We start from the raw sequence: 56120 nt of genomic DNA, 5'->3' as shown, positions 1-56120 counted from the left end.
GTTCGATCAGAACCGCGTCCGGGTGAACCAGATCGGCGTCGCCGCGGCCTCGGGCCGGGCCGTGGTCACCGGCAACAGCTTCGCCGGGGTCCGCAGCGCCATCTACGAGGAGGAACGGGCCATCATCGACGCCCGCGACAACCGCGTCTGGTCGCAAGACCTCTGCCGCCCGCGCTTCGAACATCGCTATCGCGGTCGCTACGGTCTGTACGAGGGCGGAAGCCGTTCGTACGACTGCCAGTACAGCCCCTATCCCCGCGACTGGTGGCAGGCCGAGGACGGTCCCTATTTCGACTACGGCTATGCCCTGGACGGCTATGACCGCTACCGCCAGGGCTATGGCTGGTACGACCGGGACGGCCGCTACGTGTCCGACAACCGCTATTTCGGCGACGACCGCTGGAACCGTGGGGGCGGCTGGTTCAACTAGGCGACGGCCGGCTGTGGCGATGCAGTTGAGAGCCCCTCCGTCACGGCGCTGAAGAAGCGCCGCGCCACCTCCCCACGCTGTGGGGAGGAGACAGGTTCCCGCCGCACGTCTCCTCCCCGCTTGGCGGGGGTGGAGGGGCTCTGAACGCGACACTGCGTCATCTTGTCGAACCCATCGCTCCGACCCATCTGAAAACAATCCCGAAACCGACCCTTCGCCCGCGACAGGAGCCTCGATGGCGCATGCCGACAGCCTGATACTCACCCTGGTCGGAGGCTTCGTCCTCGCCTTCGTGTTCGGCATGTTGGCCAATCGCCTGAAGCTGTCGCCTCTGGTCGGCTACCTGGTCGCCGGCGTCGCGGTCGGCCCCTATACGGCGGGCTTTGTCGCCGACACCGAACTGGCGCCGCAGTTGGCCGAGATCGGCGTGATCCTGCTGATGTTCGGGGTCGGACTGCATTTCTCGCCCCGGGACCTGATGCAGGTGCGCAGGGTCGCCGTGCCCGGCGCCCTGCTGCAGATCGCCGTCGCCACCGTGCTGGGCTGGGGCCTGGGGCGGCTGGTGCTCGGTCTCGGCGACATCGAGGCCCTGCTGATGGGGTTCGCCCTGTCGGTCGCCTCCACCGTCGTGCTTCTGCGCGCGCTCGAGGAACGCAAACAGGTCAAGGGCGAGGTCGGGCGTATCGCCGTGGGCTGGCTGATCGTCGAGGACATGGTGATCGTCATCGCCCTGGTCATGCTGCCCATGATCATCGTCCCGGCCGGCAGCCAGGCCGATGTCGGCGCCCTGGGCATGAATATCGGCTGGACCCTGATGAAGGTCGCCCTGTTCGTCGCCGGCATGCTGGTCGTCGGCGGCCGCCTGATCCCCTGGCTGCTGATCCGCATCGCCCATACCCGGTCGCGGGAGCTCTTCACCCTGGGGGTCCTGGCCATCGCCCTGGGCATAGCCTGGCTGGCCTATTTCCTGTTCCATTCCTTCGCCCTGGGGGCCTTCCTGGCCGGTCTGGTGATGAACGCCTCGCCGCTGGGGCATAATGCGGCCGAGCGGTCCCTGCCGCTTCGCGACGCCTTCGCCGTCCTGTTCTTCGTCTCGGTCGGCATGTTGTTCGATCCGATGATCCTGGCGCGTCAGCCCTGGGCCGTGCTGGGCGTGCTGGCCATCGTCATCGTCGGCAAGTCGCTGGCCGCCCTGGTCATCGCCCGCGCCTTCAGGCTGGATCGGGCCACCGGCCTGACGGTCGCCGCCTCACTGGCCCAGATCGGCGAGTTCTCCTTCATCCTGGCCGCCCTTGGCGTCAGCCTGGGGGCCATGAGCCGCGAGACCCACGACCTGATCCTGGCGGCCGCCCTGCTGTCGATCTCGCTGAACCCCTTCGTCTTCCTGTTCACCGACCGGATGGGGGGCAGGCCCCGGCCGCCGGCCGCCGGCTCGCCCGAAGCCCGACAGGCGAAGATCGATCACGAGGCCGACATGGCCGGCCCCAATCCGGCGACGGCCTGAATTCCTCGCGTTTCAAACTCCCTCTTGGCCTGAACAGCCGATCGTCGTTAACTGGCCTCATGGACGCAACGACTTCGGCACAGGCTTCCCTTCATTACGGCGACGGCGAATTCGCCGTGCTGAAGCCGGGGCGGTTCGTCCGCTGCGCCGTCACGGACAGGCCTATTCCGTTGGAGGTGCTTCGCTACTGGAGCCCGACCCGGCAGGAGGCCTATTTCAGCCCGATCGAATTCATCGCCCGGATGAAGGAGGGGTGATCCCCGCCCGCCGCGCTCTGTTGCTCGGCGTCGGGGCGACCCTGGCGACGGCGCCCAGGCTCTGGGCCGCCCAGCCCCCCGCCCAATCCGCTGGCGCACGCGGCGGATCGGTCGATCTGGCGCTCAACGGCGCCTGGCGTCAGGGCGGATACGCCTTCGGCCGAACCGCGCCCCGCGCCCTGATCTTCGTCGAGGGCGAGGCCCTGACGACCGCTTCGGCGGACGGTCTGTTCGTCATCGGCTTCGACCGGGACGCCGCCTCCAGCGTCGAGATCGAGGCTCGGCTGGGCGGCCGTTCGACCCGGCGGCGTCTCGATATCGCCGCCCACCAATTCCCCTCGACCCGCGTCGATGGCCTGCCGCCCGCGACCGTCGAACCGAGCGATCCCGATCTGCTTGCCCGCATCCAGCGCGAGGTCGCCCTGAAGACCGAAGCCTTCGCCAGTCGGGCCGACACAGAGGATTTCCGCGACGGCTTCGTCTGGCCGCTGGAGACCTATCGCATCTCCAGCCAGTGGGGCGCCCAGCGGATCCTGAACGGCACGCCGGCCCGTCCCCACTATGGCGTCGACCTGGCCGCTCCCGCCGGGACGGTGATCCGCGCCCCGGCGGACGGCCGCGTCGTCTTCGCTCGGCCGGACATGCATTTCGAAGGCGGCCTGACCCTGATCGATCATGGCCAGGGCCTGATCAGCGCCTATCTGCACCAGTCGCGGCTGGACGTTGCGCCCGGCCGGACCGTCCGTCGCGGCGAGCCCCTGGGCCGGGTCGGCATGACCGGCCGCGCCACCGGCCCGCACCTGTGCTGGCGCCTGAAATGGCGGGACCGCAATCTGGATCCCTCGCTGCTGGTCGGCGCCCATACGCCCCAACGCCTGGCCTGATTTCAAGGCAAAGCTTGCTGACGTACGGACATGTCCCTAAGCCTGCTGAATCGCTCGGCGGGGGCCCCGATGTCACCTCTTCAGTCGCTCAACGTCCTTCTGGTCGACGACAACCAGCATATGCGCGCCATCGCCGCCGCCGTGCTCCATGCCGCCGACATCCGCGAAGTGAACGAGGCGGCCGACGGCGCGGAGGCGTTCGAAATCCTGCGACGGAGGCCCATCGATCTGGCCCTCATCGACTATAATATGTTCCCGATGGACGGCGTCGAGTTCACCCGGCTGGTCCGCAACAGCCCCGACAGCGCCAACATCTATCTGCCCATCATCATGATGACCGGCCACGCGGAGAAGAGCCGCATCTGCGCCGCCCGGGACGCCGGGGTCACCGAATTCCTGGTCAAGCCGATCACCGCCAAGGCCATATTGGACCGGGTCACGGCGGTCATTCTGCGGCCGCGGCCCTTCGTGAAGACCGAGACCTATTGCGGTCCGTGCCGCCGCCGCCGCGACACGGTGGACTACGCCGGTCCGTTCCGACGCGCCATCGACGCCAAACGGTCGTTCAGCGCGGCATAGACCTTGTCGGGCCACCGCCTGTGGACCCAGAACCAGTCTTCGGGAACCTCGCGCACCCGATCCTCGACGAAGCGGTTCACGGCCTGGATTCCCGCCAGCAGGTCGGCGGTCTTGTCTTCGGTCTGGGGGACGGTGATCGGCTCGTGCGCCGTCACCCGGAACCGCACGCCGGGCAGGCGCACCACCGACAGGGGCTGGATCACCGCGCCGAACTTCATCGCCAGCCGCGCGGCGCCGGGCGAGGCGTTGACCGGCTGGCCGAAGAACTCGACCTCCGGCCCCTGATTGTATTTCTGGTCGACCAGCAGGGCGATGGAATCCCCCCGCTTCATCCCGGCCATCAGCTCGCGCGTCCCGTCGCCCTTGGGCGCGAACAGACGGATGCCGTAGCGTTCGCGGCTCTGGCGGATCAGCGCGTCGACATAGGGATTGTTGGCCGCCCGATAGGTCACCTGGCACGGCAGGCCCGAGGCCATGATCACCGCCGCCATTACTTCGAAGTTGGCCAGATGGCCCGAGATCAACACCGCCGCCTTGCCGCTGTCGCGCAGGGCGTGCAGCCGCTCCATCCCGACCACCTCGACCCGTCCCCCCTCGGGCGTCAGCCGGTCCATGACCGCCAGTTCGGCGAAGGTGCGGCCGGTGCGGTCCCACTGCTCCAGCGCCAAAGCCTCGCGTTCCGCGTCGGACATGTCCGGGAAGGCGATCCGCAGATTGCGCATCACCGTCTTCTGGGTGCCCGTCTTGGGACCCAGGGTCCGCAGCAGCCAACCGCCCAGGCCCGAGGCCCGCTCGACGCCCAGGAAACGCAGGAAACCAAACAGCGCCTGGAAGCCGAAAGCCTCCAGGCGCCAGATCAGATCCTGTCTTACGTCGGTCTGCTTACCAGGCAATCGTCAATCCACCGTCCACCACAAGGGTCTGCCCCGTGACATAGGCCGAAGCGGGGCTGCACAGATAGACCGCCGTGCCGGCGATTTCATCCGGCTGGCCGATCCTTTTCAGCGGCGCGGGCTCCGTCACCGTCTTCAGCAGCTCGGGATTCTCCCACAGATATTTGGCGAAGTCGGTCTGGACCAGGCCCGGGGCGATACAGTTGACCCGCACGTTCGACGGTCCCCATTCGACCGCCAGGTTCCGCACCAGCTGCATGTCGGCGGCCTTGGAGATGTTGTAGGCGCCGATCAGGGCGTTGCCGCGCAGGCCGCCGATGGACGAGATCACCAGGATGGCGCCGTCCTTGCGCTCCACCATCTGGGGCGCGACCATCTGGATCAGCCAGTGGTTGGAGATGACGTTGTTCTGAAGGATCTTTTCGAACTGATCGTCGGCGATCCCGCCCATCGGCCCGGCATAGGGATTGGTCGCGGCGTTGCAGACCAGGATGTCGATCCGGCCGAAGGCGGCGTTGGTTTCGTCCACCAGCCGCTGGAGGTCCTCCTTCGAGGCGATATTGGCCGGAACCGCGATGGCGCGGCCCTCGCCGTACCGGTTGTTGATCTCGGCGGCGACCTCGTCGCACGGGCCGGCCTTGCGCGAAGAGATGACCACCTTGGCCCCATGTTCGGCCAACCGCTCGGCGATCGCCTTGCCTATGCCGCGCGACGAGCCGGTGATGATGGCGACCTTGCCGGTCAGATCGAACAGTTCCATTGCGTTTCCCTTGAGTTCCGCCGGGTTATTTGTTCCCCGGCTCTAGCCGAACGACATTGATAGCCTGATACTCAGGCGATTCCATCCGGGAGTGGCCACCGCCAGCCGATGCGTAACCTGACCACGGGCTTTCTGTATTTCGCCTATCTGTTCCTCGGCATGACCGTGGGCGCCTTCCTGTGGCGCGCGGGCCTGGGCGCCGGCGCGGGCGTGGCGGGCGCTCTGGGGGCCATGGGTCTGCTCGGAGCCTTCCACGGCATCGTCACCGGCGTCGCGGCCCGTCGCGCGCTGAAGAAAGAGATCGATCAGGTCCGCGAGGCGCACCGGCTGCTGGCCGATGCGATGGAGTCGACGCAGGGCGCCCTGACGGAGCTGGCCCACGCCATCGAGAGCGGCGCCCTGTCGGACACCGACGCCCTGACCGGCGAGGTGCGGATGCTGGAGACCCTGGTCCAGCAGATGAGCGAAAGCATCGACCACCGGCTGGCGAGCGCGCCGAGCATCGGCGTCGAAACCCTGGAAGGGCGTCGCCAGGCCCAGTCGAACGTCCTGCTGCGCACGATCCACGAGGCGCTGAGCGAGGGCCGGGTCGATCTGTATCTGCAGCCCGTCGTCTCCCTGCCGCAGCGCCGGACCATCTTCTACGAAAGCTTCACCCGTCTGCGGGATTCGACCGACCGGGTCATGATGCCGGCGGAGTATCTGTCGCTGGCCGAGGGCGAGGGGCTGGTGCCGGCCATCGACAATCTGCTGCTGTTCCGCTGCGCCCAGATCGTGCGGCGGCTGGCGCGGCAGGACCGCAAGGTGGGGGTCTTCTGCAATGTGGCCCTGACCTCGCTGGGCGACGAGACCTTCTTCCCGCGCTTCCTGGATTTCCTCAGCGAGAACCGCGACCTGAACCAGGCGCTGATCTTCGAACTGGGCCAGGCCAATTTCGACGCGCGGGGCGCCATCGAGGCGCGCAACATGGCCAAGCTGGCCGACCTGGGCTTCCGCTTCTCGCTGGACAAGGTCCAGACGCTGGACCTCGATTTCGCCGACCTGCAACGCGCGGACGTCAAGTTCATCAAGGTGTCGGCCGACCTGCTGATCGAACAACTGCTGGATCTGGACGGCGGGGCGCCGCTGCGCTCCATGCCCGACATCCAGGCCGCCGACTTCGCCGCCCTGACCCGCCGCTACGGGGTCGAGGTCATCGCCGAGAAGGTCGAGGCCGAACGCCAGATCGTCGACATACTCGAGCTGGATGTCGCCATGGGCCAGGGCCATCTGTTCGGCGAACCCCGCGCCATCAAGGAACAGGTGCTGGCCGAAACCGACCCGCCGGCGGACTTCCTGCGCTCGACCCTGCGCAGCGCCGAGCAGCGGCGCCGGTTCAGCTGACGCGCGGTCTCTTCCCCGCTCTGCGGGGAAGGGGCGAGACGCCTCTTCGGCGACGTGACGGTGGGGTTCTTCACCGCATCACAAGCGGCTGTGCGACGTCCAGAGCCCCTCCACCCCCGCGCGAAGAGGCGCGGCGGTCCCCCTCCCCGCGAAGCGGGGAGGAGACGGTGGGCGGCGGGATCTGTCTCCTCCCCATTCATGGGGAGGTGGCGCGGCGCTTCTTTAGCGCCGTGACGGAGGGGTTCTAAACCGCATCGCCGGGAGGAGACTTTCGTTCGAGACCTCGACCCGCTACTCAGCCCCCATGACCCTCCCCCATGCCCTGCCCCACCTCGGCGCCGTCGCCGGCGATTATGATGTTCTGCTCTGCGACGTCTGGGGGGTGATCCATAACGGGCGCGAGAGCTGGGCGGCGCCGTGCGAGGCGCTGATGCGGTTCAACCGCGAGGGCGGGCATGTGGTGCTGATCTCCAACTCGCCGCGGCCGGCCTCGGACGTGATCGCCCAGCTGGACGGACTGGGCGTGCCGCGCGAAGCGTGGAAGGCCTTCGTCACCTCGGGCGACGCCACCCGCGCCGAACTGGCCAAGCGGGCGCCGGGGCCGGCCTTGTTGCTGGGGCCGGAGCGCGACGCGCCGCTGTACGCCGGGCTGAACCTGGACGTCGCAAGCAACGCCGCCGAGGCCGCCTTCGTCTCGGTCACCGGACTGGTCGATGACGAGGTCGAGACACCCGAGGATTATCGCGACCGGCTGTCGATCGCCGCCTCGCGAGACCTGGAGCTGATCTGCGCCAACCCCGACCGGGTGGTTCAGCGGGGCGACAAGCTGATCTACTGCGGCGGGGCCCTGGCCGACCTCTACGAATCCCTTGGCGGACGCGTGGTCATGGCGGGCAAGCCCTATGCGCCGATCTATGATCTGGCGATCAAGGAGGCCGAAGCCCTGATGGGTCGTCCGGTCGACCGGTCGCGCGTCCTGTGCATCGGCGACGGGGTCGTCACCGACGTCATGGGCGCCAACGCCCAGGCCCTGGACTGCCTGTTCATCGCCCAGGGAATCCATGGGGATCAGGCCAAGGACGCCGACGGGGCGCTGGATCCGGTCCGGGCCGGAGACCTGCTGAAGGCTGAAACAACATATGCGCGATACGCCGCGCTCGAACTGGCCTGGTAAGGCTCGCCATTTTGTCGCACCGCAGCTAAAGCCTGATCCATGGTCGAATTGGTTCAGCAACATCCGTCCGGTGGCTACATCCTGGACGAACTTCACGTCGGCATGGCCGCAGAGAAGATCGTCGTCGCAACGGAGGACCGGATTCGCCTGTTCGCCGAGGCTTCGGACGATTTCAATCCGGTGCATCTGGACGAGGCCTATGCCTCAAAGACCGCCTATCGCGGCCGCATCGCCCATGGCCTGCTCAGCGCCTCGTTCGGGTCCGCAGTCGTCGGCACCATGCTGCCGGGGGCGGGGTCGATCTATATCTCCCAGACCCTGGCCTTCCATCAGCCGGTGCGGATCGACGACGTCGTCCGCATCCTGATCACCGTGGTCGAGGTCGAGCCCGAAAGCGCGCGGGTCAAGCTGAGCTGCGAAGGCTTCGTCAACGAAGTCATGATCATGGACGGGATCGCGGTCGTCCGCGTGCCCCGCCGGCGCAAACCCTCCCAACGCTGATGCAGGTCGTCCGCGACTGGCGCGGCCTGTCCGACGCGCTGAAAGGCGCGGCGGTCGCGGTCGGCGCCTTCGACGGCGTGCACCGGGGGCACCAGGCGGTCATCGCCGGCGCCCGGGACGCCGCCGAACGGCTGGGCGCGCCCCTGGGTGTCGTCAGTTTCGATCCCCACCCGCGCCGCTGGTTCCAGCGGGACGCCGCGCCGTTTCGTCTGATGACGGCGGAGCAGATGGCCGAAGCCCTGGAGCCTCTGGGCGTGGACATCCTGTATCTGCTGCCCTTCGACGGCGAGATGGCCGGCATGACCGACGCCGAGTTCGCGGAACGCGTCCTGTCCGACGGCCTGGGCGTTCGCCACGCGGCGGTCGGTTTCGACTTCACCTTCGGCAAGGGGCGTTCGGGGTCGCCCGAGGCGCTGAAGACCTATGGCGAGCGGCTGGGGTTCACCGTGTCGGTGGCCGAGCGGCTGGATGACGCCGACGGGCTGAAACTGTCGTCCAGCGCCGTGCGCGAGGCCCTGAAGGCCGGCGACATGAGGCGGGCCGCCGCCATTCTGGGTCGTCCCTTCGCCATCCGGGGCGAGGTGATCCACGGCGACAAGCGCGGCCGCACCATCGGCGTGCCGACCGCCAATATCGCCCTGGGCGACTATATGCGCCCGGCCTACGGCGTCTATGCGACGCGCAGCCGGCTGGCGGACGGGCGGATCGTCGACGGCGTGGCCAGCCTTGGCGTTAGGCCCATGTATGCGCTGGAGACGCCGTTGCTGGAGGTCTGGCTGTTCGACTTCGACGGCGACCTGTACGGCCAGACGGTCGAGACGGAATTGGTGGCCTGGCTGCGCGGCGAAGAGCGTTTCGACGGGCTGGACGCCCTGAAGGCCCAGATCGAGGCCGACGCGGCGGCGGCGCGGGCCGTGCTGGCGGGCGCCCGGTAACGAGGGACCGCGCCGGCCGAATTGCACAGCGGAAAAATCAGTGCAATCTGTGCAATTTCCAGTCAAACCATTGTATTTACTGACGGAAATATTCGAGGCGATTTGCACTGTACAAAAGAGTGCAATTTCGGGGGGAAGTTGGACTCCAAAAAAACAGTCCAACGAGCCCAAGTCCGTCCAATCGCGATGTCAAAGACCAGGGACGGATCATAACACCGGCCCGCAGGGCGCCGGGTTGACGGCGGAATTAATATTCAAGCCTCTGAAAAGCCTGCCGTTCGTCGTCGAAATTAGGAGGGCTGGACGATCAAACCGCCCGCAGCTCCGCCGCGAACCGTTTCCAGTTCTGGACATAGTGTTCGGCCGACATCCGCAGCACGGCGATCTGTTCGGGGTCGCGTTCGCGCACCACCTTGCCCGGCTGGCCCACCACCAGACTGTTATCGGGAATGATCTTGCCCTCGGTCAGCAGGGCGTTGGCGCCGATGATGCAGTTCTTGCCGATCTTTACCCCGTTCAGCACCACCGCTCCGATGCCGATCAGGCTGTAGTCCCCGACCTCGCAGCCGTGCAGCATGGCCTTGTGGCCGACGGTGACGCCCCGGCCCAGGGTCAGGGGCGAGCCCATGTCGGTGTGCAGGACGCTGCCGTCCTGGATGTTGGTGTCGGGGCCGATGGTGATCGGCTCGTTGTCGCCGCGCAGCACAGCCCCGAACCATATGCTGGCGTTGGGATGCAGAATCACGTTTCCAATCACCGAGGCGCTCGGCGCCACCCAGTATTCGCCGGCAGGCGGAAACTGCGGTCTGCTGTCGCCCAGTGCGTAAATGGTCATCAGAACGCCGCCTAATCTTCCAAAAATGAGGGCTTTAACCGATTTCTAACCACGATAGCATCTAAGTGTTGATGCGATTCGTGGGTCGCCATTTCGGCCCCGGATCCGAAGCCGGATCAAGCCCGATCCGGTCAATTGTCGGGGCTTCGCTTGGCGCGTTGGGATCCTGGTTCGGTTGTTCGGCGGCGGGTTGATCCCGTTGCGGACGGCCCAGCTGTCGATCCGGGCGGTCGCCATGGCGCGGGCCACGATCCCTTCCTCCCCAAGACCATCCAAGGCGGAACCCGTGCGGGTCCGCCTTTTTTCATGCCCTGGAGGCGTCCATGACCAAGCGTGCGGCAATGAAGCGTCAGTCCCGTGAGAACGGAATTCTGGATTCGCGGGAATTCATCGAGGAGTCGAAAGTGCGTCGGCTCCACGCCCCTCAGAACGAACGGTCGGGCTGGTCGCCCTATCCCAACAACGACGATCGCGAGCAGGGCTATCTCAAGACGCTGAAGCCGAAGTCGGAGGGCCAGACCGAACTGATGGCGGCTATCGACGCGCACAATCTGGTCATGGCGCTGGGCCCGGCAGGCACCGGCAAGACCTATCTGGCCGTCGCCAAGGCGGTCGAGGCGCTGGAGGCCGGCAAGGTCGGCCGCATCGTCCTGAGCCGTCCCGCCGTCGAGGCCGGCGAGTCGATCGGCTTCCTGCCCGGCGACATGGAGGACAAGCTGGCCCCCTATCTGCGCCCGCTGTACGACGCCCTGTCGGACCGGCTGTCGATGAAACGGGTCAAGGCCCTGATGGCCGAGGGCCTGATCGAGATCGCCCCGATCGGCTATATGCGCGGCCGCACGCTGAACAACGCCTTCATCGTCGTCGACGAGGCCCAGAACTGCACCTACGTCCAGCTGAAGATGCTGCTGACCCGGCTGGGCTGGCATTCGACCATGGTGGTCACCGGCGACCCGCAACAGTCCGACCTGCTGCCGGGCATATCGGGCCTGTCCGACATCTCGGCGCGGCTGGAGGCGATCGACGATATCGCCGTGGTGCGTCTGGCCGAACGCGACATCGTCCGTCACCCGCTGGTGGCCTCGATGATCGGGGTGCTCTGAACCTCTCGCCTGTCTCCGGGCGTTTGTGATGCGGTTGAGAGCCCCTCCGTCACGACGCTGAAGAAGCGCCGCGCCACCTCTCCACGAGGTGGGGAGGAGACCAGTCGTCGTACGTCTCCTCCCCGCTTCGCGGGGAGGAGACCGCCGCGCATATTCGCGCGGTGGTGGAGGGGTTCTGGATGTCCCACGGGCATTTGGGATGCGGTTTAGAACCCCTCCGTCACGGCGCGAAGGCGCGCCGCGCCACCTCCCCGCCAAGCGGGGAGGAGACGGGTCTGCAGATTGCGTCGCTCCTGACACACGACAGGGTCTCGAACGGATCACGACGGCCTTGGAACTCGAGCGCGGCCGGGGCAGACGCCGCGCCGATCCAGTGACACCGCGACCAGACCCCCGCCCCCTATGAAATAAGATGTGAACCGTCAGGCCGGGCGAACACCGTTCAATCGTGTCCAATTCGTGTTGTGAACGCTCTCAATCCATGCTTTACCTCCTCCTGTAAGAGGCCGAAGAGCCTCAATCCAGGGAGCGGAAGGGTCGCCGACCTCATCGGTCGGAGAACCAGGCGTCGAGGGCGCCACCCGCAAACATGATCGAAGGGCCTGTTTCGGCAGGATGGATGTCGGCTGTTTGTCGCCATCTTCGGTTGTGTGCGCCGTCTCCCGAACTTTCGTCGTGACGGCGGTCGCCGTTGCTCCGGATCAGGTTTTGGGGGCGGTTTTTTGAATTCTCGTAAGTGTTTGCTGATCAGTCGTTTCGCCTTGGCCCTGGCCGTAGGCGTCGCGCCCGTTTCCGTCGTCGCCCAATCCCAGGACCCGTCGGTTGTCGCCAGCACGAGCGCGGCCGAGGCCCGCGCCGACGCCCTGCTGGCGCGGATGACGCGCGACGAGAAGCTGCAGCTGATCCACGGCTATTTCCCGCCCTTCGCCGAGCGCACCCCCGGCGCGCCGGTCGCCGACATGATCCCCTCGGCCGGCCATATCCCCGGCATTCCGCGCCTGGGCATTCCGAACCTGCGCGAGAGCGACGCCAGCCTGGGCGTCGCCAACCAGGTCGAGCAGCGCAAGGGCGACGTCGCCACCGCCCTGCCGTCCAGCCTGGCCACAGCCGCCACCTTCGATCCCGAGATCGCCTATGCCGGCGGGGCCATGATCGGGTCCGAGGCGCGGGCCAAGACCTTCAACATCCTGCTGGCCGGCGGCGTGAATCTGACGCGCGATCCGTGGGCGGGACGGAATTTCGAATATCTGGGCGAGGACCCGCTGCTGGCCGGCGTCATGGCCGGGGAGCATATCCGGGGCGTCCAGTCCAACCAGATCGTCTCGACCATCAAGCATTTCGCCTTCAACTCGCAAGAGACCGGGCGGATGATCATGGACGCGCGGCTGGGCGAGGCCGCCTTGCGCGAGAGCGACCTGCTGGCCTTCCAGATCGCCATCGAGCGGGGGAACCCCGGCTCGGTCATGTGCGCCTACAACAAGGTCAACGGCGACTGGGCCTGCGAGAACGACTTCCTGCTGAACCAGGTGCTGAAGCGCGACTGGGGCTATGACGGCTGGGTCATGTCGGACTGGGGCGCCGTCCATTCGACGGAAAAGGCCGCCCTGGCCGGGCTGGACCAGGCGTCCGGTCAGGAACTGGACCGCGCCCTCTATTTCGACGCGCCGTTCCGCGAGGCCCTGGAGGCCGGTCGCATCCCGCAGGCGCGGCTGGACGACATGGTGCGCCGCCTGCTGGTCGGCCTGATCGAGAACGGCGTGCTGGATGCACCGGTGGTGACGACCGAACAGCCGATCGACTACGCCGCGAACGCCGAAGTCGCCCAGCGCGCGGCCGAGGCGGGGATCGTCCTGCTGAAGAACGAGGGCGGGGTCCTGCCGCTGGCCAGGTCCGCCAAGCGGATCGTGCTGATCGGCGGCCATGCCGATGTCGGCGTCCTGTCGGGCGGCGGCTCGTCCCAGGTGCGGTCCGTCGGCGGGGCGCCGGTCGAGATTCCGCTGACCTCGGGGGCGGCGGCCTCGTTCGCGCGGATGACCTGGCATGCGTCGTCGCCGCTGAACGCGATCCGCGCCGTCGCGCCGGACGCGACCGTGACCTATGTCGACGGTAAGGACCCTGAAGCGGCCGCCGCGGCGGCGCGGGCGGCGGACATCGCCGTGGTCTTCGCCACCCAGTGGACCACCGAGGCCCAGGATGTCGAAACCCTGGCCCTGCCCGACGATCAGGACGCCCTGATCGCCGCCGTCGCCGGCGCCAACGCCAAGACGGTGGTGGTGCTGGAGACCGGCGGCCCCGTGCTGATGCCGTGGCTGGAGAAGACCCCGGCCGTCGTTCAGGCCTGGTATCCCGGCCAGCGCGGCGGCGAGGCCATCGCCCGCATCCTGTTCGGCGAGGTCAATCCGTCGGGCCGCCTGCCCATCACCTTCCCCGCCTCGGCCGACCAGGCGCCGCGCCCGACCGTGCCGGGCCTGGCCGCGCTGCAGGCCGTGGACGCGGCAGCCGCCTCCAACCCCGGCGCGCCCCAGGGGGCCGAACTGCAGCCCTTCCCCGTCGACTATCCCGAGGGGTCCGACGTCGGCTACCGCTGGTACCAGCGCGAGGGTCACACGCCTCTGTTCCCGTTCGGTCACGGCCTCAGCTACACCAGCTTCGCCTATTCGAACCTGGCGGTTTCGAGCGCCGACGGCCTGAGCGTCAGCCTGGACGTCACCAATACCGGCGACCGCGCCGGCGCCGAGGTTCCGCAGCTCTATGTCGCCTCGGCCGATCATCCGAAACGCCTGGCCGGCTTCACGCGCCTGACCCTGGCTCCGGGCGAGACGCGCCGCGTCGTCCTGACGGCCGAGCCGCGCATCCTGGCCGATTACGACACGAGCCTGCCCGGCTGGCGGATCGCACCGGGCGACTATCGCATCACCGTCGCCCGCGACGCCGCAGACGCGGGGTTGAGCGCGAACGCCACGCTTTCAGGGTCGACCATCAAGCCTTGAACCAATGCCGCACAACAAAACGCGGCGCCAAAGAGGAGGGAAAACGAGATGAGAATTTATAAGAGGCCCATGATGGCCGCCCTGCTGGCGAGTTCGGCGCTCGTCGCGCCGGCCTACGCCCAGACGGCAGAACAGGCGCCGATCCCGGCGCCCCAGGACCCGGCCGAGATCGGCGAAATCGTCGTCACCGGCATCCGGGCGTCGCAGACGCAGTCGATCAACGTCAAGCGCAACGAGACCGCCATCGTCGACGCCATTTCGGCGGAAGACATCGGCAAACTGCCTGACGTCACAGTCGCCGACGCCCTGCAACGCATCGCCGGCATTCAGATCCGCCGCACCGCCGGTGAAGGTTCGACCGTCAACATCCGCGGCCTGCCGCAGGTCGTCACCCTGCTGAACGGCGAACAGTATCTGAGCCCCGGCAGCCTGGGCAGCGCCCAGCCGAACCTGAACGACGTTCCGTCGCAGCTGATGAACTCGATCGTCGTCTTCAAGTCGCAGGACGTGTCGAACGCCCAGTCCGGCATCTCGGGCACGATCGACCTGCGTACGCGCCGGCCGATGGACTTCAGCTACGGCACGACCGTCGCAGGCGCCGCCGAATATCAGACCGGCGAACGCACCCGTCAGGACGATTATCTGATCAACGGCCTGCTGAACTGGCGCGGCGATCGTATGGGCGTGATGGTCTCGGGCGTGCTCAGCGAGTCGAACCTGGGCAACAACTACGCCGGCACGGCCGGCAGCCTGTTCGGCAGCAACGACTGGGGTGGTTCAGGCAACGCCTGGCTAGCGCCGCACGGCTATGAAATGTTCAATCGCGTTGTGGAGCGCGAGCGGATCGGCCTGAACGGCGCATTCCAGTTCGACATCGAGGACGGCATCCGCCTGACGGCCGAAGTCTTCTACACCAAGCAGGACGAGTACAACCGCGCCGCAGGCCTGAACGTCTCCAACCGCTGGAGCGGCCTGGGCTGGACCACGCCGACCGAGTTCACCGACACGGGCCTGGGTTGGCTGGACGTCGAGGAATACGACCTGGACGCCTGGTGGGTGAACTCCTTCACCGTCAACCGCGTCACCAACAACGAGTCCAAGAACTTCAACCTGGAGCTGGACTACGACAAGGGCGGCCCCTTCACCTTCAACGCGCGCGCGATCAAGGCTGACGCCTCCCTGCTGAGCATGAACGGCCAGGTTCAAGGCGACCTGTCGAACTGGCAGTACAACCCTGACCGCGCCTTCACCCTGTTCCGCCAGGGCGGAGACCGCACGCGCGGCACCTTCTACCCCGCCTCCATCGCCGCCATGTACCCCGCCTCGCAGTACTCGAACGGCGTGGTCGGCAGCCAGGGCGGCCGCTACATCAATCCGAACCCGCTGGGTTACGGGGCGGATCCCCAACTGCACATCGACGTCGGCGGCTCCAAACTGGCCTGGAGCGGCTTCGAGAACAATGTCGTCGGCGGTCTCGGCAATGTGCCGCTGAGCCAGTATATGTCGAACCTCGACTCCTACACGGTCGGCGCCTATTCCTCGGAAGGCAACCAGCGCAATAACTCGGACCTGACCGTCGTCCGCTTCGACGGTTCGTACGAGTTCCAGGAGGCCCCGGCCTTTGGCTTCCTGACCCGCGTCGACGCCGGCGTTCGCCACAGCGCCCGTGAGGTGGAGATCACCAACTTCCACCTGTTCTCGGACTTCTACGCGGGACAGGGCGCTGGCAACCCGGCCGGCTGCTCGGCCCAGTGGAAGGCCATCGACGTCGTGATGGACAATCCGCAGTGCCAGGCGGGCGAGTATGTGCCCAACCCCAGCTTCAATCCTGCGCTTGCCGTCGACGCGACGCCCAACAGCTGTACCGCAGGCACGGTGGCGAACACGCCAACCTGCTTCCAGGGCTATACGGTCAACCGTCCGACGCTGCTGCGTGAGAACAACAACACCTACTTCCTGACCGACTTCGGCTCGGTCGCCTCGGGCATTCCTGGGGTTTGGGTGGCGGATCCGCGCGACTTCGACGATCCCCGCGCCTTCCAGCAGCGGGTGTTCGGCAACGCCTATGACGTGATCATTCCCGGCAACTCGTATGACGTCGACCTCTATGAGGACAGCGCCTATGTGAACGGGGCGATCGAGTTCGGCCAACTGCACGGCGACGTCGGCGTGCGTATGGTCCGTACCGAGCTGCGCGTTCGTCAGAACCAGACCGGCGACGTGCGCGCCTATGGCGACACCAACAACGACATCGGCGACACCCTCTCCAGCCGCAGCTACACGGACTGGCTGCCGTCGGTGAACCTGGCTTATGATTTCAACGAGAAGCTGCGTCTGCGGGCCGCCTACGCCAAGACCATGATCCCGCTTGATCTTGGCAACTACGGCGGCGGCGTCACCGTCTCGACTGCCGACTCGCTTGGCCCGACCCCCGAGGATCCCACCGCTCCGCCGGTCGGCATCCGTCGTGTGACCGGCGCCACTCTGGCCGGCAGCCCGGACCTGGATCCGTGGCGTTCGGACAACTTCGACCTGGCCCTCGAATATTACTACGGCCCGGCGACGCTGTTCAACATTGCCGCCTTCCGGCTGAATATCGACAGCTTCATCAGCCGTGGCACCGTGACCTGCGGCGCCGAATATCCCGATGGCGACGGCGTCATCCGCCGCTGCGTCGATATCAACCGTCCGATCCAGGGCGATGGCGGCCAGCTTCAGGGTGTCGAAATCGGCGCGAAGATCGGCTTGTCTGACTTCATCGACACGCCGATCTGGTCCGACTTCGGCTTCGACGGCAGCTATACCTATTCGGACAGCTCCTCGAACTCGACGGCGCTCAACGGAGACGAACTGCCGTTCCAGGACAACTCGGAACACTCGCTGAACGCCGCCGTCTGGTACCAGGGCGACAAGCTGCAAGCCCGCGTCGCCTGGAACTATCGTACGCCCCGTCTGAGCAGCACCTTCGGTTCCATCCCCGTCTACCAGGACACGTCTCAGTACGTGGACGTGAACGTGACCTACGATGTCAATGAGATGATCACGGTCTACGCCAACGGCTCCAACGTCCTGGGCGAAATCGAGGAATACTACCTCGAGTTCGAGCCTGGCGCGGAACAGTTCCAAAGCCGCAACGAGTTCGAGCCGCGTTACACCATCGGCGTTCGCGCTCGCTTCTGATTTCTTCCTGAGCAGACTGGCCGGCGACATTCGTGTCGCCGGCCTTCTTTTTTTCGCGTATCCGGATCAGGCCATGGACGAGATCGACGATCCTCGCATTCGTTCCGTCGTCATCGTCGGCGGGGGCACCGCCGGCTGGATGACGGCCGCCGCCCTGGTCCAGCATTTCCGCACGACCCCGCTGAAGATCACCGTCGTCGAGTCATCCGACATCGGCACGATCGGCGTGGGCGAGGCGACCATTCCCACCATCCGCCGCTTCTATGCCCAGCTGGGTCTGCGCGACGAGGCGGTGATGCGCGCCACCCAGGCGACCTGCAAACTGGGCATCCGTTTTCTCGACTGGTCCGGGCAGGGCTCGGACTTCATCCATCCCTTCGGCCTGTACGGGCAGGAGGTGAAGGGGATCGGTTTTCAACACTACTGGCTGAAGCAGCGCGGCGCGGGAGACGCGACGCCGCTGGCGGCCTATTCGCTGGGCGCCTCGCTGGCGGCCGGCGGCAAATTCACCCTGCCCTCGCCCAATCCCCCGTCGCAGCTGTCGGTTTTCGACTGGGCCCTGCATCTGGACGCCGGCCTGTTCGCCCAACACCTGCGCGCCTATGCCGAGGCCGGGGGCTGCGCCCGGATCGACGCCCGCATCCGGGGGGTCGAACTGAGGCCCGAGGACGGTTTCGTTCGCGCCCTGACGCTGGAGGACGGGCGCGAAGTCGAGGGGGATCTGTTCGTCGACTGCTCGGGCTTCAAGGGGCTGGTGATCGGCGAGGCTCTGGGGGTCGGGTTCGAGGACTGGGGGCGCTGGCTGGCCTGCGACGCCGCCTATGCGGTGCAGAGCGCGAACCGGCCCGAAGACGCGCCCGCCCCCTTCACCCGCGTCACCGCGCGGTCGGCCGGATGGCAATGGGGCATTCCGCTGCGCCACCGGGCCGGCAACGGCCTGGTCTTCTCCAGCGCCCATCTGAGTGACGATCAGGCCCTGGCCGAGTTGACGCCCAACCTGCTGGGCGAGCCGCTGACGGAGCCGCGCCGCATTGGGTTCCGTCCGGGCCGCCGGACCCAGGCCTGGGCCAGGAATTGTGTCGCCATCGGCCTGTCGGCCGGTTTCCTGGAGCCGCTGGAGAGCACCAGCATCGCCCTGATCGAGACCGGGATCGAGCGGCTGAAGTCGCTGTTCCCCGACCGCCGCTTCGCCCAGCCGATCATCGACGAATACAACGACCAGTCGGCGCGCGAGATGGAGCGGACGCGCGATTTCATCATCCTGCACTACAAGCTGAACGGCCGGACCGACACCGACTTCTGGCGCGACTGCCGCGAAATGGCGATCCCCGAGACGCTGGAGCGCAAGATCGCCCTGTGGACCGCGCGCGGCCAGTTCGTCCGCTATCGATGGGAGATGTTCCACCCGGCCAGCTGGCTGGCCATCTATGACGGCTTCGGCCTGTATCCGGACCACTACGACCCGGCGGTGGACGCCATGGACCCCGCCTATCTGGCGCGCAGCCTGACCGAGATGCGCGACAATATCGCCGACCTGGTCGCCCGCACGCCCGACCACGCCCAATTCCTGGCGGGGCTCGATCCCGCCGCCTCCGCCGCATGAGATCCGACATGGACCAGCCCCGCCGCCCCCTGAAGAAGATCTGCATCGTCGGCGGGGGGACAGCCGGTTGGGTCGCCGCCGCCCTGATGGCTGAACATTTCAAGGGGCGGATGGCCGAGATCGAACTGGTCGAATCCGACGACATCGGCACGATCGGGGTCGGGGAATCCACCGTGCCGCCCTTCCTGGAGCTGCTGACCAAGCTGGGGATCGACGAACGCGACTTCATCCAGAAGACCCAGGCCAGCTTCAAGCTGGGCATCCAGTTCGAGGACTGGACGGAAAAGGGCGAGACCTATTTCCACCCGTTCGGCGCCATCGGGGTTCCGGTCGACGTCAGCGACTTCTATCCGGTCTGGCTGAAGGCGCGGATGAACGGTTATGACCGGCCGCTGATGGACTTCGCCGCTGCGGCCCAGATGGCGGCCCAGGGGCGATTCATGCTGCCGTTCAAAGCCCAGCGCACCCCGATCGGCGGCGCCGTCTACGCCGTCCATGTCGATGCGAAACGGGTGGCCCGCTATCTGCGCGACTACGCCGAGGCGCGGGGCGTCAAACGCACCGAGGGGATCGTCGAGGACGTGGCCGTGCGCCCGGACGGCTTCGTCAGCGGCCTGAAGCTGAAGAGCGGAAAGACGGTCGAGGCGGACTTCTTCATCGACTGTTCCGGCTTCCGCGCCCTGGTGATCGGCAAGGCCCTGGGCGTCGGCTACACGGACTGGTCCGAATGGCTGATGTGCGATCGGGCCATCGCGGTCCAGACCGAGAATGTCGGCCCGCCGACACCCTATACGCTGGCCCAGGCCCAGGACTGCGGCTGGCGCTGGCGGATTCCGTTGCAGCACCGGACCGGCAACGGCCATGTCTTCTCCAGCCGGCACATGAGCGACGACGAGGCCACGGCGACCCTGATGGCCCAGGTCGAGGGCCGGCCGGTGGTCGATCCGATGGTGGTGCCGTTCAAGACCGGGGTGCGCGAGAAGATCTGGGACAAGAACGTCCTGTCCCTGGGCCTGGCCAGCGGCTTCATCGAACCGCTGGAATCGACCGCCATCCACCTGATCTATCGCGGCATGGACTTCTTCTTCCGGCTGCTGCCCGACCTCGACTGCGACCCGAACCTGGTCGACGAATACAATCGCCGGATAACGGTCGATTACGAGGAGATCCGGGACTTCATCATCCTGCACTACGCCCTGACGCGACGGGACGACACGGCCTTCTGGCGGGCTTGCCGCGACATGGTCCTGCCCCAGGGATTGCAGCACAAGATCGACGTGTTCCGCGCCAACGGCAGCCTGGTGGAGGCGCTGGACCCGTTGTTCCGCAATGTCAGTTGGTACGCCGTCATGGACGGGATGGGTGTGAAGCCGCGTTCCTATCCGCCGCTGGTGGACCGGATCGACTTCAACGGACTGACCACCGAGATGGACCGGGCCGCAGATATATTGAAGGCCTTCGTCGCCGACCTGCCGACGCATCAGGCCTTCATCGACGCCCACTGTCCGGCGCCGCCCGTCGAACTGCCCGCCGCCCGCGCCGTGCCGGCCTGAGACCGACGCGCTTGCCTCGGCACGGTCAAGCCTGACAGAATGGCGCCGGGGATAAAGGACGAGAGTTTGCGCCGCGCCGTAACCATCAAACACGTCGCCGCCGAGGCGGGCGTTTCGCTGCAGACGGTGTCTCGCGTCATCAACAACGAGCCCAATGTCCGCCCGGTGGTGCAGGACCGGGTGCGGGCGGCCGTGGCCAAGCTGGGCTATGTGCCCAGTCTGGCGGCGCGTCGGATGGGCGGTTCGCGGTCCTATCTGCTGATGGCCCTGAACGACCGCGAGCGGACCATCGAGGGCTGGAAGTCCGGCGAGGGCACCGACTGGGTCGACCAGATGCTGATGGGCGGCATGCTGAAATGCGAGGCCCACGGCTATCGGATGATCTTCGAACTGGTCGACACACATCTGGACCATGTCGATGCGGCGGTGCGCGGCGCCATCGCGGCCCTGCACCCCGACGGCGTGATCCTGACGCCGCCGCACAGCGAGAATCCGGCCGTCACCGGCCTGCTCAGCCAGCTGGGCCTGCCCTTCGCCCGCATCGCCTCGATCGCCGAGGGCGACGGATTCGCGGTGTCGATGGACGACGCCGCCGCCGCCGCCTTCGCGACCGACCATCTGCTGACCCTGGGCCATACCCGCATCGGCTTCATCACCGGCAGCGAGGAATACGCGGTCAGCGGCGCGCGTCTGAAAGGCTATCGCCAGGCGATGACGGCGTCCGCGCTCGGTCTGGACGAAGGCCTGATCGCCGAGGGAGACTTTTCCTACGAGTCCGGCGTCAGGGCCATGGAAGCTCTGCTGGCCCTGCCGTCGCCGCCGACCGCCGTGCTGGCCAGCAACGACAGGATGGCCCACGCCGCCCTGCGCACGGCCCAGGCGCGCGGCCTGACGGTTCCCGCCGACCTCTCGGTCATCAGTTTCGACAACACGCCACTGGCCCGTTTCGCCGACATGACCGCCGTCATCCAGCCGATCGCCGAGATGAGCGCCGTGGCGGCCGAACTGCTGATCCGCTTCAAGAGCGGAGACGCCGACCTGCCTCGACAAAGCATGGTCGATTTCGGTTTCGCGCCCAGGGGCTCGACCGCCGCGCCGAGGCTCTAGACCGCGCCTCTATCCCGCTCCGCCGCATGCCAGCGCCAGGCGGTGCGGACGATGTCGTCCAGCGTCCGGGTCGGCGCCCAGCCCAGCACTTCGCGCGCCCGGTTGTTGTCCGCCACCAGGCAGGGGGCGTCGCCGGGGCGGCGCGGCGTGGTCTCGACCGGGAAGGGCTGGTTGGTGGTGCGGCGGATGGTGTCGATTAGTTCCTTGACCGTCGTGCCCGTGCCGGTGCCCAGGTTAAAGACGGTCGTCTCGCCGCCCTGCAGCAGATAGTTCAGCGCCCGCACATGGGCGTCGGCTAAATCCATCACATGGATGTAGTCGCGCACCGCCGTGCCGTCGCGGGTGTCGTAATCGTCGCCGAACAGCTTGAACCCCTGGCGCTGACCCAGGGCGGTCTGCAGGGCCAGGGGGATGGCGTGGGTCTCCGGGTAATGACGCTCGCCGATCCGGCCCTCCTCGTCGGCGCCGGCGGCGTTGAAATAACGCAGGCAGACCGAGCGGAAGCCGACATAGGCCGAATAGTCGGCCAGGGCCTGTTCGACCATCAGCTTGGAGCGGCCATAGGGGTTCAGCGGCGCCTGGGGATGGGTCTCGTCCATCGGCAGCCGCACCGGATCGCCATAGGTGGCGCAGGTCGAGGAAAAGACCATGACCTCGATCCCGCCGCGCCGCGCCGCCTCGATCAGGGTGATCGCCCCGGCGACATTGTTCTCATAGAAGCGGCCCGGCTCCTTGACCGATTCCCCGACCTCGATCAGGGCGGCGAAATGCAGGACCGCGACGGGTTTGTGCCTGGCGATGACCGCGTCCAGGCGTGCGCCGTCGCGGATGTCGCCGGTCTCCAACTCGCCCCACTGCACGAAGGCGGCGTGACCGTTCGACAGATTGTCGTAGACGACGGGCGTAAAGCCCGCCTGCGACAGGGCCAGACAGACGTGCGACCCGACGTAGCCCGCCCCTCCGGCGACCAGGACCGTACTGCTCATTGCGCATCCCCTATGGACCATGTCGGGGCGAGGACCGGCTCCATATCTCCAGTCCTAGCGCTTTCGTGGCGCCCTGCAACCAGGACCCGTGGCGTCTATCGTAAAAGCGCCGGCTGCAACCTAGATGCGGTTGTCTGGCGAAGGCGCATTCATGGACGTCAGCGAGACGCCGGCCCCCGCCTTCAGTGAAAGGAAAAGCACGGACAAGGAACGATAGTCTCTGAATTGATGCCCGAACGTCACGCCTCCGCATCGACATCGTCGCCTCTGCGACATCGCCAACGGCTAGTCGTCGCCGACACTGCCAAGTTGGGGACTAGGGGATTAAGATGGCGAACGAACTGAAGGCGCGGCTGATGGCCGCGGCGGCGCTTACTGGCGTCATGGCCCTGGCCCAGGGCGCGCAAGCCCAGGATGCAGGTCCGGCCGCGCTCGAAGAAATCATCGTCACGGCCCAGTTGCGCGAACAGAGGACCATCGAGGTTCCGTTCGCCCTGACCGCCTATTCCGGCGATTTCCTCGAGGACCTGGGCATCCAGGAGTTCGAGCAGCTGTCGGCCTTCGTGCCCGGCTTCCTGGTTCAGAACCAGTCGCCCAACAACCCCGGCTTCGTGATGCGCGGCATCACCTCCGACTCGGGCGCCGCGACGGCCGAGGCGCGCGTCTCGGTGTTCCAGGACGGCGTGTCGATCTCCAAGTCGCGCGGCTCCTATGTCGAACTGTTCGATCTGGAGCGCGTGGAAATCGCCAAGGGGCCCCAGTCGACCCTGTACGGTCGCGGCGCCCTGATCGGCGCGGTCAATCTGGTCCAGAATCGCGCCCGGCCCGGCGAGACGGAAGCCTACGCCAACATCGAGGCGGGCAATGAAGACTATCGGATGGTCGAAGGCGCGCTGAACCTGCCGGTCGGCGAAACGGCCGGCCTGCGCGTGGCCACCCGCCTGAAGACCCGCGGCGGTTCAGTCGAGAACCTGCTGGGCGGCGAAGACTATAACTCGATCGAGACCAAGGCCGTGCGTCTGTCCGGCGCCTGGGAGCCGTCGGACGCCATGCGGTTCGACGTCATCGGCAACTATCAGAACGACAACGCCTCGGGCACATCGTTCAAGTCGATCGCCTATGAGCCGGCCGATCCCAACACCGGCGCGGTCCTGGGCGGCAAGGAGCCCTGGGAAGGCGCGGCCCTGACGCCGGGCGCCGACTTCGACGGCGGCAAGTCGCTGGGTCTGGATCGAGAAGTCTGGGGCGTGACCGGCCTGGGCCGGTTCAACCTGAACGCCGCCTGGACCCTGAACTCGACCACCGCCTACCGCGAGTTCGACAACTACGAGACCTTCGACGCCGACGGCGTCTCGCTGCCGATCCTGACCGCCGCCGAAGACACCCACGGCGAACAGTGGAGCCAGGACCTGCGTCTGGGCTTCGACAACGGCGGGCGTCTGACCGGCTTCGTCGGCGGCGGCTGGTTCCACGAGGAAGGCTATCAGCGCACGCCGACCCAGTTCGATGAACGCCTGGCCCTGGCGCAACTGGCCGGCCTGCTGGACGGATCGCCGCTGGGCGTCGGCGACAATACCCTGCCGCTGGCGGTCTATCCGACCGTGGCGAGGGGCGCTCTGGCCGCTCTGCTGACGCCGCTGGGCGCCGGCGCCTTGGCTACCCCCATCGCCGCCAATCTGGACTCGAACCACATCGAGACCCCGATCAACAGCTCGGAACTGGATTCGTACGACGTCTTCGCCGACGCGACCTACGCCTTCACCGACCGGTTCGAAATGTCGGCGGGCGTGCGCTACACCCGCGATGAGAAGACGACCGGCTATGCGAGTTCGGTCGAGAGCCGCTCGGCTCTGGGCGCCCTGCTGGCGATCCAGGCCGGCGCGGTTCCGGCGGCTCAGATCCCCGCCTTCCTGGCGGCCATGGCCAACCCGGCCTTCGCCAACCTGCCGGCCAGCGCCTTCCCGCTGTTCGGCCTGACCGCCCAGCCGACCGCCAACAACGGCGACTTCTCCTACTATGACTCCGAGGACGACGGCGTCACCTGGCGCGTCACGGCCCGCTACGCCCTGACGGACGACACCAATGTGTATGCCAACTATGCGCGGGGCCGCCGTCCCGAAGTGATCAGCGCCTCGGGCCCGTCCGCGCCGGGCGGCGCGGCGCGCTTCACGCCCGTCGATGCGGAAACGGTCGACAGCTACGAAGTCGGCGCCAAGTCGGCGCTGTTGGACGGCCGGCTGCGGGTCGACGGCGCGGTCTTCATGTACAACTACGAAAACTTCCAGACCACGGTCCAGGAGGGCACCCAGTTCATCACGACGAACGCCGGCGAGGCCAAGTCGTACGGCTTCGAGGGCCAGGCCAACTTCGCCGTAGCCCCGATGTTCGACCTGTTCGCCACCTACGCCTACAACCACTCGCGTTTCGAGAACGGCATCTACGACGGCAACCAGTTCCGCCTGTCGCCGGACAACGCCGCCTCGATCGGCGCGACCTGGCGTCTGCCCGTGGCGGGCGGCGAGATCGAGGTTCAGCCGACCTACACCTGGCAGTCGAAGGTCTTCTTCAGCGACGACAACGACATCCCGGCCCTGCAGACCCAGAACTTCGTCGCGGATCTGATCCAGGACGAATACCAGGACTCCTACGGCCTGATGAACCTGCGCGTTCGCTACACGCCGGAAGCGGGCGGCTGGGGCGTCGAGGCCTTCGGCGAGAACATCCTCGACGAGGAATATATCAAGGACGCCGGCAACACCGGCGACGCCCTGGGCATGCCGACCTTCATCGCCGGTCGTCCGGCGGCGTATGGCCTGGTGTTCAAGCTGAAGCTCTAAGGATCGAACGATGACTCTGGATCGCCGCAGCCTTCTGGGTCTGCTCGGCGCGGGGGCGGCGACGCCCGCCCTCGCCCAGGCCGACCACGCCGGTCAGGTCGCCTTCCTTCACGGGGTGGCCAGCGGCGATCCGGACCAGCATTCGGCCGTCTTCTGGACGCGGGTCACACCGGCCGATCCGTCCGCCGGGGACGTCGACGTCACGCTGGAAGTGGCGAAAGACGCCGGCTTTTCCGACATGGTCCGACGCTCGACGGGCCTGCGCGCGCGGGCCGAGCGCGACTTCACCGTCAAGCACGACCTGGACGGCCAGGGCCTGGAGCCCGGCCGCGAATATTTCTACCGCTTCGTCGCCAACGGCGTGACGTCGCCCGTCGGCAGGGTGCGCACCCTGGCCGCCGACGCGACGCCGCAAGTCGCCCTGGCCGTCGTCTCGTGCCAGCTCTATCCGGGCGGCCTGTTCAACGCCTATGAGGCGATCTCGCAGCTGGAGCGGCTCGACGCCGTCGTCCACCTGGGCGACTATATCTACGAATACGGCGCGGCGCCCGGCGACTACGGCATGGCGACCGGCGCCCGCCTGGACCGCGCGCCCCTGCCGCCGCACGAGATCGTCACCCTGGCCGACTATCGGACGCGCCACGCCCAGTACAAGACCGATCCCGACCTTCAGGCCGCCCACGCCCGCGCCGCCTTCATCTGCGTCTGGGACGACCACGAGATCGCGAACGACGCCTGGATCCAGGGCGCCGAGAACCACCAGCCGGAGACCGAAGGCGACTACGCGGCGCGCAAGGCCATCGCCCTGCGCGCCTACTACGAATGGATGCCGATCCGCGAGCCCAAGGCCGGCGGCATGAAGGAGGCCATCTATCGCAGCTTCCATTTCGGCGACCTGGCCAGCCTTCACATGGTCGAGACGCGCCTGACGGCCCGTATCGAGCAGATGGAATTCGCCGACATTCCCATGACCGCCGACGGTCGTCCCGACATCGCCGCCTTCGAGGCCCAACGTCAGGACCCATCGCGCGACCTGCTGGGCGAGGCCCAACGCCGCTGGCTGGGCGACGCCATGGCCCAGTCGAAGCAGGCCGGGCGGCCGTGGCAGATCCTGGGCAACCAGGTCGTGATGGCGCGGGTCAAGGGTCCGAACATCGAACAGATGCTGCCGCCGGCCCAGGTGGCGCAGATGGTTGCCACCCTGCCCGAAGACGTCCGCCCCCAGGTCGAGGCCGCGATCCAGCTGTTCAAACTGGGCCTGCCGTTCAACCTGGACAGCTGGGACGGCTATCCGGCCGGCCGCGAGCGCCTGTACGAGACGATGAAACAGGCGGGCGTCGAACCCATCGTCCTGGCCGGCGACAGCCACGCCTTCTGGGTCAACGAACTGTACGACAACGGCGGCGAGCGCCGGGGGGTCGAGTTCGGAACCTCGTCCATCTCCAGCCCGTCGCCGGGCGACATGGTCGGCGGCCTGCCGCTGGGCCTGGCCCTCGAAGCCGCCAACCCCGAGGTCAAGTTCTGCGACCAGGCGTCCAAGGGCTATGTCCTCTTGACCCTGGACCGGGACCAGGCCGTGGGCGAACTGCGCGCCGTCTCGACCATCATGGCCAAGCCGTATGAGAACAGGACGGTGAAACGCTACCGTATGGCGAGGACCGACACCGGGCCGGGCGCGCTGGAAGACGTCACCGCACCCGCCTGATCGCGCTCACGGCCAGGGTCGCCCCGCCGAAACAGACGGCGGCGGCCAGGAACAGGCTGCGGAAATCCAGGCCGAGGCTTTCCAGCAGGACCAGGGCGATCAGCGGGGCGATGGCCTGCGGCAGGGTGACGGCCAGATTGATCAGGCCCAGATCCTTGCCCCGGTCCACCTCGGACGGCAGGACGTCGGTCATCAGGGCGATGTCGATGGCGCCGTAGCAACCCTGCCCCACCCCATAGACGGCGAAGGCGACGACCACGGTGGTCCAGTCCTGCGTCGTCGCCAGCGTGGTGGCGGCGACGGCCAGCAATACACCGCCCGCGACGGCCAGCGGCTTGCGCCGGGTGATCCGCGATCCGCCCATGGCGACGATGCTGCTGACGCCGACCACCCCGACCACGGCGATGGCGGTCAGGATCGAATGGCCGGCCTCGGCCGAGCGTCCGGGGAAACGGTTCGAAAACCCGATGGCGTCGGCGATGTAGAAGAGCAGATAGAAGGCCACCAGCGAATAGCCGGTCACCACCAGGAACCGATAGGTCCAGGCCAGGCTGAAGTCGGGGGTCGCAAACGGCCGCAACAGGCTGGGCAGCGAAAACCCCGACAGGGGCGCCCGCACCTGGTCCGGGGGCACGGGATCTTCGCGCGACAACAGGGCGAACGGCACGGTCGCCGCCAGAACCACGACGGCCAGGGTGGCGAAACGCGCCACCTCCCCCTGCGGCCCCCAGGCCATCACGACCGATCCGATCATCGCGGCGACCGGATAGCCCATGCCCATGATGGCCGACATGGCGCTGCGCCGGTTCTCGGGCACCCGGTCGGCGAACAGGGCGATCAGCGGCGCCAGAAGGACGTTGAACGCCAACTGGAAACAGATCAGGCCGCCGATCAGCCCCAGGGGGGTCGAGGATCGCTGAATGAAGGCATAGCTGCATACGGTCAGCGCCGCTCCGACCACGATCCACGGACGTCGCCGTCCGTGCCGCGACCGGGTCCGGTCGCTGAGCGCTCCGCCGATGATGTTGCCGCCGCCAGCCGCCATACAGCCCCAGAACAGGGCCTGGCTGAGCAGCGGCCCCTTGGCTTCGCCGTCGATCAGGCCGGCGTGGAGGGGCGCCAGGACCTGCAGCAGGGGCGCAACGCCGATGAAGGCGCCGATATAGGCGACCGCGTAACCGATCAGGAAGGCCGATCCGACCGGCCGAGGGGACGCGCCGGCGGTCATGAATCGTTTCTCAGGCTCGGGCGGCCCGGGTCGCCTCGACGCCCAGCGCGCGCAATGCGGCGGCGGCGATGTGGTCGGCGTTCAGCCCGGCCTGGGCGTACATGGCGGCGGGCGCGTCCTGGTCCTGGAAGACGTCGGGCAGGTTCAGGGTGCGGACCTTCAGGCCGCGATCCAGCGCGCCCTTCTCGGCCAGCAGTTGCAGGACGAAGGCGCCGAAGCCGCCCATGGCGCCCTCCTCCACCGTGATCAGGGCCTCGTGCTCGCGCGCCAGACGCAGGATCAGGTCGGCGTCCAGCGGCTTGGCGAACCGGGCGTCGGCGACGGTGGCGGACACGCCCCTGGCGGCCAGCATCTCGGCGGCCTTAAGCGATTCCTGCAGTCGGGTGCCCAGCGACAGGATGGCGACCGAGGTTCCCTCGCGCACAATCCGGCCCCGGCCGATCTCGAACGGCGCGGTCAGTTCGGGGATCTCGACGCCCACGCCGTCGCCGCGCGGATAGCGGAAGGCGCTGGGGCGGTCGTCGATGGCCAGGCTGGTCGAGATCATGCCCGCCAGCTCGGCCTCGTCGGCGGCGGCCATCAGCACCATGCCGGGCAGAGCCCCCATGAAGCCGATGTCGAAGGAGCCGGCGTGGGTCGCGCCGTCGGCGCCGACCAGCCCGGCCCGGTCCATGGCGAACCGAACCGGCAGCGACTGGATCGCCACGTCGTGGACCACCTGGTCGTAGCCGCGCTGAAGGAAGGTCGAATAGATGGCGCAGACCGGCTTCATCCCGTCGGCGGCCAGGCCGGCGGCGAAGGTGACAGCGTGCTGTTCAGCGATGCCGACGTCATAGGTCCGCTCGGGGAAGGCCTGGCCGAACAGGTCCAGACCCGTCCCCGACGGCATGGCGGCGGTGATGGCCACGATCGAGGGATCGACCTTCGCATGCTTGATCAGCTCGGTCCCGAACACCTTGGTGTAGCTGGGAGCGTTGGAGACGGACTTGGCCTGTTTGCCCGAGACCACGTCGAACTTGACCACGGCGTGGAGTTTGTCGGCGCTGCTTTCGGCGGGGGCGTAGCCCTTGCCCTTTTGCGTGACGACATGGACCAGGACGGGGCGATCCTCGATAGCCGCCGCCTTCTTCAGGATCGGGACCAGATTCTCCATGTCGTGGCCGTCGATGGGGCCGATGTAGTAGAAGCCCAGTTCCTCGAAGAAGGTGCCGCCGGTGACCATGCCGCGGGCGTATTCCTCGGCCTTCTTGGCCGCCTTGCGGAACGGGCGCGGCAGGTGCTGGGCGACCGAACGGCCCAGGCGGCGAACGTTCTGATAGGCCCCGCCCGACACCAGACCGGCCAGATAGGCGCTCATGCCTCCGACCGGCGGGGCGATGGACATGTCGTTGTCGTTCAGGATGACCATCAGCTGGCCATTGGTGGCCTCGGCCGCGTTGTTCATCGCCTCATAGGCCATGCCGGCGGACATGGAGCCGTCGCCGATCACGGCCACCACCTTGTTCTTCTCGCCCTTCTGATCGCGCGCGGCGGCGAAGCCGAGGGCGGCGCTGATCGAGGTCGAGGCATGGGCCGCGCCGAAGGGGTCGTATTCGCTCTCGCTGCGCTTGGTGAAGCCGGACAGGCCGCCGGGTTGGCGCAGGGTGCGGATACGGTCGCGACGGCCGGTCAGGATCTTGTGCGGATAGCACTGATGGCCGACGTCCCAGATCAGGATGTCCTTCGGCGTCTCGAATACATGGTGCAGGGCCGTGGTCAGTTCGACCACGCCCAGGCCCGCGCCCAGATGGCCGCCCGTGACCGACACTGCGTCAATGGTTTCCGCCCGCACCTCCTCCGCCAGCTGTTTCAGCTGGGCGATGTCGAAGCTCCGCATGTCGGCGGGGAACTTGACGGTGTCGAGAAGCGGCGTGTCGGGCATCTGCCAGGAAAACCTTGAAAGTCGGATCAATCAACCCCGAAGGGAGATCGATGTTTCGTATCAGGACCGGCGCTTTAGCACAAAGTCCACGCTCGCCTTGAGGATTTCCGCCTCGTGTCCGAACGGCTCCAGATGGGATCGCGCCTGGTCGGACAGGTGGGCGACCCGCTGCCGCGCCTCGTCCAGACCCAGGAGGGTGACGAAATTGGTCTTGCCCAGGGCCGCGTCCTTGCCGCCCGCGGCCTTGCCCATCTCCTCGGCCGAACCTTCCGCATCCAGAAGATCGTCGACGATCTGATAGGCCAGGCCGACGTCATGGGCGAAACTGGTCAGGGCGTGCTCGTGCAGGGCCGAGGCGCCGGCGATGATCAGCGGGATTTCGAAGGCGTAGGCGAACAGGGCGCCGGTCTTCAGCCTCTGCATCCGCGCGACCCCGCCCAGGTCGTCGCGCACGCCCAGCAGATCGATCATCTGCCCGCCCGCCATGCCGCGCGCGCCGGAGGCCAGGGACAGGCGCGCCGCCAGTTCGCAGCGGATGGCCGGGTCATCGTGAGTGTCTTCGTCCAGCAGTATGTCGAAGGCGGCCGTCTGCAGGGCGTCGCCCGCCAGGACCGCGGTCGCCTCGTCATAGGCCCGGTGGACCGTCGGCCGGCCGCGCCGCATGTCGTCGTCGTCCATGCACGGCAGGTCGTCATGCACCAGACTGTAGGCGTGGACGCATTCCAGGGCGCAGGCCGCGCGCAGCACCGAGCGTTCGTCGATATCGAACAGCCGCGCCGCCTCCAGCGCGAAGAAGGGCCGCAACCGTTTGCCGGGGCCCAGGGCCGCATAGCGCATGGCCTCGGTCAGGCGCGATTCGGGTCCCTCGGCCCGCGGCAGCAGCTCGTCCAGGGCGACCGTGACCAGGTCCGCGATCTCCGCCACCCGGTCGATCACAGCCTGTTCGGGCGAGTTGGCGGCCAGGATTGGGGTCAAAACAGACGCCCGCCCAGCGGCAGGTCCCGATCGACGCCCACCAGCACGACCTCGCCGTCCGCATCGGGGAAGCCCAGGGTCAGAACCTCGGACATCACCGGCCCGATCTGGCGCGGCGGGAAGTTGACCACGGCGGCGACCTTGCGGCCTTCCAGTTCCTCGATCGTGTAATGACGGGTGATCTGGGCCGACGATTTCTTGACGCCGATCTCGGGGCCGAAATCGATCTGGAGCTTGAAGGCCGGCTTGCGCGCCTCGGGGAAAGCCTCGGCCTTGACGATCCGGCCGACCCGGATGTCGACCTTCATGAAGTCGTCGAAGCTGATCGTATCCGTCATTCGAACGACGCCGCCTCGACGCCCCTGGCCTGGCCGTCCGGGCCGACGACGATCTTTTCGACGCGCAGCTGGGCTGCCTTCAGCCGGGCTTCGCAATGGGCCTTCAGCTTGGCGCCCTCCTCATAAAGGGCGATGGATTCTTCCAGTGGGGCCTGGCCCGACTCGAGGCGCGAGACGATGGTCTCAAGGCGCTGCAGGGCCTCTTCGAAGCTGAGATCGGCGGGGATGGGCGTATCGGTCATGGGCGCGGACCCTAGAGGGGGCGGCCCGAGGCTTCAACAGCGGGCCTATCGCTTTTCGTATCGCCGTTGCGACCAGTATTTGAAGCCCTGGTTCTCGACCAGCTTCCAGCCGTCCGCGTTCAGGCGACGTCCGACCATATGGTTGAAATAGCCATGGGCGAAGACCAGCACGTCGCGACCGGCGGACGCCTTGGCGATCAGCACCTGGGCGGCCGCCTCGGCGCGGACCTCGGCCTGTTCGCGCGTCTCCTGCCCGCCGTGATGATCGAAGGCGTGCCACCAGATGCGGGACACGACGCCCCACCATTTGGGCGACAGCTTGAACCAGTCGGGGAAGGGGGGCGGCGGCAGGGGCGCCTCGATGAACAGGGCGTCCGTCATCGTCTCCTTGCCGGCGGCGACGGCGGCGGCCGTTTCCTGGGCGCGCTGGCGGGTCGAGACATAGATGGCCCCGGCGCCTTCCGCCGCGGCGACCAGGGCGGCGGGCGGCGTCTGGCCGGCCAGCAGACCGCCGACCTCGTATTTCGCCCACCAGTCGCCGTACTCGCGCGCGGTGATCAGACATTTGCGCGACAGGGCCGGTTCGCCGTGGCGGATCAGGATAATCGCCCCGGGGCGCAGCGCGGCCGGCAGGCCCGACGACCTGGAGGAAGTCGGGTTCGCGGCGCGGTCTTCGGACGAATCGAGGGAGAGGGCTGGAGATGACATAGCGAAGGGACGGGCCTTAGATTTCAAGGCTTTAACGTCCTCAGTCCTCCCCAAGGGCCTGACATGGGCGACCGGCGACCGGCCTTATCCTCGAAGGTCGTAACCGCCCTCGCGCGAGGATACAACCTTCCGCGCATGTCGTTCCCGTGACTACCCACTGTGACGAACGCCTGTGACAATCTCTGGGCTCGCGCTAGTGGGGCTGCATGACCGAACTGGAAATACGACCCGCCCGTCCCGAGGACGCCCCGGCCCTGGGGGCGCTGGGCCGCCAGACCTTCATCGACACCTTTGTCACGGGATTCGGCATTCCTTATCCGGAAGACGACCTGAAGGCCTTCCTCGACGCCAGCTTCGATCCCGAACCGACGTTGAAGAAACTGGCCGAACCCGGCTGCGCCTGGTGGGTGGCCGAGCGGGACGGCGAACTGCTGGCCTTCGCAAACGCGGGGCCGAACGGCCTGCCCCACCCGGACGCCCGCCCCAGCCATATGGAGCTGCGACGTCTCTATGTGGCCAGGGCCGCGCAGGGGCTGGGCCTGGGAACCAGGCTGCTGACCCTGTCGCTGGAATGGATGCAGGCCCACACCGACGGCCCGCTGTGGATCGGCGTCTGGAGCGGCAACGAAAAGGCCCAGCGGCTCTATGCCGCCCATGGTTTCGAAAAGGCCGGCGAGTACGAATACCCGGTCGGCGCCTGGCGGGACCATGAGTTCATCTTGCGGCGCGGCTGAACCCTTGCGACGCGAGATCGCTAAGCCCGTATGGGCAAGGTTCGCATCGGCACGTCAGGCTGGGCCTACAAGGACTGGAACGGTCCCTTCTATCCCGAAGAGGTGAAGGCGAAGGACCGGCTGGCCTATATTTCGCGGCGCTTCTCCACGCTGGAGATCAACGCCAGCTTCTATCGCATGCCGACGGACAAGGCGGCCGCGGCGTGGCGTGAGCAGACGCCCGACGACTTTGTCTTCGCGTGGAAGGCGTCCCGCTACATCACCCACAACAAGAAGCTGACCGACCCCGCCGACAGCCTGACCTATATGTTCGACAGGACCGAGGGATTGGGCGAGAAGATCGGGCCGATCCTGTTTCAATTGCCGCCCAGTCTGCGACGCAACGATCAGCGCCTATCGGACTTCCTGAAAGCCCTGCCCCGGCGCGGCCGGTTCGTTTTCGAGTTTCGGCATTCCGACTGGTACGATCCTGCGGTGCTGGACCTCCTGCGCGACCACGGCGCCGGCTTCTGCATTTCGGATCACCACCATGCGCCCGCGCCTTTCGAGGTCACGGCCGACTTCGTCTATTTGCGGGGACATGGGCCCGGCGGTCGTTATCATGGTCGTTATGGGAAGGCCGCGCTGGAAGTCTGGGCCGAACACATTCGACGCTGGCGCAAGGACCACGACGTCTTCGTCTATTTCGACAACGACATCAAAAGCGCGGCGCCGGCGGATGCTCAGCAACTGATCGATATGCTGTCGCCGACCTGATAGGGTCGCCTGATGTTGCTGCCCTTCTTCACCGCCCTACGCGACGCCAAGGTTCCGGTGTCGATGAAGGAATGGCTCCATCTGATGGAGGCCATGGATCGCGATCTGGCCGGGCGCGAGGTCGAGGCCTTCTACCATCTGTCGCGGGCGGTCCTGGTCAAGGACGAGAAACACTATGATCGGTTCGATCAGGTGTTCGGGACGGTGTTCAAGGGCATCGAATCCATCGGGGCGGGCGAGGACCTGACGACCGACATCCCCGAGGACTGGCTGCGGCTGCTGAACGAGAAATATCTGACCGACGACGAGAAGGCCCAGGTCGAGGCGCTCGGCGGGTTCGACAAGCTGATGGAGACGTTGAAACAGCGGCTGGAAGAGCAGAAGGAACGCCATTCCGGCGGCAACCGCTGGATCGGAACCGGCGGAACCAGCCCCTTCGGCCACGGCGGCTATAATCCCGAAGGGGTGAGGATCGGCGGACCGGGGCGGCACGGCCGGGCGGTCAAGGTCTGGGAGAAGCGCGAGTTCAGAAACCTGGACGACACGGTCGAACTGGGCACCCGCAACATCAAGGTGGCGCTGCGCCGCCTGCGCCGGTTCGCCCGCGAGGGGGCGGCGGAGGAACTGGACATCGACGGCACCATCGACGGCACGGCGCGTCAGGGCTGGCTGGACATCCAGATGCGGCCCGAGCGGCGCAATACCATCAAGGTTCTGCTGTTCCTCGACATCGGCGGCTCGATGGACGGCCATATCAGGATGGTCGAGGAACTGTTCTCGGCCGCCCGGACCGAGTTCAAGAACCTGGAGTTCTTCTACTTCCACAACTGCCTGTACGAGGGCGTCTGGAAGGACAATCGGCGCCGGCATACCGAGCGGATTCCCACCTGGGACCTGCTGCACAAATATCCCGGCGACTGGCGCGCCATCTTCGTCGGCGACGCGACCATGTCGCCGTATGAGATCACCATGCCGGGTGGGTCGGTCGAACACTGGAACGAGGAGGCCGGCGCCGTCTGGATGAAGCGCGCCCGCCAGCAGTGGGACAAGTCGATCTGGTTGAACCCGGTTCAGGAACGCTACTGGAGCTACACCGCCTCGGTCGGCCTGCTGCGCGAGGTCATGGACGACCGGATGTTCCCCCTGACGCTGGAAGGGCTCGACAAGGCGATGCGCGCCCTGACAAGGTAGGTTCGCGTCTCAGGCGACTGCGCTCAGCCGCCAGCACCGAAAGGCCTGACCGATGATCGCCGCAGCCTTGGCTTTCTTCCTGTTGCAGCAGTCCGCCCCCGCCGTCGTGTGGGAGACCCCCGCGCCCGAGACGCCCGCCGAGACCGCCGCGGCATCCGTTCAACATGCAGTGCCGACCTGGGGCCTGGCCGATCCCTTCGCCTACGAGAGGGCGCGGTGCAGTCCTCTGGTGCGGGGCGCCAAACCGCTGGAGACCTGCCAGGCGGAGGTCCGCGAACAGCTGGCCCTGGCTCTCGGCCCCGATTTGCCCGACGCGCTCCGGCCGGCGGGCATGGCGGGCGACTGTCAGATGATGCAGGCTGGAGGCGAAGGCTCCCCCTATGCGGTTCAGTGCGGCGCTCGTTCGAGCGATGCAGCCGCGTCGTCTTTGCCGCAGGAAATGGATTGTCGCCCTCGCCCGGTCGAAGGCGGTTTCAGTTCAGAATGTCGTCCGGTCGACGCCACGACCAGCAAGGGCCTGTCGCTGAAACTCTGGGGCGGCGACAGGGATCGATAACGAAAACGCCGCCCGCGTCGGCGGACGGCGTTTCGGCATTTACGGACTGAGAAAACTCAGTTGCGGTTGTCGCGAAGACTGTCTTTCACGCCGCCAACGGCGTTCTGGACCTTGCCTTCTACCTGATCCGCCTTGCCTTCGGCTTCCATTTTGGAGTCGCCGGTCACCTTGCCCGCGGTCTCCTTGATCTTGCCGCCGACGTTCTTGGCCGAGCCTTCGATACGATCTTGATCTGGCATGATATTTCTCCTGTTCTCGGAGACGCCGTGATGGCGTCGCGAGTCACCAAAGAAACGGGATAACGGAGAGGCTTGTTCCGTAACGCTCAGCTTGCGCGACGTAGCCAGACCGCCAGAGCCCAGGCATGAGCGTCGTGGCGCAGGCGCGACAGGGCGAAGGTCGGCTCCAGCCACACCAAGGTGTGATCGTCCTCGCATTTGGCGTCCGGGTTGTCAGCCGTAACCGAGGCGGTCCAGAAGCCCCCGACATTGTACAGGGGTTCGCCGGTGCTTTTCAGATGATACTGGCCCGCCTCGGTGATGCGGTTCAGAGGCGCCACCGTCAGACCCGTCTCCTCGATGAACTCGCGCACCAGGGCCTGAACCTCGGTCTCCTCGCCGTCCACCGCCCCTCCGGGGAGGTCGAAATAGGGACCGTTGGACCGTTCCACCCGGACGCAGGCGATCAAACCGTCACGCTCGACGACGCCGAAGGCCGTCGCGCGATGGCGATAATGGAGAGCGGGATTTCGGACGCCGAACTGAAGCATGATGAGAACCGACCCTAGAGGTCGAACGCCAGCCTGGCGCGCACACCCTTGTGGGCCGCGTCGAATTCGACGGCCGACCGCAGACCCGAGGCCATGGCCGAGATGATCTTGCCGCCCAGGCCGGTGCCCTTGGGTGTTCCGTCGCCCATGCCGGGTCCGTCGTCCTCGACCGTGAGTATGGCCCGGTGCTCGCCCTCGGGCTTCAGCGTGATGCGGATCTCGCCGCCCTGCCCCGGCAGATAAGCGTATTTCACCGCATTGGTGACCAGTTCGGTGACGACGACGCCCAGGGACACGGCCTGGTCGGTCGTCACCCACAGGGGGGCGGCGTCGACGATCAACTGCGGCGATCCCTCGCCTGGCCCGACCGACTTGGACAGTTCGTCCATCAGGCCTTCCAGATATTCGTCCATGGCCACGCGGCTCATGTCGCCCGAGGTGTAGAGGCGGCGGTGGACGTGCGCGACCGCCTCGATCCGGGCCTGGGACTCGCGCAGGGCTTCGCGCGCACCCTCGTCGCTGACGTGGCGCATCTGCAGCGACATGAAGCTGGAGACCAGTTGCAGCGAGTTGCCGACGCGGTGGTTGACCTCGCGCAGCATGGCCTCGGCGCGGTCGCGGGCCAGGCGGATTTCTTCCTGCGCGATCTCGTTCTCGCGCTGCAGGCGGCGACGCAGCACGGCGCCTTCCAGCGCCGACCGCAGCAGGGAGGTGAAGTCCTCCGAAACATCCTTGATCACATAGTCGGCCGCGCCGGCCCGCAGCGCCGCCACGGCGATCCGTCCGTCCTGGGCGCCGGTCACATAGACGATCGGTGGCGGCGCGGTCAGGGCCAGGATGTCGGGCAGGACATCCAGCCCGTCACGGCTGGGCATATAGTGATCCAGGGCGCAGACGTCGTAGGGATTGGCCGCCAGCAGTTCGAGACCGGCGTCCCCGTCGGGGGCGCAGGTGACGGCGTAACCGTGCCGGCCTAGCTCCTTCTCGACCAGCCGCGACAGGCCGCGGTCGTCGTCGATATAGAGCAGGCGAATGACCCCCGTGGCCGTGATTATTCGATCTCCGGGGCCTGCATCACCGACAGGAACAGGCCCAGTTGGCGAATGGCGCCGGCGAAGGACTCATAGTCCACCGGCTTGGTTATATAGACGTTGCAGCCCAGATCGTAGCAGCGCTGAATCTCGACCTTGTCGTCGGTGGTCGTCAGAACCACGACGGGCGCGCGCTTCAGGCGGTCGTCGCCCTTCACACGTTCCAGAATGTCGGTTCCCGACATATCCGGCAGGTTCAGATCCAGCAGGATCAGCAGGGGGCCGTTGGCGAGGATTTCCGGGCTGAACAGATAGTCGAGCGCCGCGCCGCCCTCATCGAAATGCTTGATCTCGTTGTTGATATTCGCGCGGCGAATATTTTTCTCGATCAGTTTGGCGTGGCCGTGGTCGTCCTCGACCATGATGATTTTGACGGCTTGCGTCACAGTACGCCTCCGGGTTCCGACAGGATCAGTCGTTTGGGGAATTTCAGCAGGAAAGTCGAGCCCTTGCCGAGCTCGGACTCGATGTCGATCGTTCCACCGATCCGTCTGACGCTGTTTCGCACGAAGGCCAGGCCCAATCCCTCCCCGGTTCGGTCCTGTCGGCCCGAGCGGCGGAACAGTTCGAAGATCCGCTCGTGGTCCCGAGGCGCGATGCCGCGACCGTTGTCGGTGACCCTGTAGGCGACCCAGCCGCCCGCTACGTCTTCGCCGGACACGACGATCTCGCCGGGCCGGTCCGCATCCAAATACTTCACGGCGTTGTCGATCAGATTGCCGAAGATCTGCTCCATCGACAGACGGTCGCTTTCGACGGCGGGCAGGTCTTCGACAATGATCCGAGCGCCCGAGGCCTCGGTCTGATGGTGGACGCTGTCGGCGATGTTCTGGACCATGAGGCCCATGTCCAAGGTCTCGGGCAACAGATTGCGGCGCCCTTCCCTGGACAGTTTCAGGATGGCGTTGATCAGCCGATCCATCTTCTCGGTCGAGGCGCGGATGAAACCCAGGGCCTCGGGCATGTCCTCACGGACGGCGGTCACGACGTCAGCCCCAACCTCGCCGTGGGTTTCGGCCTCGGAGATCGCTTGATCGATAACCTTGCCCGCCTGCTCCAGTTCGGAGGTGTAGCCCATGACGTTGACCAGGGGCGCGCGCAGGTCGTGGCTGACGATATAGGCGAAGCGCTGGATTTCTTCGTTGGCGCGCGTCAAGGCGCCGGTGCGGTCCCGCACGGTGTCCTCGAGGCCCGCGTTCAGCGCGTCCAGCTCTTCGCGGGCCTTCTGAATCTCGCCGACGTAGCGCCGGACCATCCACGCCGACAACAGAGCCAGGATCAGGACCAGGAGGCCCGCAATGGAGTTCATCACCACAGTCACGAAACCGGCCCGTTCAGAGGTGCGGGTGCGTTCGACGATGCGGGCGGACTTGAGGGCGTCTAAGTCGTCGATCGCCACACGCAACTCGTCCATGTAGCGCTTGCCCTGGCCGGAGCGTACCGACTGGATCGCCTGTCCGATACGGCCCGCCCGCGCGAGCGTCAGCGTCTCCTCCATCTCTCCCAACTTGGCGTCCGCGAGGCGGTGTATGCGCGCCACAGACGTCCGAAGGGTCGGATCCGCCACGGCCGCCTGCTCCAGCAAGGCGAGCGCAGGCTCACGCTCGCCTCTCGCCCTCTCGAACGGCGCCAGAAAGTCGCTTCGTCCCGTCAGCAGAAAGCCGCGCTGGGCTGTCTCGGCGTCCAGCATCGAGATCAAGACAGTGCGCGACGCCCGTCGCATCTGCTGGGCGTATTCGATCCTGTCGTTCGCCTCCGCGGTCCGACGGATCATGACGAAGGTCGAGACATTGACCGTCAGCAGCAGAACAAAGGCCAGGATCAGCAGGCCGGCCATGGACCGGACGAGGGACGGCGTTCGCACGAAGTCGCTGAAACGCGACGAGTACTGGCGTGAGAGAGGGATCATGACGCGGAGCATTAGCGGCGCATCGGGCCGCGTCAAACGCCTGTTCGACGAAACCTGCGGTCATTTCGCGTCTTCTGGTTAATATGGCTCAAGCTCGACCTGGAGGGGGCGGGCGCCAAGGGGAGTGGGGACGATGATCTGGTGGTGGTGGATTTTGCCGGCGGCGGTGGCGCTGCTCGGCCTGGTGGTCCTGATCGGGGGGTTGAGAGCCCTGTTCGGCGGCAAACCTTTTCGCGGGGTCGCGGGGACGGTCTTCGGCGGCGGGGTGATCTGGGCGGCGTCCCTGGCGACCCTGTTCGGCATGAATCTTCAGACCTATGACCGGCTGACCTACGAAAGGCCGGTCGCGACCCTGACACTGCGCCAGCTTGGGCCGCAGTATTACGAGGTCAATCTGGTCCAGCCCGCGCGCGAGAGCCAGACGGCGCCGGCCGGCGCTTTGTACCCAATCCACGGCGACGACTGGCGTATCGAAGCCCAGGTGCTGAAGTGGAAGCCATGGGCCAATGTCCTGGGTCTGGATTCCGAATATCGACTGGACCGGCTGTCCGGCCGCTATAGGACGGTCGAGCAGGAACTGCACGGCGATCGCAGCGTCTATGACCTGGCGGCGGTCGAGGCCAACGCCCGCAACGGCGCCGTGCCGTTCAAGGTCGAGGCCTGGGACGCCATCCGCCGCTATCGCCGCTATGTCGACGCCGCCGACACCCTGTATGGATCGGCCGCCTATATGCCGATGGCGGACGGGGCCAAGTACGAGGTCTGGATCACCCAGTCGGGTCTGGTCGCCCGCCCCGTCAACGACGTGGCCCGCAACGCCTCGGCCGGCGGCTGGACCGTCGCGAGCTAGACCTGTCCCAGGGTCCGCAGCTTGGCGCGGGGGTGGATCTCGTTCTGGCTCATCACCACGGTCTGCCCCCGGAAACGCTCGATGATCGAGCGGACATAGGGGCGGGTCTGGGGGCCGGTCAGCAGGACGGGATTTTCGCCCGACATGGCGATGCGCTCGAAGGTGTCGCGGACGCTGCGGATGAAGTCCTGCAGGCGTGACGGCGCCATGGCCAGCTGCTTGTCCTCGCCGCCGCCGATCAGGCTTTCGGCGAAGGCGGCTTCCCATTCGGGCGACAGGGTGACGATCGGCAGGGCGCCATCGCCGCCCTGATGCTGCCAGCACAGCTGGCGCGCCAGGCGGGCGCGCACATGTTCGACCAGGGTGGTGACGCTGGAACTGTGCGGCGCCGCTTCAGCCAGACCTTCCAGAATGGCCGGCAGATCGCGGATCGACACCTTCTCGCGCAGCAGGGACTGAAGCACACGCTGCAGGGTGGTGACGGTGACGACGCTGGGGATCAGTTCCTCGACCAGCTTCTTCTCCTCGACGCCCAGCTCCTTCAGCAGCTTCTGCACCTCGCCGTAGGAGAGCAGATCGGCCATGTTCTCCTTGAGGATCTCGGTCAGGTGGGTGGTCAGCACCGTCGAGGGATCGACCAGCGTATAGCCGTGGAAGGTGGCTTCCTCGCGCAGGTTCTCGTTGATCCAGGTGGCGGGCAGACCGAAGGCGGGTTCGCGCATATGCTCGCCCGGCAGCTCAACCTGACGGCCGGCCGGGTCCATCGCCATCAGATGGCCCAGACGAACCTCGCCCGCCCCCGCCTCCATCTCCTTGATGCGGATGGCGTAGCCCTGGGTCGGCAAACGCATATTGTCGAGGATGCGAACCTGCGGAATGACGAAACCGTATTCCTGAGCCAGGGAGCGGCGCAGGGCCTTGATCTGGTCGGTCAGGCGCCGCCCCTCCAGATCATTGATCAGGCTGAGCAGCGAATAGCCCAGCTCGATCTTGACCTCGTCGATGGTCAGGATGTTGGAGATCGGCTCCTCGACCTCCTCCCTGGGCTTGGCGTTGGCGGCGGCGATCTCCGCCTCGGTCGGTTCGGGTTTCAACCGGCTTCGGCCCAGCTTCCAGGCCATGAAGCCCGAGCCGATGGCCAGGGCTGCGAACGGTAGCAGCGGCATGCCGGGGATCAGACCGATCAGGCCGGCCGCGCCCGACACCACGCCCAACGAAACAGGGTTGGTGGCCAGCTGGGTCACCAGGGCCTTGTCCGCAGTACCCTCGACGCCCGCCTTCGACACCAGGAAGCCGGCGGCGATCGAGATGATGATGGCCGGCACCTGGGTGACCAGACCGTCGCCGATGGTCAGCTGGACATAGGCGTTGGCCGCATCCATGGCGGGCATGCCGTGCTGGATCGTGCCGATCAGAATGCCGCCGATGGCGTTGATGAAGGTGATGATCAGGCCGGCGACCGCATCGCCGCGCACGAATTTGGACGCGCCGTCCATGGCGCCGAAGAAGGTCGATTCCTGCTCCAGCTCCTTGCGGCGCAGCTTGGCCTGGTCCTCGGTGATCAGGCCCGACGACAGGTCGGCGTCGATGGCCATCTGCTTGCCCGGCATGGAGTCCAGGGTGAAGCGGGCCGAGACTTCGGCGATCCGGGTCGAACCCTTGGTGATGACGACGAAGTTCACCACCAGGATGATGGCGAAGATGATCACCCCGATGATAAAATTGCCGCCCATCATCAGTTGGCCGAAGGCGTTGATGACCTGACCGGCGCTGTCGTGGCCTTCCTGCCCGTGCGTCAGGATCAGCCGGGTCGACGCCAGGTTCAGACCCAGGCGGAACAGGGTCGAGACCAGCAGGACCGTCGGGAAGATGGCGAAGTCCAGGGGCCGCTTCATCATCACGGCCGTCATCAGGATCAGCACGCTGGACACCAGCGAGATCGCCAGCAGCAGGTCCAGAAGCATCTTCGGAACCGGCAGGATCAGCAGCATGATCACGCCGATCACGCCGACCGCCATCAGCACTTCGCCGCGGTTAACCCAACTCAGCACGTCCCGACCGGTCGGGCGCGCCATGCCGTCCTTCATCATGACCGTCGTGTCAGTCACGGTTCAAGGCTTTCAGGGCGCGGCGGGTCGCCTCGGCGATCACGGCGTCGCGCTGATCGTCCGTCGCCTCGGTCGCCCCGATGAAATAGGCGGCGACGATGACGGGCGAGCCGCTCAGCGGCGTCAGGATGCCGACGTCGTTGGCGGCTCCATTGGCGCCCGTCCCGGTCTTGTGCGCCACGCTCCAGCCTTCGGGCGCTCCGGCCTTGATCCGGTTGGGCCCCGTCGGCGAGGCCAGCAGCCAGCCGGTCAGCAGGCTGTCATGGTCGGGCGTCAGCCGGTCGCTGAACGCCATCTCGCGGATATTGGCCAGCGTCTGTTCGGGCAGGCAGGTGTCGCGCGGGTCATTGGGCAGGGCGGTGTTCAGGTCCGGCTCCAGGCGCGAGATCGCAGTGGTGGTGTCGCCGAAGGTCGGCCACCACGAACGCCATACGGCGATTCCGCCCATTTCGCGGATCAGGATATTGGCCGCCGGATTGTCGCTGACCTCCACCGCGGCCTGCATCAGTTCGCGGATCGTCAGGGTGCGCCCCACGGCCTTCTCGGTCACGGGCGCGTGGGGGATCATGTCGGTCTGGACGATGGGAACGGCGCGGTCCAGCCGCTCTTCGTCGCGCTGCACCCGTTCCAGGGTCGCGACCGCCAGGAAAGCCTTGAAGGTCGAACAGAAAGGGAAACGTTCCTGGGCGCGCCATAGCACGCGCCGGTCGCTGCCGATATCGAGGGCCGCGAAGCCCAGTCGGCCGCCGTGGCGCGCTTCCAGGTCGGACAGGAAGATGTCGGCGGCCGGCTCGGCCCTGACCTTGGCCTGACTGCGGGGCGTGCAGGCGGCGAGAGCCCCGCCCAGCCCCCCGGCCAAGCCGAGGCTCAGGCCGAGGCCGAGCGCGCCGCCGATCGCCGCCCTTCTGTCCGGACCGCGTCCCATGTTCAGGCCGCGTAGCCGGAAGCGGAGACGCCCGACTGGGGCGCGGGAATGGTCGTGCCCTCGTCGGCGTATTCGTTCAGCTTGTTGCGCAGGGTGCGGATCGAGATGCCCAGGATGTTGGCCGCATGGGTGCGATTGCCCAGGCAATGGGTCAGGGTGTCCAGGATCAGGGTCTTCTCCATCGCCGCCACCGTCTGGCCCACGAAACTGCGGGTCACCGCATCGGCCGCCTGGGCCGCGCGGGCTGCGACGCCGCCGCCATAGGGGGCCTCATGCCCCGTCGCGCCCGGGCCGGTCATGGCCGAAGACGGGGTCAGGGGCTGGCCGTCCGGCAGGCGGATGGCGTCGACGTCGATTTCCGGTCCGGTGGCCAGCAGCACCGCCCGGTGCATGGCGTTCTCCAGCTCACGGACGTTGCCGGGCCAACGGTGGGCGATGATCGCATCGCGCGCCCGGGCCGATATCGGCCGCACCGGCACGCCGTTGGCGGCGGCGTATTTCTTGATGAAATGCTCGGCCAGGACGCCGATGTCGCCCGGACGTTCGCGCAGGCTGGGCAGGCGCAGGTTCACCACGTTCAGCCGGTACAGCAGATCCTCGCGGAACGTGCCTTCCGACACGGCGCGGGCCAGGTCGCGGTTCGAGGTGGCGATAATGCGGATATTGACCGAAACCGGCTTGGAGCCGCCGACCCGGTCGATCACCCGCTCCTGGATGGCGCGCAGCAGTTTGGCCTGGAGCCGGGCGTCCATCTCGGAAATTTCGTCCAGCAGCAGGGTGCCGCCGTCGGCCTCTTCGAACTTGCCGATGCGGCGCGCGACGGCGCCGGTGAAGGCGCCCTTCTCGTGCCCGAACAGCTCGGATTCCAGCAGATTGTCGGGAATGGCGGCGCAGTTGACGCTGATGAAGGGGCGTTCCGACCGGCGGGAGTTGTCGTGCATGTAGCGCGCCATCACCTCCTTGCCGACGCCGCTTTCGCCGGTGATCAGGATCGAGGCTTCCGAGCGCGCCACCTGGTCGGCCAGTTGCAGCACCGCCTTCATCGACGGGTCGGCCGAGATCATCGGCTTCTCGTCGTCGGCGACGGCCGACAGGACGGCGGCGATCAGCTCGGTTTCCGGCGGCAGGGGGATGAATTCCTTGGCCCCGGCCTTGATGGCCGCCGCCGCCTCGCGCGCATCCGCGTCGATGCCGAAGGCGACGACGGGGACCGTGATCCGCTCGGCCTCGTTCGCCGCGATCAGGGCGGCGATGTCGAGCTGATAATCGACCATAAGCAGGTCGGCGCCCTGCCCTCGTCGCAACTGCTCGGTCGCCTGGTCCGCGCGCTCGACGTGGCTGACCTTGGCGCCGTGCGCCATGGCCATCTTCACCGCCGAAGCGAGCTGTCCGCTCAGTCTGCCTACCACCAGAAGACGCATTGTTCTTCTCCTCTAAATCTTTCAGTCGGATCGCCGTCGCCTCGCCGCGCAGAGCCTGCGCGGCGTCGCATCAGCCGCCCGAGTCTTCGGTCTTGATGATTTCCGTCATGGTCACGCCCAGCCGGTCGTCGACGACGACGACCTCGCCGCGCGCGATCAGGCGGTTGTTCACGAAAATGTCGATCGCCTCGCCGACCTTGCGGTCCAGCTCCAGCACCGATCCCTTGTTCAGCTTCAACAGCTGGGCCACCGACATGTGCGACTTGCCCAGGACGGCCGAGATGTTGACCGGCACCTCGAAGACCGTGGCCAGGTCGGCGGCGGTCTTGTCGCCGTGGTCCTCGGCCAGAGCCAGGGCGGTGGAGTCCGGGAACTCTTCCAGCGAAAGGTCGTCGGAGGCCATCAGAACTCACTCCGTTCAGCTGCAATAGGGGGTTCGGCGTGCCCGGCCTCGGCGGCCAGGGCGGCGGTCAGGGCTTCGGCCACGCGCTGGGCGCAACCGTCCGGATCATGGTCGGCGCGTCCGTCCGCCCATTCGAGCCGGAAGGCGGCCGAACCCAGGCCCGGCTCGTCGCGGAAGGCCACGACGCCGGTGAAGCCGCTGTCGGCGCAGGCCTGTTCGATCTGGCTCCGCGCCTGATCGTCCAGCCCGGCCGCGCGCACGACCAGGCGCGGCGAGGCGTCGATCTCCTGCGCCAGCATCTCCAGAGCGGCGCGCAAGGGCGCCTGTGGGAAACGCTCCAGCGCGGCGCCGCCGATGGCGCGGGCGGCGGCGAGGGCCAGGTCGGCGGACTGTTCGCGATGCGCCTGGGCGACGCCTCGCAGCGAGGGCATGGCGGCCGCGACGCCCTGGGCGATATTGGTCAGGGCCATGGCGCGGACGTTGTCGATCTCGGCCAGCGCTTGCTGGCGCGCCTCCAGACGGGCGTGGGCCACCAGGGCGTCCACCTCGGCGGGCAGATAGCTGCGCTTGGCCGGCTTCCAGCTTCCCGGGCGCACCACCGCGCCGGTGGCGTCGAACTCGGTGTCGAAGGCGAAGGGAGTGCTCATGTCAGTAGATCAGCTCGTCGTCGCTGCCCTGGCCGGCCAGCATGATTTCGCCGCGCGCCGCCAGATCCTTGGCGACCTGGACCATGGCCATCTGGGCGGTGTCGACGTCCTTCAGACGAACAGGCCCCATGGATTCCATGTCCTCGCGCATGATCTTGGACGCGCGCTCGGACATGTTGGAGAAGAACATCTCGCGAAGGGATTCGGATGCTCCCTTCAGGGCCAGACCCAGCGAATCCTTGTCGACCGCGCGCAGAAGGGTCTGAACACCACCGGGATCCAGCTTGGCCAGATCCTCGAACACGAACATCAGGGCGCGGATACGCTCGGCGGATTCGCGGCTGCGCTCTTCCAGAGCGCCGATGAACCGGGCCTCGGTCTGACGGTCGAAGCTGTTGAAGATGTCGGCCATCATCTCGTGGCTGTCGCGCTTCGAGGTCCGCGCCAGGTTCGACATGAATTCGTTCCGCAGCGTCGCCTCGATCTTGTCCAGGATTTCGCGCTGGACCGGCTCCATGCGCAGCATGCGCTGCACGCATTCCAGGGCGAAGTCTTCCGGCAGGGCGGTCAGCACGCGGGCGGCGTGGTCGGACTTCACCTTCGACAGGATGACGGCGACCGTCTGGGGATATTCGTTCTTCAGATAGTTGGCGAGGACCGCCTCGTTCACATTGCCCAGCTTGTCCCACATGGTCCGGCCGGCCGGACCCCGGATTTCCTCCATCAGACCGTCGACGCGATCCTGGGGCAGGAAGGCGGCCAATAGCCTCTGGGTCTGTTCGTAGCTGCCCATGACCGAGCCGGAACCGGCCAGGCCCGAGACGAACTCGATCATCAGGGCTTCGACCGCTTCGGCGGTCACATTCCCCAGGGTGGCCATGGCCTGGGAGATCTCCTTGACCTCCTCGTCGTCCAGCCGCTCCCAGAGCGCCGTGTGCTCTTCGCCCAGCGCCAACAGGATGACGGCCGCCTTCTCCGGCCCCGACAGCTTGTTGGGGTCGTCGATGGCCTGTTTCTTGGAAACGAGCTTGGCCATCAGCCTTCCGCCACCCAGCTGCGCAGAATGCCGGCGGCCTCATCAGGGTGCGCTTGAACGAAGTCGGCGACCTTCTTGACCGAGGACGCCTTAACCTGGCCCTCGATCCGGGCGATGTCGATCTTCTGATCCATCTCGTTTGGGGCAGGCAACTGCACCAACTGCGGCAGGCCGTCAGGACCGATCACCGTGGTCGTCACCGTCGTGACGGGCAGGCCGTCGGGTCCGGTGATCGCCGTCGGGGCTCCGCCGCTCGCCGCCGTCTTCAGCAGCGGGCGCAGCACGAAGAAGATCAGCAGCAGGGCGACGACGGCCAGGATGCCCAGCTCGATCAGCCGCATGACGTCCGTCCGGGAGAAGTCCAGCAACGACGACTTGCCTTCCAGTCCGCCGGCTATGCCGGTGTCGTGGTTGAAGCGGACATTGATGACCTCGATCTTGTCGCCCCGCGCCTCGTCGATGCCGGCGGCCGCGCCCACCAGGGCCTTGATCTGGGCGATCTCCTCGGCGGTGCGCGGTGCATAGGTCGGTTCGCCCTTGCCGTCGGCGGCCGGGGTCCATTTGCCGTCCACCGCCACCGCGATCGCCAGCTTCTTGACCTCGCCCGGCTCCTTGGTCGTCGTCGTGGTGGTGTTCGAGATCTCGTAGTTGGTCGTCTCGGCGTTCTCGGCGCTGGTCGCGCCGGCGGGCGTGGTCGCCGGGTCCGCGCCACCGGGGATATTATTGGTCGCGGTCACGCCGCCGTCGTTCTGACCCGTCGTGTCCGACGATTGCGATCCGTTCGTGGTGGTCGAGCGAACGACCTGGCCGTCCGGGTCGAACTTCTGTTCCTGGGTCGTGGAGCGGCTCTGGTCGATATCAGCCGTCACCTGGACCCGCGCGGCCCCGATGCCGACAACGCCCTCGACGATGTCCTTGATCCGGGCCTGCAACTGGGCCTCGGTATTGCCCTTGGCCTCGGCGGCCGAGGCGGAGCTGAACGTCCCATCGTCGCCGCCTGCGGCCAGGGTGCGATTGTTCTGGTCGGCGACGGTGACGCGGTCCGGCTTCAGATTGGGCACCGAGGAAGCTACCAGGTTGCGGATCGCCCGCACCTGATCGGGGGTCAGATCGCGGCCGCCCAGCCCGACCAGAACCGCGGCGGTCGGTTCGGCGGCGGCCGCGGTGAACATCTCGCGGCGTGGCATGGTGATATGCACCCGCGCGGCGGTGATGCCGCGCATCGACATGATGGTGCGCGACAGTTCGCCCTGCAGGGCGCGCTGCTCGTTCAGCTGCTGCTGGAACTCGGTCTGGCCCAGCACCGACTGGTTGTCGAAGATTTCGTACCCGACCGACCCGGAGGTCACGAGCCCCTTCTCGGCGATCAGCATCCGCGCCGTGCCGACGTCGTCGCGATTGACCATCACGGTCGAACCGTCGCCCTTCGACGTATATTTGATGCCCGCCTGTTGCAGGGCGCTGGTGATCTCGCCGGCTTCGCGCAGATCCAGATTGGAATAGAGCAAGGCGTCGGGCGCCTGGCCCATGCGCAGCATGACGGCCACCAGCACGGCGGTCACGCCCGCGGCGACGCCGAGGACCGCGGCCAGACGGCCGATCCCGAACTTCTGCAACGCCGCCGTAAAGCCGCCCACGCGTTCCCGCCCCAAACTCGCGGAAGACACTGACGCCCCGCTAGGCAGAAAATGCCGCCTCGATGGTAAACGTGGCGTTAAGAGACGTTTACGAGCACGCCCCAGGCTCTCGAACAGGCGGAAAACAGCGTTCGCGGGTTTGTGATCTATCGTGACCGAACCTGTGACGAGATTCGGACGTACCTTCCGTACACGCTCCCGCTAGAGGGGCCTGGAGGAAACGATGACGTTCTGGAACCCCGACCACCGCCCTCTGAAATCAGAGGGCCTGCGCGCCGCCCTTGGCTATGCGGCCGCCGCCGTGGTTTCCATCGGTGTCTGGGCGGCGCTGGCCAGCCTGATGCCCTGACGCGGAGCCTCGGGTCGAGCCTCTACTTCCGCCCCGCCCGCTCCAGTTCAGGCAGAACCGGCGGCGCCCCTGAAGGCAGGGGGGCTTTCGGATCTTTCAGCCAGGACACGACGTCGCGATAAACCACCTCTGCGTCGAGGTCGCGGTTCAGCAGGTGCCAGCCGTCCGGATACCAGGCGGTGCGAAGGGTCCTGCCCTCCCTCTCAGCCCGTTCAAGCGCGAGTCGCATCGGCCCCCGCTTAACCACCTCGTCATGGGCCCCGTACATCAGGATGGCGTCGCCCCGAATACGGCCGAGACTGAGCGACGACGTCTCCATCAGATCCACGAGCCCGTAGATCGTGTCGAACCGGGTCGCGAGAATGCTCATCGGATCGCGTCCGTTGCGGATCAGCTCGAGCGTGTTGGACGAGGCGTGGATGTCGCGGGTGATGAACTCGGGCGGCTCCAGCGCCACATCGCCCAAGGCTCTCGCAGCGATGTTGAGCGCCGCGCTGTTCAACGGCCCTTGCGTCGACCAGCCCCAGACGCCCGGCGCCAGCAGCACCAACCGGTCGGCGTCGGGCGGGTTGTCAGAACCGAAGGTCGCCGCCGCCACCGACCCGCCCATGCTCTCGCCCACCACGGCGATGACGGCGTGTGGATAACGGGCGCGGGCCAAGGCCGTGACCTCGCGCAGATCGTCGGTCATCCGCGCCTGCCCGGCCCAGACGCCCCGCCCCGGCGCCGCGCCGAACCCGCGCTGATCATAGGCCCAGGTCTCGATCCCCTGTTCGGCCCACCACGGCCCCGCCAGTCGGAAGCTGGCGTCGTGGTCGTTCATGCCGTGCAGGGCCACGATCACCGCCCAGGGCGCCCGATCCTGCGGCCCCCAACGCAGATAGGGCAGCCGCGCGCCGTCGGACATGACCAGTGCCTGATCCTGAACATTCGGTCCGGCGAACCCGGCAGGCGGGGTCAACGGCGGCTGGATGTGAGGCGAGACGCAGGCGGACAGGGCCAAGGCGGCGCCGAAGGCTGCAATCCGAACCGGGATCATGACAATATCTCCCTCACCCGCCGGCGCAGGTATGGAACCACCTCGTCGTCGAACCAGGCGTTCTTCCTCAGCCAGGCCGTATTGCGCCAGGACGGATGGGGCAGGACTAACAAGTCCGGCGCATATTCCCGCCACGCGTGGACGGTCTGCGTCATGTTCTGCTTCGCGCGTCCGCCCAGCGCCCAGGCCTGGGCGTATCCGCCGACCAGCAGGGTCAGTTCCATCGCCGGCAGGGCCTCAATCAGCCGGGGCCGCCACAGGTCCGCGCAGCGGGGCGGCGGCGGATAGTCCCCGCCTTTCGGAGCCGTTCCAGGATAACAGAAGGCCTGGGCCGCGACCCCGATCCTAGGATCGGCGTAGAAGGTTTCGTAGTCCACGCCCATCCAGTCGCGCAGCCGGTCGCCCGACGGATCGGTGAACGGCAGGCCGCTCTCGTGCACCCGCCGTCCCGGCGCCTGGCCGCAGATCAGCAGCCGCGTCTCGGAAAAGACCCGCACCACAGGGCGAGGCGTGTGCGGCAGCACGCCCGCGCAGGCGCGGCAGGCGCGGATGTCGTTCAGAACCGCGTCGAGATCAGTCGTCATCGTCCTCGACGACCGGCGGACGGCGACTGAGGGCCAGGGCCGTCTCTTCCTCGGTCGGCTGGCGCAGGCGCGTCACGCCGCGAAAATTGTCGGGATCGACGGGCTTGCCCTTCTTGGTGATGGTCAGCTTGCCCTGACGCATCAGGCCCAGGGCCGTGGCCCGCACCTTGGGCAGCATGCGCTGCCACTGCTCCGGCTGCAGCTCTTTCGCCACCTCGGCGGGTTCGATGCTCTTGCCCGGCTCCAGGCCAGCCAGTTTGTTCAGAATTGCGGTTTCGATCGGATCGCTCATTGCGCCTATATGCTGCACCGCGAGACCAGAAGTAAGGCCGAGTCGTCATGCCGAAGAAAATCACCGTCACCGAAGGCGAGTTCGCCGGCTGGCAGACCTATGATCTGCACGACACCTTCGACGTGGTGGTCGGCCCCTTCTATGGCCGGCTGGACCCGGACGGGCACATGCGCTGCGCCTTCCGCGCCGAGCAGAAACACATGAATGCGGGCGGGCGGATGCACGGCGGCTGTCTGATGACCTTCGCCGATATCGCCATGTTCCAGATCGCCTATCAGGAGATGGAGGGCGCCTCGGGCGTGACCGTCCAGCTGGATTCCACATTCATCGACGGCGCCTATGTCGGCGAACTGATCGAGGCGACGGGCCAGGTGACCAAGGCCGGCAAGAGCCTGATCTTCGTGCGCGGTCAGATCAATACCGGCGAGCGGCTGCTGATGACCTTCTCGGGCGTGATCCGCAAATTCACGCCACGCGGCTGACGCGCACGAGTCCCGCCATGATCAGGGCGAAGACGGCGGCCGGCCACAGGGCCGCCAGCCCCAGCCGACCGAACGTCAAGGCGCCCAACACCGCGCCGAACGTCAACCCGGCCCACAGCGTCAGATAGTGCCGGTAGGCGGATCGATCGCCGCCCTTGACCGCCCCCGCCAGAGCCTGGCCCAGCTTGACCAGGGTTCCGGTCATATAGGTCAGGCTGACGCCCACCTCTCCGTTTCTCAGGAAGACCGAATTCTCGGCCCCCATGGCCATAACCATCAGGCCGATGGTCGCCGGGATCAGCCCGAACCCCGCCGCAGCGGCCGCCAGAGCCAGCAGCAGGGCCTCGAACATCAGGACCCGGCTGCGGGAGCGCGCGCTTTCTCCGCCCGCGACCAGGGCGCCGGCGAAAGACCCCAGGACGAACAGGCCCAGTATGGCGGCCAGATGAGCCGCCGCCGCCCAATTCCCCTCGGCCACATTGGCCGCGAACCGGGTCGAGTTGCCGCTCATGAAGGAGACGAAGACGCCGCCCAGCTGCAGAAAGCCCAGGCTGTCCACATAACCGGCCAGTCCCGCCAGCAGCAGGGCCAGCCAGCGATGGGAGGGCGCCAGCGACCGCATGGCCGCTCAGACCCCCGCCTTGGCCGCCGGCCGCTCCCGGCAGGCGTCGAACCAGCGATGCAGGTTCTCGAACTCGGCGGGCGGCCGATAACGGACCATCCGCGCGAAATCGAGGCCGACGACGGCGACCACGTCGGCGATGGTGAACCGGTCCAGGGCGATGAATTCATGCTCCGCCAGATGGCGGTCCAGGGTCTTCATGAAACGCTCGGCGGACACACGGTTGTAGTCGGCCACCTGCGGAATTTGCGTCGCCTCCAGCGCCGCAAGGGCGGGGTGCGAGTGGCGAACGTTCAACATGATCGGATTGGATAGATAGAACTCGCACCGACGGGTCCACATCTCGACCACCGCCTGCTCGCACGCGTCGCCGCCGAACATGTTCGGTTCGGGATAGAGGGCTTCCAGATAGCGGCAGATGGCCACCGATTCCGAAATCGTCATGCCGTCGTCCAGCTCAAGCGCCGGAAGGTGCGGGACGCCCACCTTGTCCCGATACTCGGGCTTTCTGTGTTCGCCCGTCATGATGTCGATCTCGACCATCTCGACGTCGGTGATGCCCTTTTCGGCCATCACCCAGCGGACCCGGCGCGGATTGGGCGCGCGGTGCGACGTATAGAGCTTCATCAGGCGTCTCCGTTGTTTTGAGAAACGCTACTGCCCGAACACCGCCGCTGGCAAGGCGCCGACGATGGCGGCGCTCATCAAAGTGGCCATGAAGCCGGCGAACAGCGCCTTCCAGATCAAGCTCAGAACCTCGTGACGGCGCTCGGGCATCAGCACCGACAGGCCGGTCACGGTGATGCCGACTGAACCGATATTGGCGAAGCCGCACAGGGCATAGGTCATCAGCATCCGCGTCCGCTCGCTCATGGCGTCGGTCGGGATCTTGCCGAGGTCGATGAAGGCCACGAACTCGGTCAGGGTCAGCTTGACCCCCAGCAGCCAGCCGCCGACCCCCGCCTCGCGCGCATCGACGCCGATCAGCCAGGCCAGGGGCGTGAACAGGACGCCCAGGATCCGCTCGACCGTCAGGGGCTCGCCGAAGACGATGAAGCCGCCCAGCATCAGATTGACCAGGGCCACCAGGGCCACGAAGACAATCAGCACCGCCGAGATATTCAGCACGACCATCAGACCGTCCGAGGTGCCCTTGGATATGGCGTCGATGGCGCTGTCGTATTTCAGGGCCGAGTCATAGCTGATCGACTGGATGGCTTCCTTGTCCGGCTCAGGCACGATGATCCGCGCCAGCAGCACGCCAGCCGGGGCCGAGACGATGGAGGCGACCAGGACGTGGCCCGCGGCGTTGGGCAGGGTCTGGGACAGGATGCTGGCGTAGGCGACCATGGTCGAACCGGCGACGGTGGCCAGGCCCACGGTCATCATCAGGAAGATTTCGGACCGGCTCAGTTTGTCCAGATAGGCCTTGATGACGATCGGGCTCTCGATCGTGCCCAGGAAGATGTTGGCCGCCACCGCCAGGGCCGAGGCGCCGCCCAGGCCCATCGTCCGCTGAAACAGCACCCCGAAGCCCCGGATCAGCCACTTCAGGATCTTCCAGTGCCACAACAGGGCCGACAGGGCCGAGATCACCATGATCAGCGGCAGGACGTTGAAGGCGAAGGTGAACAGGGCGCCCTCGTTCTGAACCGCATAGGGCTGGTCCCCGCCGGCCAGGTAGCCGAAGACGAAGCGCGTGCCCTGGGCCGTCGCGACCGCAAGGCCGTCGATGGCGCCGGTCACCGCCGCCAGCACGGTGCGCGAGCCCGGAATGGCGAACAGGGCCAGCACCAGCGTCGCCTGAACGGCCACGGCGCCGATCGCCAGCTTCCACGGGAAGTCCCGCCGGTTCTCGGAGATCGCCCAGCAGACGGCGACGATGACGACCAGGCCGAACAGGCTCTGGAGGTTCAGAAGACTGAACATGAAAAGGCGATCCCTGCCCGGCCCGCGCCGGTTTCACCCGCTTCAAGGGCAAAGCGAGGCGGCTGACAAGAGGGACGGCCGGATCAGTCGATCTTCAGTACACGGTCCAGGCTGAGCGCGCCCGGTCCCCGCGCGATCAGATAGGCCAGAGGCCCGGCCCAAAGCAGATGGACCGGCCAGCCGCCCGGCTCGACGAAAAGCTGGATCACCAGCGTCATCAGCAGCAGGGCCGCCGCCGCCGGACGGGTCGCCAGACCCACGACAAGCAGGATCGGGAACAGGTGTTCGGAATAGGTGGCCAGATGGGCCGCGAGGTCGGGCGGCAACAGGGGGACACGGTATTCCTCGGCGAACAGGTATTGGGTCGAGGGCGTGATCGTCAGCAGCCCCTCGACCTTGGTCCGACCAGAAAGAAAGAAGGGCGTGGCGATCCCGACGCGCAGCAGCAGGGCCAGCCCCGCCTCCGGCACGGCTTCGGTGATGCGCTGATGAATACGGGCGACGGGGTTCATGACCGGACCTTTGTGATGGAGAGGGAATCGAAGACGCCGAGCGCGATCAGGCCGCCGAACAGGGCCGGCAGATCGACGCCCGGTTGGGCGCCCTGGGCGGCGGCGGCGGCGGCGCCGAACGGGCGTCCCTGACGGCAGGCGTCCAGAAAGACCCATTGGGCGCGAGTCAGCCGCGCCGCCTCGACGGCCGCGACGGGGCGGCAGATCAGCAGGCCCTCGGGCGCCGCGCGCCATTCCAGAGCAGCGTCCGTCTCAGGATAGCGATGGCCCAACCACAGCGACGGCGCCGTCCAATCGAACCAGAACAGCCGGGCGGAGGGGTGCAGCCGCCCGACAAGACCGGCCAGACCCAGGCCCAGATCGGCGGCCTGGCGCGCGCTCAGGGGCTCGGCGTCCTCGGCCAGATGCGCCTCGGTCCAGGCCCGGTCCAGCCGGGCGCAGGGCGCCAGATAGGCCATGTCCCGCGCCGGCTCGAACCGCGCAAGCCAGTCGGGGAAGCCCGCGCCATAGTCGGTCAGGACTGGCCCCTCGCCGGGCTGTTCCTCGACGAAGACGCGGGCGGCGGCGCGGAACCAGTCCTCGCCCACCATCTGCAATACGGTCGGATAATTGGCTTCCAGGGCGTCGATCCGGCCCTTGATCGCGGTGTTGCGATAGACGGCCAGGGCCCCCAGCGTCCGTTCGCCCGGCTCGATATGAGGCCACAGGGCGTCGAAATCCCCGCTCAGGGCGGCGTCGAAGGCAGCGTGAAAGGCAGTCATGACGAGGTCTCCACGGCGGCCAGCGCCTGGGCGGCGCGCGCCTGTTCGGCCAGAAGGACCGGGAAGTCGGGGACGTCGCCGTCGCACTCGACCAGGGTCGGACGGGCGCCGATGCGGGCCACCAGCCGATCGTGCAGGGTCCAGACCGCCTCCGACACAGGGGCGTCGTGGCTGTCGATCAGCAGGGCCTCGCCCCAGACCGGATCGGGACGATGCCCCGCCAGATGGATTTCGCCCACCAGTTCGCCCGGCACGGCGTCCAGCCAGGCTTCGGCCGAGAACCCCATGTTCGAGGCGCTGACATGGACGTTGTTGACGTCGATCAGCAGGCCGCAGCCGGTGCGTCGGGCGATCTCGACCAGAAAATCGACCTCGTTCCAGTCGTGGTCGGCCAGGGCCAGATAGGCGGACGGGTTCTCGATCAGCATCCGTCGCCCCAGGGCCTGCTGCGCCTCGTCCAGATGGTCGCAGACCAGGTTCAGCATCTCGCGGCTTCGGGGTACGGGCAGCAGGTCGGGATGATAGACGCCGCCGCGACGCGACCAGGCCAGGTGTTCGGACACCACAAAGGGTTCGAACCGGTCGATCAGGGCGCGAAAGCGGGCCAGATGCTCGAGGTCCGGGCGTTCATCCCCGGCCAGGGACAGACCCACGCCGTGCAGCGACAGGGGCCGGGCGGCCCGGATCGTCTCCAACCACGACAGGCGGGGGCCGCCGGCGACCATGTAGTTCTCGGGGTGAACCTCGAACCACAGGCCGCGCTGGGCTCCGACCGCCGGACAGGCCGCGGCCTCCGAATAATGCTGGGGCTTCAGACCCAGTCCGGCGGACGGAAGGGGGGACATCAGCGGTTCGGGATCGCGGTCAGCGAACCATTGCCCTTGGGCGTCTGGATCGAGGTGCAGG

General features: G+C 67.0%; 56 protein-coding genes (2 of these 56 cut by a window edge). 24 read left to right on the top strand and 32 right to left on the bottom strand.

Going from position 1 to position 56120, the window contains the following annotated elements; all coding sequences use genetic code 11:
• The 5 genes from H2037_RS03825 to H2037_RS03805 all read left to right on the top strand — a co-directional run.
• Positions 1 to 430 carry the 3' end of a hypothetical protein gene (locus tag H2037_RS03825; RefSeq protein WP_292117927.1) on the top strand. 1022 nt of this gene lie to the left of the window's left edge, so 430 of the gene's 1452 nt are visible here — the last part of the coding sequence; its start codon lies off the left edge, out of view; it ends in the stop codon at positions 428 to 430.
• A 235-nt stretch (positions 431 to 665) separates the two neighbouring features.
• Positions 666 to 1934, top strand: a complete 1269-nt coding sequence (locus H2037_RS03820; protein ID WP_292117924.1) for a cation:proton antiporter — start codon at positions 666 to 668, stop codon at positions 1932 to 1934.
• 59 nt (positions 1935 to 1993) lie between these two features.
• Positions 1994 to 2191, top strand: coding sequence for a DUF2093 domain-containing protein (locus H2037_RS03815; protein ID WP_292117921.1), 198 nt, complete (start codon positions 1994 to 1996; stop codon positions 2189 to 2191).
• Positions 2188 to 3075 carry a M23 family metallopeptidase gene (locus tag H2037_RS03810; protein WP_365833015.1) on the top strand — a complete coding sequence of 296 codons (888 nt, stop codon included), beginning with the start codon at positions 2188 to 2190 and terminating at the stop codon, positions 3073 to 3075. Before H2037_RS03815 ends, H2037_RS03810 begins: the two co-directional genes overlap by 4 nt.
• A gap of 69 nt (positions 3076 to 3144) precedes the next feature.
• Complete coding sequence (locus tag H2037_RS03805) at positions 3145 to 3654, top strand: response regulator (protein WP_292117918.1); 510 nt, start codon at positions 3145 to 3147, stop codon at positions 3652 to 3654.
• Here H2037_RS03805 and H2037_RS03800 read toward each other — a convergent pair.
• Together H2037_RS03800 and H2037_RS03795 are read right to left on the bottom strand one after the other, a co-directional pair.
• Entirely contained in the window at positions 3597 to 4547 is a 951-nt protein-coding gene (locus H2037_RS03800; protein WP_292117915.1) for a lipid A biosynthesis acyltransferase, read from the bottom strand. The two genes, H2037_RS03805 and H2037_RS03800, sit on opposite strands and share 58 nt — an antisense overlap.
• Positions 4537 to 5307, bottom strand: coding sequence for an SDR family oxidoreductase (locus tag H2037_RS03795; RefSeq protein WP_292117912.1), 771 nt, complete (start codon positions 5305 to 5307; stop codon positions 4537 to 4539). The genes H2037_RS03800 and H2037_RS03795 overlap by 11 nt, the downstream gene beginning before the upstream one ends.
• A gap of 108 nt (positions 5308 to 5415) precedes the next feature.
• Between H2037_RS03795 and H2037_RS03790 the strand changes: the two genes are divergently transcribed.
• From H2037_RS03790 to H2037_RS03775, 4 genes are all read left to right on the top strand, one after another.
• Positions 5416 to 6690: an EAL domain-containing protein gene (locus tag H2037_RS03790; RefSeq protein ID WP_292117909.1), complete on the top strand. Its 1275-nt coding sequence runs from the start codon at positions 5416 to 5418 to the stop codon at positions 6688 to 6690.
• A gap of 304 nt (positions 6691 to 6994) precedes the next feature.
• Entirely contained in the window at positions 6995 to 7864 is an 870-nt protein-coding gene (locus H2037_RS03785) for a TIGR01459 family HAD-type hydrolase (protein ID WP_292117905.1), read from the top strand.
• 39 nt (positions 7865 to 7903) lie between these two features.
• Positions 7904 to 8365, top strand: a complete 462-nt coding sequence (locus H2037_RS03780; protein WP_292117902.1) for a MaoC family dehydratase — start codon at positions 7904 to 7906, stop codon at positions 8363 to 8365.
• Entirely contained in the window at positions 8365 to 9300 is a 936-nt protein-coding gene (locus H2037_RS03775) for a bifunctional riboflavin kinase/FAD synthetase (RefSeq protein WP_292117900.1), read from the top strand. The genes H2037_RS03780 and H2037_RS03775 overlap by 1 nt, the downstream gene beginning before the upstream one ends.
• A 307-nt stretch (positions 9301 to 9607) precedes the next feature.
• On the opposite strand, the gene H2037_RS03770 is transcribed toward H2037_RS03775, so the two are convergent.
• Complete coding sequence (locus tag H2037_RS03770) at positions 9608 to 10135, bottom strand: gamma carbonic anhydrase family protein (RefSeq protein ID WP_292117898.1); 528 nt, start codon at positions 10133 to 10135, stop codon at positions 9608 to 9610.
• A gap of 323 nt (positions 10136 to 10458) precedes the next feature.
• On the opposite strand from H2037_RS03770, the gene H2037_RS03765 reads away from it, so the two are divergent.
• The 6 genes from H2037_RS03765 (at position 10459) to H2037_RS03740 (ending at position 21671) form a co-directional block, all read left to right on the top strand.
• Positions 10459 to 11238, top strand: a complete 780-nt coding sequence (locus H2037_RS03765) for a PhoH family protein (protein WP_292117896.1) — start codon at positions 10459 to 10461, stop codon at positions 11236 to 11238.
• A gap of 875 nt (positions 11239 to 12113) precedes the next feature.
• Complete coding sequence (locus tag H2037_RS03760; RefSeq protein WP_292118208.1) at positions 12114 to 14228, top strand: glycoside hydrolase family 3 protein; 2115 nt, start codon at positions 12114 to 12116, stop codon at positions 14226 to 14228.
• Positions 14229 to 14297: 69 nt separating this feature from the next.
• Entirely contained in the window at positions 14298 to 17408 is a 3111-nt protein-coding gene (locus H2037_RS03755; protein WP_292117893.1) for a TonB-dependent receptor, read from the top strand.
• 73 nt (positions 17409 to 17481) lie between these two features.
• Positions 17482 to 19011: a tryptophan halogenase family protein gene (locus tag H2037_RS03750; protein WP_292117890.1), complete on the top strand. Its 1530-nt coding sequence runs from the start codon at positions 17482 to 17484 to the stop codon at positions 19009 to 19011.
• A gap of 8 nt (positions 19012 to 19019) precedes the next feature.
• Positions 19020 to 20564, top strand: coding sequence for a tryptophan halogenase family protein (locus H2037_RS03745; protein WP_292117887.1), 1545 nt, complete (start codon positions 19020 to 19022; stop codon positions 20562 to 20564).
• 66 nt (positions 20565 to 20630) lie between these two features.
• Positions 20631 to 21671: a LacI family DNA-binding transcriptional regulator gene (locus H2037_RS03740; protein WP_292117885.1), complete on the top strand. Its 1041-nt coding sequence runs from the start codon at positions 20631 to 20633 to the stop codon at positions 21669 to 21671.
• Here H2037_RS03740 and galE read toward each other — a convergent pair.
• Positions 21668 to 22657: a UDP-glucose 4-epimerase GalE gene (galE, locus tag H2037_RS03735; RefSeq protein ID WP_292117883.1), complete on the bottom strand. Its 990-nt coding sequence runs from the start codon at positions 22655 to 22657 to the stop codon at positions 21668 to 21670. The two genes, H2037_RS03740 and galE, sit on opposite strands and share 4 nt — an antisense overlap.
• Positions 22658 to 22986: 329 nt before the next feature.
• On the opposite strand from galE, the gene H2037_RS03730 reads away from it, so the two are divergent.
• Together H2037_RS03730 and H2037_RS03725 are read left to right on the top strand one after the other, a co-directional pair.
• On the top strand, positions 22987 to 25494 hold the full coding sequence (locus H2037_RS03730; protein WP_292117880.1) for a TonB-dependent receptor: 2508 nt from the start codon (positions 22987 to 22989) through the stop codon (positions 25492 to 25494).
• A gap of 10 nt (positions 25495 to 25504) precedes the next feature.
• A complete protein-coding gene (locus H2037_RS03725; protein WP_292117877.1) occupies positions 25505 to 27199 on the top strand; it encodes an alkaline phosphatase D family protein in 1695 nt (564 codons plus the stop codon).
• Here H2037_RS03725 and H2037_RS03720 read toward each other — a convergent pair.
• The 6 genes from H2037_RS03720 to H2037_RS03695 are packed head-to-tail and all read right to left on the bottom strand — an operon-like array spanning position 27183 to position 32611.
• Positions 27183 to 28427, bottom strand: a complete 1245-nt coding sequence (locus H2037_RS03720; protein ID WP_292117874.1) for an MFS transporter — start codon at positions 28425 to 28427, stop codon at positions 27183 to 27185. The two genes, H2037_RS03725 and H2037_RS03720, sit on opposite strands and share 17 nt — an antisense overlap.
• A gap of 10 nt (positions 28428 to 28437) precedes the next feature.
• Positions 28438 to 30348: a 1-deoxy-D-xylulose-5-phosphate synthase gene (gene dxs, locus H2037_RS03715; RefSeq protein WP_292117871.1), complete on the bottom strand. Its 1911-nt coding sequence runs from the start codon at positions 30346 to 30348 to the stop codon at positions 28438 to 28440.
• A gap of 60 nt (positions 30349 to 30408) precedes the next feature.
• Entirely contained in the window at positions 30409 to 31284 is an 876-nt protein-coding gene (locus tag H2037_RS03710) for a polyprenyl synthetase family protein (RefSeq protein WP_292118205.1), read from the bottom strand.
• 35 nt (positions 31285 to 31319) lie between these two features.
• Positions 31320 to 31661 (bottom strand): tRNA-binding protein, encoded by a 342-nt coding sequence (locus H2037_RS03705; RefSeq protein WP_292117868.1) that lies wholly within the window; start codon positions 31659 to 31661, stop codon positions 31320 to 31322.
• A complete protein-coding gene (locus tag H2037_RS03700) occupies positions 31658 to 31903 on the bottom strand; it encodes an exodeoxyribonuclease VII small subunit (RefSeq protein ID WP_292117866.1) in 246 nt (81 codons plus the stop codon). The genes H2037_RS03705 and H2037_RS03700 overlap by 4 nt, the downstream gene beginning before the upstream one ends.
• 45 nt (positions 31904 to 31948) lie before the next feature.
• Complete coding sequence (locus H2037_RS03695; protein ID WP_292117864.1) at positions 31949 to 32611, bottom strand: histidine phosphatase family protein; 663 nt, start codon at positions 32609 to 32611, stop codon at positions 31949 to 31951.
• A gap of 206 nt (positions 32612 to 32817) precedes the next feature.
• Here H2037_RS03695 and H2037_RS03690 point away from each other — a divergent pair, with 206 nt between their 5' ends.
• From H2037_RS03690 to H2037_RS03675, 4 genes are read left to right on the top strand one after another with little or no spacing between them, the layout of a single operon-like run.
• On the top strand, positions 32818 to 33345 hold the full coding sequence (locus H2037_RS03690; RefSeq protein WP_292117861.1) for a GNAT family N-acetyltransferase: 528 nt from the start codon (positions 32818 to 32820) through the stop codon (positions 33343 to 33345).
• A 30-nt stretch (positions 33346 to 33375) separates the two neighbouring features.
• On the top strand, positions 33376 to 34101 hold the full coding sequence (locus H2037_RS03685; RefSeq protein ID WP_292117858.1) for a DUF72 domain-containing protein: 726 nt from the start codon (positions 33376 to 33378) through the stop codon (positions 34099 to 34101).
• A gap of 12 nt (positions 34102 to 34113) precedes the next feature.
• Positions 34114 to 35292, top strand: a complete 1179-nt coding sequence (locus H2037_RS03680; protein ID WP_292117856.1) for a VWA domain-containing protein — start codon at positions 34114 to 34116, stop codon at positions 35290 to 35292.
• 52 nt (positions 35293 to 35344) lie between these two features.
• Complete coding sequence (locus H2037_RS03675) at positions 35345 to 35848, top strand: hypothetical protein (protein ID WP_292117853.1); 504 nt, start codon at positions 35345 to 35347, stop codon at positions 35846 to 35848.
• Positions 35849 to 35904: 56 nt separating this feature from the next.
• On the opposite strand, the gene H2037_RS03670 is transcribed toward H2037_RS03675, so the two are convergent.
• The 5 genes from H2037_RS03670 to H2037_RS03650 all read right to left on the bottom strand — a co-directional run bounded on the left by H2037_RS03670 (position 35905) and on the right by H2037_RS03650 (position 39617).
• A complete protein-coding gene (locus H2037_RS03670) occupies positions 35905 to 36087 on the bottom strand; it encodes a CsbD family protein (protein WP_292117850.1) in 183 nt (60 codons plus the stop codon).
• A gap of 86 nt (positions 36088 to 36173) precedes the next feature.
• A complete protein-coding gene (locus H2037_RS03665; protein ID WP_292117846.1) occupies positions 36174 to 36617 on the bottom strand; it encodes an NUDIX domain-containing protein in 444 nt (147 codons plus the stop codon).
• Positions 36618 to 36631: 14 nt separating this feature from the next.
• Positions 36632 to 37636, bottom strand: coding sequence for a histidine kinase dimerization/phosphoacceptor domain -containing protein (locus H2037_RS03660; protein ID WP_292118203.1), 1005 nt, complete (start codon positions 37634 to 37636; stop codon positions 36632 to 36634).
• Between the two features lie 32 nt (positions 37637 to 37668).
• On the bottom strand, positions 37669 to 38070 hold the full coding sequence (locus tag H2037_RS03655; RefSeq protein ID WP_271164682.1) for a response regulator: 402 nt from the start codon (positions 38068 to 38070) through the stop codon (positions 37669 to 37671).
• Positions 38071 to 38090: 20 nt separating this feature from the next.
• Positions 38091 to 39617, bottom strand: coding sequence for a CHASE3 domain-containing protein (locus H2037_RS03650; protein ID WP_292117844.1), 1527 nt, complete (start codon positions 39615 to 39617; stop codon positions 38091 to 38093).
• A 133-nt stretch (positions 39618 to 39750) separates the two neighbouring features.
• Here H2037_RS03650 and H2037_RS03645 point away from each other — a divergent pair, with 133 nt between their 5' ends.
• Positions 39751 to 40467: a hypothetical protein gene (locus H2037_RS03645; protein WP_292117842.1), complete on the top strand. Its 717-nt coding sequence runs from the start codon at positions 39751 to 39753 to the stop codon at positions 40465 to 40467.
• On the opposite strand, the gene flhA is transcribed toward H2037_RS03645, so the two are convergent.
• The 7 genes from flhA to fliF form a co-directional block, all read right to left on the bottom strand.
• Complete coding sequence (gene flhA, locus H2037_RS03640) at positions 40464 to 42557, bottom strand: flagellar biosynthesis protein FlhA (protein WP_292118197.1); 2094 nt, start codon at positions 42555 to 42557, stop codon at positions 40464 to 40466. The two genes, H2037_RS03645 and flhA, sit on opposite strands and share 4 nt — an antisense overlap.
• 10 nt (positions 42558 to 42567) lie before the next feature.
• On the bottom strand, positions 42568 to 43500 hold the full coding sequence (gene bla, locus H2037_RS03635; protein ID WP_292117839.1) for a class A beta-lactamase: 933 nt from the start codon (positions 43498 to 43500) through the stop codon (positions 42568 to 42570).
• A 2-nt stretch (positions 43501 to 43502) separates the two neighbouring features.
• The gene (locus H2037_RS03630) at positions 43503 to 44921 is read right to left on the bottom strand and encodes a sigma-54 dependent transcriptional regulator (protein ID WP_292117837.1); all 1419 of its coding nucleotides are present in this window, start codon (positions 44919 to 44921) and stop codon (positions 43503 to 43505) included.
• Positions 44922 to 44991: 70 nt separating this feature from the next.
• Positions 44992 to 45324: a flagellar motor switch protein FliN gene (fliN, locus tag H2037_RS03625; protein WP_292117834.1), complete on the bottom strand. Its 333-nt coding sequence runs from the start codon at positions 45322 to 45324 to the stop codon at positions 44992 to 44994.
• Complete coding sequence (locus H2037_RS03620) at positions 45324 to 45971, bottom strand: flagellar assembly protein FlbE (protein WP_292117831.1); 648 nt, start codon at positions 45969 to 45971, stop codon at positions 45324 to 45326. The genes fliN and H2037_RS03620 overlap by 1 nt, the downstream gene beginning before the upstream one ends.
• 1 nt (position 45972) lies before the next feature.
• Positions 45973 to 47007, bottom strand: coding sequence for a flagellar motor switch protein FliG (gene fliG / locus H2037_RS03615; protein WP_292117828.1), 1035 nt, complete (start codon positions 47005 to 47007; stop codon positions 45973 to 45975).
• Positions 47007 to 48644 carry a flagellar basal-body MS-ring/collar protein FliF gene (gene fliF, locus H2037_RS03610; RefSeq protein WP_292117826.1) on the bottom strand — a complete coding sequence of 546 codons (1638 nt, stop codon included), beginning with the start codon at positions 48642 to 48644 and terminating at the stop codon, positions 47007 to 47009. The genes fliG and fliF overlap by 1 nt, the downstream gene beginning before the upstream one ends.
• A 223-nt stretch (positions 48645 to 48867) precedes the next feature.
• Here fliF and H2037_RS03605 point away from each other — a divergent pair, with 223 nt between their 5' ends.
• On the top strand, positions 48868 to 48993 hold the full coding sequence (locus tag H2037_RS03605) for a hypothetical protein (RefSeq protein WP_292117824.1): 126 nt from the start codon (positions 48868 to 48870) through the stop codon (positions 48991 to 48993).
• Between the two features lie 22 nt (positions 48994 to 49015).
• Here H2037_RS03605 and H2037_RS03600 read toward each other — a convergent pair whose 3' ends face one another.
• The 3 genes from H2037_RS03600 to H2037_RS03590 are packed head-to-tail and all read right to left on the bottom strand — an operon-like array spanning position 49016 to position 50908.
• Entirely contained in the window at positions 49016 to 50032 is a 1017-nt protein-coding gene (locus H2037_RS03600) for an alpha/beta fold hydrolase (RefSeq protein WP_292117822.1), read from the bottom strand.
• Positions 50029 to 50616, bottom strand: coding sequence for a uracil-DNA glycosylase family protein (locus H2037_RS03595; RefSeq protein ID WP_292117818.1), 588 nt, complete (start codon positions 50614 to 50616; stop codon positions 50029 to 50031). Before H2037_RS03595 ends, H2037_RS03600 begins: the two co-directional genes overlap by 4 nt.
• Complete coding sequence (locus H2037_RS03590) at positions 50606 to 50908, bottom strand: DUF3253 domain-containing protein (RefSeq protein ID WP_292117816.1); 303 nt, start codon at positions 50906 to 50908, stop codon at positions 50606 to 50608. The genes H2037_RS03595 and H2037_RS03590 overlap by 11 nt, the downstream gene beginning before the upstream one ends.
• A gap of 47 nt (positions 50909 to 50955) precedes the next feature.
• On the opposite strand from H2037_RS03590, the gene H2037_RS03585 reads away from it, so the two are divergent.
• A complete protein-coding gene (locus H2037_RS03585) occupies positions 50956 to 51390 on the top strand; it encodes a PaaI family thioesterase (protein ID WP_183198120.1) in 435 nt (144 codons plus the stop codon).
• Here H2037_RS03585 and H2037_RS03580 read toward each other — a convergent pair.
• The 7 genes from H2037_RS03580 to H2037_RS03550 form a co-directional block, all read right to left on the bottom strand.
• Complete coding sequence (locus H2037_RS03580) at positions 51374 to 52012, bottom strand: YoaK family protein (protein WP_292117809.1); 639 nt, start codon at positions 52010 to 52012, stop codon at positions 51374 to 51376. The genes H2037_RS03585 and H2037_RS03580 overlap by 17 nt on opposite strands.
• A gap of 6 nt (positions 52013 to 52018) precedes the next feature.
• A complete protein-coding gene (locus tag H2037_RS03575; protein ID WP_292117807.1) occupies positions 52019 to 52639 on the bottom strand; it encodes a glutathione S-transferase in 621 nt (206 codons plus the stop codon).
• A gap of 27 nt (positions 52640 to 52666) precedes the next feature.
• A complete protein-coding gene (locus H2037_RS03570) occupies positions 52667 to 53941 on the bottom strand; it encodes a nucleoside transporter C-terminal domain-containing protein (protein ID WP_292117801.1) in 1275 nt (424 codons plus the stop codon).
• 83 nt (positions 53942 to 54024) lie between these two features.
• A complete protein-coding gene (locus H2037_RS03565) occupies positions 54025 to 54453 on the bottom strand; it encodes a DoxX family protein (RefSeq protein ID WP_292117799.1) in 429 nt (142 codons plus the stop codon).
• Complete coding sequence (locus tag H2037_RS03560) at positions 54450 to 55214, bottom strand: DNA-binding domain-containing protein (RefSeq protein ID WP_292117797.1); 765 nt, start codon at positions 55212 to 55214, stop codon at positions 54450 to 54452. The genes H2037_RS03565 and H2037_RS03560 overlap by 4 nt, the downstream gene beginning before the upstream one ends.
• Entirely contained in the window at positions 55211 to 56059 is an 849-nt protein-coding gene (locus H2037_RS03555) for a DUF692 domain-containing protein (protein WP_292117794.1), read from the bottom strand. Before H2037_RS03555 ends, H2037_RS03560 begins: the two co-directional genes overlap by 4 nt.
• A protein-coding gene (locus H2037_RS03550; protein ID WP_292117792.1) for a DUF2282 domain-containing protein crosses the window boundary here: on the bottom strand, positions 56059 to 56120 show its final stretch. The gene runs 232 nt beyond the window's last position; 62 of the gene's 294 nt are visible here — the last part of the coding sequence; its start codon lies off the right edge, out of view; it ends in the stop codon at positions 56059 to 56061. Before H2037_RS03550 ends, H2037_RS03555 begins: the two co-directional genes overlap by 1 nt.

It is taken from the genome of Brevundimonas sp., assembly GCF_013912065.1.
Taxonomy (GTDB): Bacteria; Pseudomonadota; Alphaproteobacteria; order Caulobacterales; family Caulobacteraceae; genus Brevundimonas.
This window is presented reverse-complemented; position numbering and strand designations above follow the sequence as displayed.

Bases quoted from the DNA above. Each gene is read 5' to 3' on its own strand.
- H2037_RS03580 (WP_292117809.1), bottom strand. From the start codon at position 52,012: ATGCGGTCGCTGGCGCCCTCCCATCGCTGGCTGGCCCTGCTGCTGGCG.
- H2037_RS03585 (WP_183198120.1), top strand. From the start codon at position 50,956: ATGCCGAAGAAAATCACCGTCACCGAAGGCGAGTTCGCCGGCTGGCAG.
- H2037_RS03720 (WP_292117874.1), bottom strand. From the start codon at position 28,427: ATGACCGCCGGCGCGTCCCCTCGGCCGGTCGGATCGGCCTTCCTGATC.
- flhA (WP_292118197.1), bottom strand. From the start codon at position 42,557: ATGATGAAGGACGGCATGGCGCGCCCGACCGGTCGGGACGTGCTGAGT.
- H2037_RS03690 (WP_292117861.1), top strand. From the start codon at position 32,818: ATGACCGAACTGGAAATACGACCCGCCCGTCCCGAGGACGCCCCGGCC.
- H2037_RS03650 (WP_292117844.1), bottom strand. From the start codon at position 39,617: ATGATCCCTCTCTCACGCCAGTACTCGTCGCGTTTCAGCGACTTCGTG.
- fliN (WP_292117834.1), bottom strand. From the start codon at position 45,324: ATGGCCTCCGACGACCTTTCGCTGGAAGAGTTCCCGGACTCCACCGCC.
- H2037_RS03595 (WP_292117818.1), bottom strand. From the start codon at position 50,616: ATGACGACTGATCTCGACGCGGTTCTGAACGACATCCGCGCCTGCCGC.
- H2037_RS03670 (WP_292117850.1), bottom strand. From the start codon at position 36,087: ATGCCAGATCAAGATCGTATCGAAGGCTCGGCCAAGAACGTCGGCGGC.
- H2037_RS03750 (WP_292117890.1), top strand. From the start codon at position 17,482: ATGGACGAGATCGACGATCCTCGCATTCGTTCCGTCGTCATCGTCGGC.
- H2037_RS03570 (WP_292117801.1), bottom strand. From the start codon at position 53,941: ATGTTCAGTCTTCTGAACCTCCAGAGCCTGTTCGGCCTGGTCGTCATC.
- H2037_RS03575 (WP_292117807.1), bottom strand. From the start codon at position 52,639: ATGAAGCTCTATACGTCGCACCGCGCGCCCAATCCGCGCCGGGTCCGC.
- H2037_RS03705 (WP_292117868.1), bottom strand. From the start codon at position 31,661: ATGACGGATACGATCAGCTTCGACGACTTCATGAAGGTCGACATCCGG.
- H2037_RS03645 (WP_292117842.1), top strand. From the start codon at position 39,751: ATGATCTGGTGGTGGTGGATTTTGCCGGCGGCGGTGGCGCTGCTCGGC.
- H2037_RS03730 (WP_292117880.1), top strand. From the start codon at position 22,987: ATGGCGAACGAACTGAAGGCGCGGCTGATGGCCGCGGCGGCGCTTACT.
- H2037_RS03600 (WP_292117822.1), bottom strand. From the start codon at position 50,032: ATGATCCCGGTTCGGATTGCAGCCTTCGGCGCCGCCTTGGCCCTGTCC.
- H2037_RS03630 (WP_292117837.1), bottom strand. From the start codon at position 44,921: ATGCGTCTTCTGGTGGTAGGCAGACTGAGCGGACAGCTCGCTTCGGCG.
- H2037_RS03565 (WP_292117799.1), bottom strand. From the start codon at position 54,453: ATGAACCCCGTCGCCCGTATTCATCAGCGCATCACCGAAGCCGTGCCG.
- H2037_RS03605 (WP_292117824.1), top strand. From the start codon at position 48,868: ATGACGTTCTGGAACCCCGACCACCGCCCTCTGAAATCAGAGGGCCTG.
- H2037_RS03795 (WP_292117912.1), bottom strand. From the start codon at position 5,307: ATGGAACTGTTCGATCTGACCGGCAAGGTCGCCATCATCACCGGCTCG.
- H2037_RS03820 (WP_292117924.1), top strand. From the start codon at position 666: ATGGCGCATGCCGACAGCCTGATACTCACCCTGGTCGGAGGCTTCGTC.
- galE (WP_292117883.1), bottom strand. From the start codon at position 22,657: ATGAGCAGTACGGTCCTGGTCGCCGGAGGGGCGGGCTACGTCGGGTCG.
- H2037_RS03770 (WP_292117898.1), bottom strand. From the start codon at position 10,135: ATGACCATTTACGCACTGGGCGACAGCAGACCGCAGTTTCCGCCTGCC.
- H2037_RS03745 (WP_292117887.1), top strand. From the start codon at position 19,020: ATGGACCAGCCCCGCCGCCCCCTGAAGAAGATCTGCATCGTCGGCGGG.
- H2037_RS03815 (WP_292117921.1), top strand. From the start codon at position 1,994: ATGGACGCAACGACTTCGGCACAGGCTTCCCTTCATTACGGCGACGGC.
- H2037_RS03805 (WP_292117918.1), top strand. From the start codon at position 3,145: ATGTCACCTCTTCAGTCGCTCAACGTCCTTCTGGTCGACGACAACCAG.
- H2037_RS03765 (WP_292117896.1), top strand. From the start codon at position 10,459: ATGACCAAGCGTGCGGCAATGAAGCGTCAGTCCCGTGAGAACGGAATT.
- H2037_RS03560 (WP_292117797.1), bottom strand. From the start codon at position 55,214: ATGACTGCCTTTCACGCTGCCTTCGACGCCGCCCTGAGCGGGGATTTC.
- H2037_RS03555 (WP_292117794.1), bottom strand. From the start codon at position 56,059: ATGTCCCCCCTTCCGTCCGCCGGACTGGGTCTGAAGCCCCAGCATTAT.
- H2037_RS03780 (WP_292117902.1), top strand. From the start codon at position 7,904: ATGGTCGAATTGGTTCAGCAACATCCGTCCGGTGGCTACATCCTGGAC.
- H2037_RS03665 (WP_292117846.1), bottom strand. From the start codon at position 36,617: ATGCTTCAGTTCGGCGTCCGAAATCCCGCTCTCCATTATCGCCATCGC.
- H2037_RS03725 (WP_292117877.1), top strand. From the start codon at position 25,505: ATGACTCTGGATCGCCGCAGCCTTCTGGGTCTGCTCGGCGCGGGGGCG.
- H2037_RS03760 (WP_292118208.1), top strand. From the start codon at position 12,114: ATGACGCGCGACGAGAAGCTGCAGCTGATCCACGGCTATTTCCCGCCC.
- H2037_RS03755 (WP_292117893.1), top strand. From the start codon at position 14,298: ATGATGGCCGCCCTGCTGGCGAGTTCGGCGCTCGTCGCGCCGGCCTAC.
- dxs (WP_292117871.1), bottom strand. From the start codon at position 30,348: ATGCCCGACACGCCGCTTCTCGACACCGTCAAGTTCCCCGCCGACATG.
- bla (WP_292117839.1), bottom strand. From the start codon at position 43,500: ATGGGACGCGGTCCGGACAGAAGGGCGGCGATCGGCGGCGCGCTCGGC.
- H2037_RS03700 (WP_292117866.1), bottom strand. From the start codon at position 31,903: ATGACCGATACGCCCATCCCCGCCGATCTCAGCTTCGAAGAGGCCCTG.
- H2037_RS03620 (WP_292117831.1), bottom strand. From the start codon at position 45,971: ATGAGCACTCCCTTCGCCTTCGACACCGAGTTCGACGCCACCGGCGCG.
- H2037_RS03590 (WP_292117816.1), bottom strand. From the start codon at position 50,908: ATGAGCGATCCGATCGAAACCGCAATTCTGAACAAACTGGCTGGCCTG.
- fliG (WP_292117828.1), bottom strand. From the start codon at position 47,007: ATGGCCAAGCTCGTTTCCAAGAAACAGGCCATCGACGACCCCAACAAG.
- H2037_RS03685 (WP_292117858.1), top strand. From the start codon at position 33,376: ATGGGCAAGGTTCGCATCGGCACGTCAGGCTGGGCCTACAAGGACTGG.
- H2037_RS03785 (WP_292117905.1), top strand. From the start codon at position 6,995: ATGACCCTCCCCCATGCCCTGCCCCACCTCGGCGCCGTCGCCGGCGAT.
- H2037_RS03790 (WP_292117909.1), top strand. From the start codon at position 5,416: ATGCGTAACCTGACCACGGGCTTTCTGTATTTCGCCTATCTGTTCCTC.
- H2037_RS03695 (WP_292117864.1), bottom strand. From the start codon at position 32,611: ATGTCATCTCCAGCCCTCTCCCTCGATTCGTCCGAAGACCGCGCCGCG.
- H2037_RS03775 (WP_292117900.1), top strand. From the start codon at position 8,365: ATGCAGGTCGTCCGCGACTGGCGCGGCCTGTCCGACGCGCTGAAAGGC.
- H2037_RS03655 (WP_271164682.1), bottom strand. From the start codon at position 38,070: ATGGTCGAGGACGACCACGGCCACGCCAAACTGATCGAGAAAAATATT.
- H2037_RS03675 (WP_292117853.1), top strand. From the start codon at position 35,345: ATGATCGCCGCAGCCTTGGCTTTCTTCCTGTTGCAGCAGTCCGCCCCC.
- H2037_RS03680 (WP_292117856.1), top strand. From the start codon at position 34,114: ATGTTGCTGCCCTTCTTCACCGCCCTACGCGACGCCAAGGTTCCGGTG.